Source organism: Verrucomicrobiia bacterium (assembly GCA_019634625.1).
Lineage (GTDB): Bacteria > Verrucomicrobiota > Verrucomicrobiia > Limisphaerales > CAIMTB01 > CAIMTB01.
Window position 1 is genome coordinate 57,672 of sequence record JAHCBA010000026.1, and the last position, 41,784, is coordinate 99,455.

Genomic DNA, 41,784 nt, shown 5'->3' on the forward strand with positions numbered 1-41,784 from the left:
CGTCGCTCGGTCCGTGCCTCCATGGGTGCCCTCTTTTCCCTGCCTGTCGTCGAACCCGTATCCCTGGTCGAAGCCCTCCGCGAGCTGTCCCGTCGCGGTGTCCGCTGCGTCGGCGCCCATCCGCATGCCACCGGCATCACCCTGCCCGAGGCGGATCTGCGGGGCGATTGCTGCATCGTCCTCGGCAGCGAAGGACACGGCCTCCGACCCGCCGTCCGTGACGTCTGCGATGTCTGCGTCGCCCTCCCCATGCACCACGGCGTGGATTCCCTCAACGTCGCCGCCGCCGGTGCCGTGTTCCTTTACGAGGTCTGGCGACAGCGCCAATCCCCTCCCGCCAGCGCATCCCAACGCCATTGACCGGTCCCGCAAGCCCGCCAACCCTCCCCCGACGCGACGTCACCCCCGTCATGCAGCTCTGCCATCTCTTCCTCTCGCCCGGTCACAACTACTTCGGGCACCACGAGCAACCCCCTGGCGATCACCCCATCGTCGAGGTCGGACAACTGGAGTGCGTTGCCGGGCAGGGCATCCGTGGCGACCGCTTCTGCGGGTTCCGCCCGGAATACAAGGGCCAGATCACCTTCTTCGAAATGGAGACCTACGACGACCTCTGCCGGGCCTTCGGCGTCTCGAACCGTCATCCGGGCGTGTTCCGCCGCAACGTCCTCTGCCGCGGCGTCGCCCTGAAGGACCTCATCGACACCGAATTCACGGTGCAAGGCGTGCGGTTCCTTGGCGTCGAGGAATGCCGGCCCTGCCACTGGATGAACCTCGCCTTCGGCCCCGGCGCCGAGAACGCCCTCCGTGGTCGCGGCGGCCTGCGCGCCCGCATCCTCTCCCACGGCATCCTTCACCGCGACCCATGCCCGTCCGCTTCAGCGCCGTGATCCTCGCCGGCGGCGCCTCGTCCCGCATGGGGCGCGACAAGGCCTGGATCGAACTCGACGGCCACCCCCTCCTCCGCCGTCAACTCGACCTCGCCCGGGCCGCCGGTGCCGACGACCTCTGGATCTCCGGACGCCCGGACACCGACTACTCCGGCCTCGACGCGCCGGTCCTGCTCGACCGCACCCCGGGGCTCGGCCCGCTGGCCGGACTTCACCGCGGCCTCGAAGCCGCCCGCCACGACCTCGTCCTCGCCCTCGCCGTGGATCTCGCCCGGCTCACCCCGGACTGGTTGCGCCTCGTCGCCGGCCATGGCGCCCCCGGCTGCGGCGCGGTTCCCGTCGCCGACGGTCGCCCCCAACCCCTTGCCGCCTTCTACCCCCGCGCCATCGCACCCCGCGTCGCCCGACACCTCGCCGGCCGGCGCCTCGCCCTCCAGGCCCTGGTTGCCGACGGCGTGGCGCAGGGCGAACTCGTCCTGGTTTCCCTAGGGCCCGAGGCCGCTCCCGCCTTCGCCAATTGGAACGTCCCCGCCGACCTTCCGAAGCCGCCGCCCTGATCCCGGGCCGCCCCCCCCCGGACTTCCGGTCCGGCGCCTTCTCCATCATTCTCCCCGCCATGCGCCACGCGCCGATCGATCCCCAGCTCTTCGTCGAGAACCGCCGTCGGTTGATGCGTCTCCTGCCCCCGGGCTCCCTCGCCGTCGTCAACGCCAACGACATCCTCCCCACCAATGCCGACGGCACCCTCCGCCCCGTCCCCAACGCGGACCTCTTCCACCTCACCGGCGTCGAACAGGAGGAAACCCTCCTCGTCCTCTTCCCCGACGCCGACGACGAGCGCCTGCGGGAAGTCCTCTTCCTCCGCGAAACCAGCGACCTCATCGCCACCTGGGAGGGACGCAAGCTCTCCCGCGAAGCGGCCCGCGAAGCCACCGGCATCCGCAATGTCCAGTGGCTCGCCGAGTTTCCCCGCCTCTTTCACCGCCTCATGTGCGAGGCCGATCACGTCTGGCTCAATTCCAACGAACACAAGCGCGCCGACATCGTGGTCGAAACCCGCGAGGCCCGCTTCGTCCGCTGGGTCCGCGAACGCTATCCCCTCCATCAGTACCACCGCCTCGCCCGCCTCATGCACCGGCTCCGCGCCGTCAAGCATCCCCACGAGGTGGACCTCGTCCGCCAGGCCTGCGCCATCACCCGCGCCGGGTTCGAACGCGTCGCCCGCTTCGTCCAGCCCGGCGTTTCCGAACATGAGGTCGAGGCCGAGTTCGCCCACGAGTTCCTCCGCCGTCGTGCCAGCTTCGCCTATTCGCCCATCATCGCCTCCGGCCCCAATGCCTGCATCCTCCACTACGGCGAAAACGACCAGACCTGCCGCGACGGCGACCTCCTCCTCCTCGATGTCGCCGCCGCGTACGCCAACTACGCCTCCGATCTCACCCGCACCCTCCCCGTCAACGGCCGCTTCACCGCCCGCCAACGCCGGGTGTACGAGGCCGTCCTGCGCGTCCTCCGCGGCGCCATCGCCCAGCTCCGGCCCGGCGTGAAATGGAAACACTGGCAGGAGGCCGCCGAGGAGGCCATGGCCCGCGAATGCGTGGACCTCGGCCTCCTCACACTCCGCGACCTCCGCGAAAACCCCGAGGACCCCATGCGTCGCCCGGTCAAACGCTTCTTCATGCACGGACTCGGCCACCCCATCGGCCTCGATGTCCACGACGTCGGCTTCACCACCGAACCCTTCGCCCCCGGCTGGATCATGACCGTCGAACCCGGCCTCTACCTCAAGGACGAGGGCATCGGCGTCCGCCTCGAAAACGTCGTCCTCATCACCGGGGACGGCCCGGTGGATCTCATGGCCGACATCCCCATCGATCCCGACGCCATCGAGGCGCTCATGAAGGGCTGAACCGCCCCGGGGTAGGGCTGAACCGCCCCGGGGTCAGATCTGTGAATTTGACATTTGCCCCCCTTCCGAGGTTCCGACGGCAGCCCGTCCAAGCCACCGATCCGACCCCGGCTCCCACCCCATCATTCCACTCCCCTGCGCCTCGTGGAACCCGGCCCTCCGGTTTCACGGCCCCATTTGCGCCACCCGGTCCCGCATCCCCGCGAACAGGCTCTTTCCCGTGTCCGACGCCACCGGCTTGCGCGCCGCGGCGTCCTCGTGCTCGACCAGTTCCGGCGGCAGCTCGCGCAGGAACGACGAGGGTTGCGCCGGCAACGCCTGCCCGTACCGCTTGCGCCCCTCGCAATGCGACAACGTCAGTGTCTGCATCGCCCGGGTCAGGGCCACATAAAACAGCCGGCGTTCCTCATCGAGCGTCCCCTCCTCCTTCGCCCGCGTGTGCGGCAGCAGCCCCTCTTCGAGCCCGACGATGTACACGTGCGGAAACTCAAGCCCCTTGCAACTGTGCATCGTGATCAGCGTGACCTCGTCGCCATGCTTCTCTGAACTCGATGACCGATCGGTGTCCAAAGCCATGTCCGCCAATCCCTCCGCCAACCGGTCCGGCCCGGTCCCGCCCGTCGCCGCTTCAGGACCGTCCAGCGCGGCAATGAGTTCCTTCAGATTGCGAATCCGGTTCTCCGCCGCCTCGAGGTTTCGTTCCGACTTCCGCAGGTGATCCCAGTACCCCACCTCCGTCAGGACCCCCTCGGCCCACGGACCCAGCGGCTGCCCCGCCTGGATCGATTCCAGACGTTGCCGGGTCTCCTCCACCCACAGGATGAACTTCTGCAGCGCCTCCCGCGTCCGCACCGCCAGCCCCTCCTGAACGTCCGTGTGCCGCATCGCTGCGAACACGGAACACTGCCGCTCCTGGCTCGCCCCCAGCAACCGCTCAAGCGTCACATCGCTCAAGCCCCGCGCCGGCACATTCGCAATCCGCAGCAGGCTCGCATCGTCGTCGGGCTGATGCAGCATCTTGAGGTAGGCCAGGAAATCCCGGATCTCGAGCCGGTCGAAGAACGATTGTCCCCCCACGATCCGGTACCGCACCCTGGCCCGCCGCAGCGCCGCCTCCATCGGGCGCGACTGCTGGTTGGTCCGGAACAGCACCGCCTGCTGCCCCCACGGGATCGCCCGCGACATCCGCCCCAGCTCGATCTCGTCCACCACCCACTGCGCCTCCGCCTCGTCGTGCGCGCAACTCACCAGCCGGATCTTCCGTCCCTCGCCGTGCCGCGACCACAGGTTCTTCCCGCGCCGCCTCGGGTTGTTCCGGATCACGTGGTTGGCGGCGGTCAGGATCGTGTTCGTGGACCGGTAGTTCTGCTCCAGCAGGACCACCTTCACCTCCGGGAAGTGCCGCTCGAAATCCAGGAGGTTCGCGATCTCCGCCCCGCGCCACCCGTAGATGCTCTGGTCGTCGTCCCCCACCACGCACAGATTCCGATGCTCCACCGCCAGCGCCCGCACCAGCTCGAACTGCGCCCCGTTGGTGTCCTGGTACTCGTCCACCATCACATACCGGTACCGCGCCCGGCATTCCTCAAGGGCGTCCGCATGCGCCCGGAACAACCGGATGGGCAGCAGGATGAGATCGTCGAAATCCACCGCGTTCGCCGCCCGCAAGGCGGTCTCGTACCGCCGCCGCAGATGCCGCGCCAGCGCCATCCCGTCCTGGGTCACCGGCAGTTCCGCGTCCGGCGGGGCGTTCCGCAGCCGGCTCAGCGCCGCCAGCACGTCCTGCGGCTTCGCCTTGATGTCCCTCTCGCTGAGCGTCGCCAGCAACCGCTTCACCACCCCCAGCTGCTCGGTGTCGTCGTAGATCGTGAAGTTCGCCTTGTACCCCAGCTTCTCGATGTGACGCCGCAGGATCCGCACCCCCAGCGAATGGAAGGTGCACATCGTCGGACGTTCCGTCTCCCGCCCCTCCCGCGACCGCCGCGCCGGCACCAACTGCCGCACCCGCCCCAGCATCTCCCGCGCCGCCTTGTTCGTGAACGTCACCGCCAGGATGTTCCCCGGCGCCACCCCCCGGTGCAGCATCCACGCAATCCGGTGCGTGATGACCCGCGTCTTCCCGGTGCCCGCCCCCGCCAGGATCAGCACCGGCCCGTCCACCGTGGTCACTGCCTCGCGCTGCTGCGGGTTGAGGTCCGAAAGGTCGAACATGGGGCGCGGAGTGTAAGTACCCGCCGCCCGAGGGCAATCGGCTTCCCACAGCGCCGCAAACACCCCGTGTTCCGCGAACGGGTGCCTCCGGGTGCATCCCGGAGTTGTGGGTGAGGAGGCGGCGAATCGGAGGGACGAACTCCGCGAGTCCTCGATCCAACGCTCCACACCGTTGCGGCCTCGTGGAACCCGGCCCTCCGGGATGACGCGTCGCGAAATTCGCACCTCTCCCCACAACTTCGGGATGCACGGCTGGCGATTTTATGCCGCGGACGCCGCATTGACATCCGCCCGAGGGTCTCTGCCACTCTCCCCGGACCATGAGTCTGCTGGCGGGCAAATCGGCGGTGGTCACCGGAGCGGGTCGCGGCATCGGCCGCGCCATCGCCCTGCGCTTCGCCGCGGAAGGCGCCAATGTGGCCTGCGTCTCCCGTACCCGGGAGAACGCCGAGCGGGTCGCGGAGGAGGTCCGAAGCGCCGGTCGCCAGGCCTGGGCCTTTGCCGTCGATGTCGCCGATGCAGAGGCCGTCCGCCAGGCCGGCGAAGCCATCCTCGCCGAAATCAAGGCCGTCGATGTCCTCGTCAACAATGCCGGGATCACCCGCGACGGCCTGGTCATGCGCCTGGCCGAATCGGACTGGGACGAGGTCCTCGACACCAACCTCAAGGGCGCCTTCCACGTCACCCGCGCCTTCTCCCGCGCCTTCCTCAAGCAACGCTCCGGGCGCATCATCAACGTGGCCTCCATCATCGGTCTCATCGGCAATGCCGGTCAGGCCAACTACGCCGCCAGCAAGGCCGGCCTCATCGGTTTCACCAAGTCGGTCGCCCGGGAATTCGCCTCCCGCGGCGTCACCTGCAACGCCATCGCTCCGGGCTTCATCACCACCGACATGACCGCCGCCCTGGGCGACGACCTGAGGGCCCAACTCCTCGCCCGCATCCCCATGAACTGCCTGGGTGAACCCGAGGACATCGCCCAGGCCGCCCTCTACCTCGCCGGCCCGGGAGGACGCTACGTCACCGGTCAGGTCCTTGTCGTGGACGGCGGCATGGTCATGTAACAACCCCTCTCGGCGGGCGGGCGGTCACGTTTCGGGACTTGACGCCCCTGCACCCGCCACCTAACAGACACGCGCAAACAACACATCGGCTCCCATGGCGGACCAAGAAACAACCATCGAACAGCGGGTCAGAAAGATCATCGTTGACCAGCTCGGCGTAAAAGAAGACCAGGTGACTCCAGAGGCCAAGTTCATCGAGGACCTCGGAGCAGACTCCCTCGACACCGTCGAGCTTGTCATGGCCCTCGAGGAGGAGTTCGGGCAGGAAATCCCGGACGAGGAGGCCGAAAAGCTCCAAAGCGTCGGCGACGTCATCAAGTACATCGAGGAGCGCCAGAAATAGGCGCTTCCCGGCTCGACGGATAACGGGGCGGCCGGGTCGGCACGATGCCGTCCCCGCCCCGTTTTCCATTCCCCATACCCCCCTTCATGGAACCCTCCCCGACCGAGCGTCGTGTGGTCGTCACCGGCCTCGGCGTCGTCTCCCCCATCGGCAACGACCTCGAGACCTTCTGGACCCGGCTCGTCAACGGCGACTGCGGCATCGACCTCATCACCCGCTTCGACACCGCCGCCTACGACTGCCGCATCGCCGGCGAAGTCCGCGATTTCGACCCCGCCCCGGCCTTCCCCTCCCCCAAGGAACTCCGGCGCACCGATCGCTTCGTCCATTACGCCGTGCATGCCGGCTGGCAGGCCCTTCGCGATTCCGGTCTCGACCTCGACCGCTGCGACCGGGACCGCATCGGCGTGTTCCTGGGCTCCGGCATCGGCGGCCTCGAAACCACCGGCGACCAGCATCAGGTCCTCCTCGCCCGGGGCCCCGGCCGCGTCTCCCCCTTCATGATCCCCATGCTCATCCTCAACATGGGCGCCGGGGCCTTCTCCATGTACCATCGCCTGCGCGGACCCTGCGTCGCCACCTGCTCCGCCTGCGCCACCTCCACCCACGCCATCGGTGAAGCCTGGCGCACCCTCAAGATGGGCGATGCCGACATCATGTTCGCCGGCGGCTCCGAAGCCACCATCGTCCCCCTCGGCATCTCCGGCTTCTGCGCCATGAAGGCCCTCAGCACCCGCAACGACGATCCCCGGCACGCCTCCCGCCCCTTCGATGCGGACCGCGACGGATTCGTCATGGGCGAAGGCGGGGGCGTCCTCGTCCTAGAGGAACTCGAACACGCCCGCCGCCGCGGCGCCCGCATCTACTGCGAACTGGTCGGTTACGGCAACACCGCCGACGCCTACCACCTCACCGCCCCGTCCCCGGCCGGTGAAGGCGCCGCCCGCTGCATGCGCCAGGCCCTCCGCTCCGCCCGCCTCAACCCCGGGGACATCACCTACGTCAACGCCCACGGCACCTCCACCCCCCAGGGCGACATCTGCGAATCCCAGGCCATCGCCGCCGTCTTCGGACCCCACGCCCAACACCTCGCCGTCAGCTCCACCAAGGGTGCCACCGGCCATATGCTCGGTGCCGCCGGCGCCGTCGAAATGGCCGCCTGCTGCAAGGCCCTCGAAACCGGCATCGTCCCCCCGACCATCAATTATCAGAAGCCGGACCCCGAATGCTCCCTCGACTACGTCCCCAACACCGCCCGCTCCCTCAAGGTCGAGGCCATCCTCAACAACTCCTTCGGATTCGGCGGCCATAACGCCACCCTCGCCGCCCGGCGGTTCACCGGCTGAAGTCCACCGCCGGATCCGCCACCGCCGCCACCGCCGCCACCGCCGCCACCGCCGCCACCGGCCATCCCGATCCGTTCCCCGATCCATTCCTGATCCCGGATCCGTCCGGCTCACGGCGCCATCCGCCAGCCAACCCATCCCCAAAAAGCGAAAGCGCCGCCTCCGTCAACCCGGAAGGCGGCGTTCTCCTGGGTGCCTGGCGCCGAAGCCCTACACCTCGGGATCGACGTCCGCCAGTTTCGTCGGCGTCTCCCGATCCGCCTGGATCAGCACGTCCAGCATGTTCCTCAGATCCTCCAGACCCGACGACGGGATGATCACATGATCCCGCCGCCCGCCCACATCCTCGGTGATCCTCAGGAACCGCCCGCGCGGATTCTCCTTCAGGCTGAGAATGAAGACCTTCCTCTCCACCTGAAACTTCTCGGATCGAATCGTCTCCTCCGGAGGCGGGGGATGAGGCACCCCGCTGTTTCGAAACCCGTTGGATGGATACCGTCGCTCGTGTGAGATCATAACCTGTCCCTGTCCAGTTGACGCCTCTTCGGTGACCCCGCCCCCTTGGCGGTGGCTCCCGCTAGAGTTCTACCTGCCTCGGCTTTGTCAAATCCTCAGCCGCGCCCTCGGAAACAATCGAGGCCCGCCATTGTTGGGCGACGACTGGTGCAGGAAATACAACACCACGCCAGCCAAGGAAATCACATTCGCCATCACCGACACCCCCTGCCAGATGCCCAGCGATCGCTCCGCCTGCCGCTGGTCGGGCGTCACCGCCTGCAACTGAATCCGCCGGTCCGGCCCCAGGTACGCCTGCATGTTGAAATCGCGGCACTTCGGCGCCACGTACACCCGCCCCACACTTCCCAACGCCAGCAGGCTCAGCAGCAGCACCATCAGCCTCCGATCCAGCGGCCTCCCCGAGTACAACCACTCCGCCAGGGCATGGATCAACGCCAGCGTCGCGCAGACCACCTGGAACAGGTGGAAGCGCTCCAAGGCCAGCACCCCCGTCTCCCCGGCGTGCAAGGGACCCAGCAGCCGAAGCACATCCGTCCGCCCCAGCAGCGGATCCATCGCCAGCACGAAAAACACGGTGCCGCCCAGCCAGACCGCCGCGGTCCCCAATCCGGCCAGGCGCAGGAACGTGATCACCGGCGGCACCCTAAAAAACCCCCTCAAACCAAGCCAAGTCCCGAATCCAGTCCCCGATCGGGATTGTCAGCCCCGTGGGAATGCACCGAAGATCCCCCGGGACCGGTCCATGAGCCCTCCCATCGCCCGCCAGCCATGAACGCCCCAGCCGGCTCCCACCTCGAACTCCACCTCCAACAGGCGGTGGACCGCCTGCGCGCCCACGTCTCCCTCATGGGCGCCATGGCCATCCGTGCCGTCGAACGCGCCGGCAATGCCCTCCTCAACCGCAACGTCACCGAGGCCAGTGCCGTCATCCTCCGCGACCGTCTCCTCGATCAACACGAGGCCGATGGCGAACGCCTCGGTCTCGAATTCCTCGTCCGCCACCAGCCCGCCGGCCGCACCCTCCGCTTCGTCCACGCCTCCCTCCGCATCGTCCGCGAACTCGAACGGATCGGCGATTGCGCCGAAAGCGTCGCCCGCCAGACCCTCCGCATCCATCGCCTCGATCCGCCCCCCGAACTCGCCCCCTTCGCCGAACAATCCGCCCTCGCCATCGACATGCTCCAGCGGGCCCTCCAGGCCTATCGCGACGAAGACGAATCCCTCGCCCGCCAAACCATCCCCGTCGAGGATGCCGCCGACCAGCTCCGCGACCAGATCCGTGACCGCCTCCTCGACCGGCAGCGCGCCGGACAACTCTCCGTCCCCGGCCTCACCACCCTCCTCACCATCGCCCGCCGCCTCGAACGCATCACCGACCAGGCCAAGAACATCTGCGAGGAGGTCGTCTTCCTCTGCACCGGCCAGCTCCTCCGCCACCCCCATGCCGACGCCTTCCGCATCCTCTTCGTGGACGATACCCACGCCTGCCTCGGCCACCTCGCCGAGGCCATCGCCCGCCGCGCCGCCGACGACCGCTTTGTCTTCCACAGCGCCGGCATGCGCCCCGGCCCACCCGACCCCCGCACCCGCGACTTCCTCCAGCGCCGCGGCGTGGACATCCGCACGCTGACCTCCCGTTCCCTGGGACAGGTCCCCTCCCCCGAGGAACATCACCTGGTCATCGCCCTCAGCGAAGTGGCGCGCAGCGTCTTTCCGCTCGCCCCCTCGAAAACCCTCTGCCTCGACTGGCCCACCCCCGATCCAACCACCCTTTCCGACTCCGGCGCCGGCGACGAGGGCTGGGACACCGCCTGGCGTTCCCTCGAACAACGCCTCCACCCGCTCCTCCAGGCCATCGGCCACGACTGACCCGATGCATCCCACCGCCCCGAACGGTCCATCCCCCCTCTGGACCCGGCGCTCCTGGCTCCTTGCCACAATGCCCGCCGCCGCCTGCTGGACCGCCGCATGCCGCCCTTTCGGCCGCGACACCGCCGGCCTCGCCCACACCCGCGACGTCATCCAGAACGCCGGCTCCGACACCATGGTCAACCTCGCCCTCGCCTGGGCCGAGGAATACGCCGAACTCGTCCCCGAAGTCTCCGTCGAGGTCTCCGGCGGCGGCTCCGGCACCGGCATCGCCGCCCTCATCAACGGCACCGTCGATCTCGCCAATTCCAGCCGCAAAATCGAGCCCCGCGAAATCGCCCGCGCCCTCGAGGAAACCGGCCGGGAACCCAGGCAGTTCATCGTCGGCTACGACGCCCTCGCCGTCTTCGTCCATCGCGACAATCCCCTCACCGAACTCACCCTCGACCAGATCGGCGACATCTACCGCGAACACGGCGCCATCCATCGCTGGTCCGACCTCGGCATCCAGCACCCCGCCTGCCGTCGCGACCGCATCATCCGTGTCAGCCGCCAGTCCAATTCCGGCACCTACCACTACTTCCGCGAGGCGGTCCTCGGCAAAGGCGCCGATTTCAAACTCGGCTCCCTCGACCTCCACGGCTCCAAGGACGTCGTCGAACTGATCGCCCGCACCCCTTGCGCCATCGGCTACAGCGGCATGGGCTACGCCAACAGCCACGTGAAGGCCCTCGGTGTCGCCCGCGCCCCCGGCGAACCCCCCGTCCTGCCCACCCTCGAAACCACCCAGGACGGTTCCTATCCCATCGCCCGTCCCCTCTACATGTACACCGCCGGAGAACCCGGACCCCGTGTCCGCGATTTCATGGACTGGGTCTTCACCGACGCCGGCCAGCGCCTCGTCCTCGAATCCGGCTACGTCCCCCTCCGCCCCCTCTCCCAGCCCTCCCCCTGACCCACCCATGCTGCTTCGTCGCGAACGGGACCTGCTCGTCGAGCGGCTGATGGAATGGACCATCCGCCTCTGCGGCCTCAGCGCCATCATCTTCGTCTTCGGCATCTTCTTCTTCGTCTTCCGCGAAGGCGCCGGTTTCCTCTTCGATGGCTTCAAGCCCCTCGAGTTCTTCACCAGCATCGAGTGGTATCCCTCCTCCCAGACCCGCGTCCGCTACGGCGCCCTTGCCCTCATCGCCGGCACCGCGAGCGTCACCCTCCTCGCCATGGTGATCGCCGTCCCCTTCGGCCTCGGCGCCGCGATCTTCATCTCCGAGTTCTGTCCGCCCCGCCTCCGCGAGACCCTCAAGATCGTCATCGAACTCCTCGCCGCCATCCCTTCCGTGGTCTGGGGCTTCATCGGCCTCACCCTCCTCAACGAACTCATCATCGTCGTCTTCCGCGCCCCCATCGGCCTCACCGTCCTCAACGGCGGCATCATCCTCGCCCTCATGAGCGTCCCCATCATCGTCTCCATCGGTGAGGACGCCCTCAAGGCCGTGCCCGATTCCTACCGCGAAGCCGCCCTCGCCCTCGGCGCCACCCGCTGGCAGATCGTCCGCCGCGTCCTCCTCCCCGCCGCCCGCAATGGCCTCCTCGCCGCCGTCCTCCTCGGCGTCGGCCGCGCCGTCGGCGAAACCATGGCCGTCCTCATGGCCACCGGCCACGCCGTCCAGATCCCCCTCTCCCCCCTCGACCCCGTCCGCACCCTCACCGCCACCATCGCCGCCGAACTCGGCGAAGCCCCGGTCCACTCCGAGCATTACCAGGTCCTCTTCATCATCGGCATCCTCCTCTTCATCATCACCTTCTCCGTCAACCTCGCCGCCGACTTCATCGTCCGCGGCATCCGTCGCCGCGCCTGATCCCATGCACGCCGAAGCCTACGGAGAACATCGCTTTCGCATCACCCCCGGCGTCCTGCGCCGGCAGCGCCGCGAAGCCGTCGCCCGCGCCGTCTTCGGCGCCATGACCGGCGTGATGATCGTCCCCCTCCTCCTCATTCTCGCCTACCTCTTCGTCCAGGCCGCCCCGCTGCTGTCCCTCGATTTCCTCCTCGAAAGCCCCCGGCGCGGCATGCGCGAAGGCGGCCTCTGGCCCGCCCTCCTCGGCACCGTTTATCTCGTCCTCCTCTCCCTCGCCGTCGCCACCCCCATCGGCGTCCTCGCCGCCGTCTATCTCAACGAATACGCCCGCGACAACTGGCTCACCCGCCTCATCAACCTCGCCGTCGTCAACCTCGCCGGCGTCCCCAGCATCGTTCACGCCCTCTTCGGCCTCGGCGCCTTCGTCCTCTTCGCCGGACTCGGCCGCTCGATCCTCGCCGCCTCCCTCACCCTCGCCATCATGACCCTCCCGGTCATCGTCGCCTCCACCAAGGAAGCCCTCGCCTCCGTCCCGCTCTCCTTCCGCGAAGCCTGCTGGAACGTCGGCGCCACCCGCTGGCAGACCATCCGCCACGTCGTCCTCCCCAACTCGTTCAGCGGCATCCTCACCGGCGTCATCCTCCAGGTCTCCCGCGCCGCCGGCGAAACCGCCCCCATCATGTTCACCGGCGCCGTGTTCTACAAAGCCGTCGCCTCGGGCGATCCCTTCGCCTACGGACTCCTCGACCAGTGCATGGCCCTCTCCATGCACCTGTTCACCGTCTCCACCCAGGTCCCCGACGTCCCCGACGCCCTCCCCTACGCCACCGCCGTCGTCCTCCTCGGCACCGTCCTCCTGGTCAACGCCCTCTCCATCGTCCTCCGCACCTGGCTCCGCTCCCGCAAGCGATGGTAACCCCAACCCCCTCCCCCCAACCCGCCCCGACCGCCGCCGACCCCATGATCCGGGTCCGCCGCCTCCGCGCCTCCTATGGCCACCACGAGGCCCTCCACGGCATTTCCTTCGATATCCATCGCCACGAGATCTTCGGCATCATCGGCCCCGCCCAGTCCGGCAAAACCACCCTCCTCAAAGTCCTCAACCGCACCCTCGACCTCATCCCCGGCGCCCGCGTCTCCGGCGACGTCGAGGTCGCCGGGGAAAACATCCGCCAGGTCCGCAATATCTTCGAACTCCGACGCCGCATCGGCATGGTCGCCCCGCTCCCCGTCGGACTCCCCATGTCCATCTACGACAACGTCGCCTTCGCCCCCCGCATGGCCGGTGTCCGCGCCCGCTCCGATCTCGATGCCCGCGTCGAACGCTGCCTCCGCCAGGCCGCCCTCTGGGACGAGGTCAAGGACCGCCTCGACATGCTCGGCACCAAGCTCTCCGGCGGCCAGCAGCAGCGCCTCACCATCGCCCGCGCCCTCTCCCACGACCCCGAAATCCTCTGCCTCGACGAGTTCTCCATCGCCATCGATCCCGTCACCACCATGCGCATCGAGGATGTCCTCCGCGAACTCAAGGCCTCCATGACCATCCTCCTTGTCACCAATCTCGTGCAGCAGGCCCGCCGCCTCGCCGACCGCACCCTCTTCCTCTGGAAGGGCGAAATCGTCGAACTCGACCGCAGCGACGTCATCTTCTCCGACCGCCCCGCCAATCCGAAAACCTACGAGTACGTCCACGGCATCTTCGGATGAACGCCCCCGAGTTCTGCATCGAAACCCAGGGGCTCAACCTCTGGTACGCCCGGTTCCAGGCCCTCCGCGAGGTCTCCACCCGCATCCGCCACGGCACCATCACCGCCCTCATCGGTCCCTCCGGCTGCGGCAAAACCACCCTCCTCCGCTGCTTCAACCGCATCAACGAACGCTACGGCTACGTCACCACCACCGGCCGCATCTCCATCCTCGGCAAAAACATCTACGACCCCGACGTCTCCCTCATCGAACTCCGCCGCTCCGTCGGCATGGTCTTCCAGCGCCCCAATCCCCTCCCCATCTCGGTGTACGAAAACATCGTCTTCGGCCTCCGCATCCATCAGCCCGACGGCCGGGGCATCCCCCGCTCCGACACCGATGCCGCCGTCGAATCCGCCCTCCGCGAAGTCGGCCTCTGGGACGATCTCAAGGACCGCCTCGACACCCGCGCCACCACCCTCCAGCTCGAACAGCAGCAGAAACTCTGCATCGCCCGGCTCCTCCCCCTGAAACCCGACCTCATCCTCCTCGACGAACCCTGCTCCGCCCTCGACGTGGACGGCACCCGCGCCATCGAGGAACTCATGCTCGCCCTCGCCGGCCGCTACACCTTCGTCATCGTCACCCACAACATGGCCCAGGCCAGCCGCGTCAGTCGCGAATGCATCTTCATGCTCCTCGGCGAACTCATCGAACATCGCCGCACCGAGGACCTCTTCCTCTCCCCCAGGGATCCCCGCACCGCCGACTACATCGAGGGCCGCTACGGCTGATCCGTCCACCGCCCGTCATGACCCACCTCGAAGCCGATCTCGCCGCCCTTCGCCAGCGGCTCCTCCTCATGGCCAGCCACGCGGCCAACCAGGTCCGCCAGGCCATGAAGGCCTTCACCGAACGCGACGACGACCTCGTCGCCCGCGTGGAGGAGGCCGACAACATCCTCGACGATTTCGAGGTCGAGATCGACGAACTGGCCCTCCAGCTTCTCCTCGGCGCCCCGCTTGCCCGCGATCTCCGCCTCATCCTCGTCGCCACCAAGATCGGACACGCCCTCGAACGCGTCGGTGACGAGGCCACCGCCATTGCCCGCCGCGCCCGCGCCCTCAATCGCGAACCCCAGCTCCAGTCCCCCGGCGACCTCGCCGCCATGGCCCATCTCGTCCTCGACCTCCTCGACGCCGCCCTGGCGGCCTTTGTTGCCGGCCATGCCGACCAGGCCCGCGCCGTCATCCCCCGCGACCGCGAGATCGACCAGGTCAACCGCCAGCTTCACCAGGAATTCACCGCGCTTCTCATCCAGACCCCGGCCAACGTCACCCGCTGCCTCGGCCTCATGGCCATCGCCAAACGCCTCGAACGCATCGGCGACCACGCCAAGAACATCGCCGAAGAGGTCGTGTACCTCAGCGAAGCCCGCGACATCCGCCACACCCGGAAACCTCCCAACACCCCCGGCGCCCCCGCTTCGCCCTGAACCCGCCTCCTCAGCCGTATTCCAGCAATCAAGGGCAACGAAGCTCACGACAGCGCGATCTTCGGGGATGCAGCTCCGTGGCCCGACTTCACCACCCTCGCTTCACCCCCCCCCCCGGAGGGACGAGCTCCGCGAGTCCTCCATCCCAACGCACCACACTCTTTCCCCCTCCCTCAGTCCTCGTACTCAGCCCGAAGGGCGGTACTCGTACTCGTTCTCGACCCGCAGGCACACCGTTTCAGCGTCGCCTCATGGCGGGTCTGATGGGTTCGATCCTGTTCGGACCTGCCATTTCGCATGCGCAATGGGCTGGGCGAGCACGAGCACGAGCACGAGCACGAGCACGAGCACGAGCACGAGCACAAGCACGAGCACGAGCACGAGCACGAGCACGAGTACGATTACGATTACGAGGACTGCTGCGAAGGACTGGGGTGTGCTGGCAGGGCGGGGACGTTGGGGGGCAGAGGCTGGGTCGAACTTTGTTGGGTGTGCACGCTTTAGCGTGTCGGGGCGGATTTGGGAGGCTCACGCTGAAGCGTGGACACCCAACGGTCCCTCCGACTTCACCACCCTCGCTTCACCCTCCGGAGGGACGAGCTCCGCGAGTCCGCCATCCCATCGCTCCACACCCTTTTCCCCTCCCCCGGGACTCGTACTCAGCCCGGAGGGCGGTACTCGTACTCGTCCTCGACTCGCAGGCACACCGCTTCAGCGTCGCGTCAAAGCGGGTCCGGCGGGTTCGATCCTGTTCGGACCTGCCATTTCGCCTGCGAACCGGGCAGGGCGGTTTCGAGTAAGATTAAGATTACGAGGACGAGGACGAGGACTGCTGCGAAGGACTGGGGTGCGTTGGCAGGGCGGGGACGTGGGGGGGGCCAAGGCTGGGTCGGACTTTGTTGGGTGTGCACGCTTTAGCGTGTCGGGGGCGGATTTGGGAGGCTCACGCTGAAGCGTGGACACCCAACGGTCCCTCCGATCTCACCACCCCGCTTCACTCTTCGACCCTCGACAATCCCGCCAGCGTTGCGCCGCCCGCGTGAAAGACGAAATCCTGATTCCCCGCGTGGATCGAATCGCCATGCACCAACCGCCGCGACGCGACCTGCCGTCCGTTGATCCACAGCCCGTTCGTCGATCCCAGATCCTCCGCGTAGCACACGCCGTTCGGACCCCGCAGCACCCGGAAATGCCGGTTGCTCATCGAGCGATCCTCCGAAAACGCCAGCGGCGGATCCCCGCGCCGCCCGACGGTCACCACCGGATGCTCCAAGGGCAGGGCCTGCACCGTCTCCTTCCCGGCGCCACCTCCCGAAGTCCAAAGCAGGCAGGGCACTTCCAAGCAGTCCTCGAACGCCCTCAGCACCCGCCCGCTCTCGATCAGGCGACGTTGCAGCGTCGTGACCTCACCCGGGGACCAGGGTCGTGTGGATTCACCGTGTTCATCTGGCATGAGTCCGCTCCTTCTCTTTCGGGCTGCTAATCCATGTCCCAACGCTTCTGCAGGTGGGCCTCCACCTTCTTACGGAGGTACTCCAACTGCGCGACGGTGATCCCGTGGCGGGCGGCGATCTCGGCGTTGCTGTCATGGGCGGGTTTGCTGGCCTGGCCGCCCGTCGGCTTCGATTGGGACTTCCGCCGCTGCACCGGCGGCGCCCCGTTCCAGAACCAGTCGAGGTACACCGCCACCTCATCCACCCCGCCCTTCCCCGAGTAATCCCTCAGCGCCGCCCGCAATGCGTCATCCACAGTCCGTTCGTTCGCCGCCCACCGCTCCGCATCCTGCGCAGCCAAAGTCTCCCAGCGACTCGGCCCCGTGGGATCGTCATCCGACAACGGGGCATCGTAGGAATCCGTCAACGCCCGGCCCCGCTTCTTCGCCTGCCCGCGCTTCAGGTGATCCCAACAGGAATGCCGCAACATCCCCACCAGCCAGGCACGGAACCTCCCCTGGTTGGAATCGTAGTGACCGAGCCGGCCCGTGAACCCCATGCAGACCTCCTGCCACACGTCCTCGGCATCGTGGCCATTCAAACCCAATCGATGCTGCAAGAACGCCATGGCCGGGCCCGTGTATCCCTCGACCAACTGTCTCCACGCGTCCTCCCGCGCCATCTCATCCCCACGCAACGCTCGGGAGATCAACGAAGGGCGGGTATCCGGAAAGTTCATGTCCGTGGCTTAAAGAGTATCCGCTCCCCTCGCCTCGCTATCGCGGGCGGAGGAGCCGCTTCGCCGGCGCCTGAACAGCACGGAGAGGATCATGGAATCGCCCTGGCGAGGCGGAAGCCCAAGAAGGGAGAGCGAACGCCGGGGGCAAGACGGCGGCGGGAGGCTGAGCGACTGCACGCCGCCGAGCCGATGGAGGACTCGCTGCTCCACGCCGCCGAGTCGAAGGAGGCGATGGAGGACTCGCTGCTCCACCAGAACCTGCCGATCCGGGAACCGCCGCGACTTACGCGCAGCCAACCGCCACCGGGGCCGCTGGGATCAATCTCCGCGCCGGTCAAATATGCGCCATGCCAGTCCGAGCACCATTCCCACACATTCCCCAACATGTCGTGCAGCCCAAAGGCGTTGGCCTGCTTGCCTCCCACTGGATGCGTCGTGCGGCCACTGTTCGCATCGTACCAAGCGATCTGGTCCAAGGGGCCGTAAGCCGGCCCGGTGGTTCCCGCCCGGCAGGCGTATTCCCACTCCGCCTCGGTCAACAGCCGATATGTCCCCCGCGGCACCCGCAGCCGGTTGCAGAGCTGGTTGATAAACTCCTGGGCGTCATTCCAACTCACCATCTCCACCGGGCCCGCGCCCCCCGTTGTCTTGAAATGGCTCGGGTTGCTTCCCTTCATCGCTTGCCAAATCGACTCGTCGTGATCCATGACTCGTGAAACTAGGGACGTTCTCGCGTTGCCCCACATCACCGCTTGCCAAACTGACTGCGTCACCGGGTACTTGCCCACATAAACGGCCCGAGAAAGCGTCACCTGTCGGGTGCTCTCGTCCAAGCCACGCCCCTCCTCATTGGCAGGACTTCCCATCTGAAACGTGCCGCCCGGCACGAAGCGCAACGCGATGTCGAACTGGGCCGTCCGAACTTCCAACGGAAGACTCGCCGCCTGCGCCGCCGCGATCTGCCGCTGCTGCGCCTCCCGGCTGCCGGCATACAGCCCTTCGAGGGGCGCCGGACGGGCGTCGGCCACTGCGACCAAGTCCGCGGGCAGCGTTTGTTTCTCGACCACCTCCGCCTCTGCCGTGAACTCCGGCGCCACCCGCGACACCGCTCGATTGGGCGGGATCTCCACCCGCAGCATCTCCGAACGGAACCCCGGCCGGCGCAATTGCAGATCGTGAACCCCGGCGGGCAGTTCCATCCATCCGTTGCTGGGTTGGAGCCGGTTCTCACCCATCCAGATCGCCATCGTCGGATGCCCGACCACCGAAAGCCTTCCGGGCAAGGGCGCCAGGGGACGGTCCAGCAAGTGCTGTCTGCCCTGGACCAATCTCGTGATTCGACCGGTGGCCGGGGCGTGATCCGCGAGGTCGATCCGGAAGACCCAGTCCCCTTCCTCGAGGGATCGCACCAGCAGTTCACCCCCCGACTCGACCGGTCCCACGGTCCGCGACGCCCCCGCCGCATCGGTCAGGGTCAGGCGGGCGCCCGGGTTGGACTTCAACAGCACCTCGCCCCGCAGACGATCCAGGTGCACCTGGACGTCGATCACCTCGGTGTCGCTGCCGGCCCGGATCCGCTGCTGGTTGACCTGGTAACCCGGCTTGAACACCACCAGCCCATACTGGGCCTCAGGATCCTCCGGCAGATCGAACTCCAGTTCCCCAGAAGCCGGCGCCTGTCGTTCGGCCAGCACGCCCCCGTTGGCCTGATGATCGACGACCCGGACGGTGGCGCCCTCGGGCCACACCCGGACCCGCAGCAACCGCTGGCTCAGGGAGGGATTAGGGATGATCAGCGGATGGAGCGCCGCCTCTTGCATCGGGGAGTCCTCCACGGCCGGCGATCCTCCGGTCCCGGCAACCCAGGCGGACGCCAGCCCGCGGATCCGATCGCCCCACTCGTGCCAGGCCTCCGGGAAGGCAACCGCCATGCCCAGCGCACCGATCCCCAACGCCATCGCCAACCCCACCCCGGCCCGCACCACCCACCGGGCGCCGGACCCGCGCCCGCGCAACCCCCGGCACGCCCGCAGGCGGTTATACAGGTCGTCCGCGTCACGGGGGCACTCCGGGTTCCTGGGGTCTGAAGCCAGGCATGCCGTGGCCAACGCATCGAAACGTCGATCCTTCGGAAGCTTGTCCTTCAGCAAGCCAGCGACGCCGTCGGCCGTGAAGCGCGGATCCCGGGGCCCCTTTGGTCGCTCGCCGGTCAGGGCTTCCACCAGGATCACCCCCAGGGAATGGACATCCCATTGGCGCTGATAGTCCTCAACCCACTCCGGGTGCTCGACCACCCAGGGAGGCATGTAACCCGGCGTGCCCCCGGCAGCGGCCCCCGTGGCAGTCAGATCCGTATCGTGATCGGCGCGGGCGAGGCCGAGGTCGAGCAGGACCACCTTCCTGCCGCCGTCCTCGAGCATGGCGTTCGAGGGTTTCAGGTCGCGGTGACGGACGCCCTTCTCGTGCAGGAGCCCGACGATGCGGCACAGTTCCTCGACGACCTCCAACCGGGCTTCGACAGGCACCCTGGGATCCGCCAACCGCTCCGCCAGGCTGGGCCCGTCGATCCAGCGGGTCGCATAGTAAGGGCAGCCGTCCTTGGCAACCCCCACGTCCTCGTCCTGAACCTTGATCACCCCGTGGCTCCGGATGCTCTGCGTGTGCTGAATCTCCCGTTGGAACCGCGGTCGATCCGCTCCCGGCAGGCAGATCTTTACCGCCACGGCCTCCTGCGTCCCGAGCCGGATACCCCGGCACAGCAGACTCATGTTCGAGCGGCGGACCAGGGATTGAAGCTCGTACGCGCCGAACACGATCGGCGGCTTGATCGGCCCGGACGCCACGACCAGCAGGCGTGTCGGGTACTCCGGATACGGATGCGTATGGCTCGATGACGTCTTCACAGGGACCGGTGGAAGGGAGTGGGTTCGGGGCGGATCACCGGTCGCGGTTGGACCGGACTGTGAGGCTTTTTCGGGAGGGCCGCCAAGACTGGATCGATAGGTGCGGTCGCGAACGGTGCAGCGTGTCATCGGAGGGGCGAGTTCCACGAGCCCGCAACGGTGTGGAGCGTTGGGTTGAGGACTCACGGAGTTCGTCCCTCCGAACGACTGCATCCTGACCGACAACCCGGAGATGCATGGCGTCGTGAAGGGCCGTTCGCCGCCCGGGAACCCCATTGCTCCATGGGGTCCCCGGGGGAGCACCGTCTCGACTCACCGGGCGTCGGCCGGAGCCGTCAGCATGCGGTCGATCTGGTCGAGGAGACCCGGTTGACCCGGCCCTTCGTTGTGGGCGATGACTCCGTTCACCGAGGAGGAGCGCGTCCCGCCCGCGGTGTGCGCCTGACGCTCCTCGCGCCTAACCCGCTCGCCAAAGGCCTTCATCGACTCCGCCAACTCGCCCTGGGACCGGGTCAGCGACACCGTATCCAGCGGGGCGGCCAGGGTTTGCAACTCGCGGCTCAGAGCCGCATTCGCAAACTGCGCCTCGAGAAGTTCCAACTCCCGCAATTTGGCATCCCGCGCCTCGCTGGCGCTTTGCAACCGGGCCCGCCCTTCCCGCACCGCCGACTCCAGACGTTCCACCGCCGCCTGCTTCGTCTCCAGGGTCGCCCGATCCCGTTCCATCCGCGCCAACCGGGCCTGGGCCGAGGCTTCCACCTGGGCCCGGCTGAACGCCTTGCCCCGGATCTCGAACGTCTGCCGGTCCTGGGCCAGCAGGTTGCGTTCGGTCACCAGGTCCGTCCGATCCTGCGCCACCTGGGACTCAAGCCCCTGGATGTCGCGCCGTTGGGCGGCAGCCGAGGACTCCACCTCGGCGATTTTGTCGGAGAACGCCAGGACCTCGTCGGTCATCGACGCGATCAGGGTCCGGATGCGCCGGGCCTCGTAGTCGGCCGGAGTGGCGCTGCGGACCGAGGCTTTGGCGTCGTCGCGGAGCGTGGTGACATGACTGCGCACCGCCTTGCCGCCGAAAAGGGCGACCGCAGCGGCGGCCGACAGGATGAGGGTAATGAGGGTCGTCTTCATGATTCTGGGAGGATTGGTTTTCGCTTCTGCGGCCCGGATTCGCCCGGGCTCCGCGTCTTCCTTCGCCAACGCCCTCCCGAATCCGGAAAAAAACGTTCCAAGAAGTTTTGGCCGACGACGTGAGGCGTTCCCCTTGCAGGCGCCGCGCCTCATCCGGAGACACCAAGGCACGGAGGAGAAGGACACGACGGTCATCTTGAATCCAAGCGGGAGCGCCATGGCGTACCTCCGTGTCTCCGTGCCTCTGTGTGAGGCAACGTCTGCTGCTCCAAAAGCGCACTACCCCCTTGCCCCGCAGGCGCTGACGCCAGGACGCGTGCTTTCGAATGTTCCACTCCCCGGCCCGCCTCCTCACATTGGCGCCCACAGCGAGATCTTCGGGATGCAGCTCCCTGGCCCGACTTCACCACCCTCCGCTTCACCTTTCGGAGGGACGAGCTCCGCGAGTCCTCCATCCCAACGCACCACACTCTTTCCCCCTCCCCCTGGACTCGTACTCAGCCCGAAGGGCGGTACACGTACTCGTTCTCGTCCTCGACTCGCAGGCACACCGCTTCAGCGTCGCGTCAAAGCGGGTCCGGCGGGTTCGATCCTGTTCGGACCTGCCATTTCGCCTGCGAACCGGGCAGGGCGAGCACGAGCACGAGCACGAGCACGAGCACGAGCACGAGCACGAGCACGAGCACGAGCACGAGCACGAGTACGAGTACGATTACGATTACGAGTACGATTACGATTACGAGTACGAGGACTGCTGCAAAAGTCTGAGAGGCGCTGGCAGGGCGGCGACGTTGGGGGGCCGAGGCTGGGTCGAACTTTGTTGGGTGTGCACGCTTTAGCGTGTCGGGGCGGATTTGGGAGGCTCACGCTGAAGCGTGGACACCCAACGGTCCCTCCGATTTCACCACCCCGCTTCACCCTCCGGAGGGACGAGCTCCGCAAGTCCTCCATCCATTGCACCACTCCCCTGCGGCCTCGTGGAACTCTGCCCTCCGATCCCAACCCTCCGCTTCACCTTTCGGAGGGACGAGCTCCGCGAGTCCTCCATCCCATCGCACCATACTCTTTCCCCCTCCCCCTGGACTCGTACTCAGCCCGAAGGGCGGTACTCGTACTCGTTCTCGTCCTCGACCCGCAGGCACACCGTTTCAGCGTCGCCTCATGGCGCGTCCGATGGGTTCGATCCTGTTCGGACCTCCCATTTCGCCTGCGAACCGGGCAGGGCGAGCACGATTACGATTACGATTACGATTACGATTACGATTACGATTACGAGGACTGCTGCGAAGGACTGGGGTGTGCTGGCAGGGCGGGGACGTTGGGGGGCAGAGGCTGGGTCGGACTTTGTTGGGTGTGCACGCTTTAGCGTGTCGGGGCGGATTTGGGAGGCTCACGCTGAAGCGTGGACACCCAACGGTCCCTCCGACTTCACCACCCTCGCTTCACCCTCCGGAGGGCCGAGCTCCGCGAGTCCTCAATCCATTGCACCACTCCCCTTGCGGCCTCGTGGAACTCGGCCCTCCGGACGCACCGCCCCGCTTCACCCTTGGGACACCGAAGCCCGGTTGCTGATCTTCGATTACCATGAGAATCTTCCGGCCAGACTCCGAACCGCTTCTCTGGATGAATCCATGATCCCGTTCCCCATGCACCCCTCCGTTCCCCACGCACCTCACCGGGCGGAAGCGTCCCCATCCAGTGCGGCCTGCCCGCCCTCAGGATCCTCGCGTCGGGGAATTCTTCATCGATGGGTCTTTTCCTTGCCCTGGTTGACCGTGCTGACGGCTTCTGGAATCGCCGCGGCGCAGGTGGATTCCTGCACCGAGGAGGCGCTGGCCACGGCCCTGCTGGGTGGCGGTACGGTGACGTTCGGCTGCAGCGGGACCATTCTCCTGGAACAACCCCTGAAGATCGAGGCGGACACCGTGATCGACGGGTCAGGCCAGCAGGTGGTCCTGGATGGAGGCGGGCGCGTTCGGATCTTCGAGGTGCAGGATGCGACGCGGCTCGAACTGAGGCAGTTGACCCTCGTGAATGGATTTCACGCCGGGGCCGATGCCAATCCGGAGACGGGCGAGGCGGCGTCCGACGGCATGGGCGGGGCCGTCTGGGTGGGCGATGGGGGCCATCTCCTCGTGTCGGAATGCGTCTTCGAGGGACATCAGGTCCGGGGAGGGGCCGGGGCCGGAGCTTCCGTGGCGCGCCTGAGCGCAGGCGGTGCCCGGGGAGGAGCGATCCATGTCGGCAACGGGACGTTGCACATCGAGGATTCGGTGTTTTCGGAGAATCAGGCGGACGGAGGCGATGGAGGCGGTCAGGGGTTGACGCCGCACGAGACGGCATCGGGTCGGGGAGGCGCGGTGTATCATGATCTGGGAGAATCGCGCATGGTCCGCACCCGGTTCGTGAACAATCGGGCGCAAGGGAGCCTGCTGACAGAAGCCTTGGTGAGTCCGAGAAACGGGAGCGCCTACGGTGGCGCGCTCTATGCGGGTGCCGCGGACCTGCTGCTCGATGGATGTCAGTTCCTCAGCAACCGGGTGAATGTCGGATCGGCGCCCCGCAACACCGGAGCGGGAGAGGCGGCCGGGGGAGCGGTCTATATCGGTGCCGGTCCATCGGAGGCCCTGATCCGCGAATCGACCTTTGAATCGAATGTGTGCCCGGGCGGCCGGGGTTGGGATCTGGCGACGGAAGGCCGCGGCGGGGCCATCGCCAGTCTCCGATCCTGGCAGTGCAGGTTGTCCATGTTCCTCTCCAACCGGGTCGAGGGGGGAATGTCCATCAGCGCCGGTGCGCCCGGAAAGGGAGGCGCCATCTGGAGCGCGGCACCCATGGCGATCGAGGACTGCACCTTCCTGGACAACTCGGCCGTCGGCGTCATGGGTCAGGGCAGCATGGCGGTGGGCGATGCACCGGACGGCTCGGAGGCGCTGGGCGGTGCGGTGTTCGTGGAGGGGGCGACGTGGATTCGAGGAAGCGCTTTTGCGAGGAACCAGGCGGTCGGAGGGCCCGGCAATTCCGTGCCGGGCTTTCCCAATTCTGGCGGCGGCGATGGCCTGGGAGGGGCGGTGTTCGGAGCCGCTCCGCTGGCGATGTGGAACTGCACCCTCATCGGGAATGAGGCCTTTGCCGGCCAACCGGATGCCTTCCTCGGACAGAATCCCGGCAACGCGCGGGGAGGAGCCATTCACCTGGCGGCCGGTCCGTTCGGGGGCACCAACCTGACCCTGGTGGGCAATCGTGTCGTCGCCACAGACGCGGGGGGAACCGTCGAGGGGGCGGGCTTCCACATGATGCCCGATGTCACCCAGGCGTCGCTGATCAACACGATCCTGTTCGGAAACGAGCCGGGCGGGGATTGGGTCGGAACGTTCGAGACGTTTCGGTCCAATCTCACCACGGCCGGTCTCGCGACCGACGGCGTGGAACCGCGACTGGGCACGTTTGGCGATTACGGCGGACCGACCTGGACGGTGTCCCTCCTGGAAGGAAGTCCGGCCATCGACGCCGGCGAAAGTCTGTCATGTCCGGAAACGGACCAGCGGGGCGTGATGCGTCCTGTCGGTGCGGGCTGCGACCTGGGAGCCTTCGAGTTCACGGCGCCTTACCTGGCGAACACGCTGGTGGCCGAACGGAAGGCGGACGGGCGGATGCAGGTGGTCTTTGCGGGCGAACCGGACCAGGACTTCGTGGTGGAGACATCGACCGATCTGGTGGAATGGCGCGCCGCTTCCACGAACCAGGTCAATGCGGTGGGACTCCTTGTCTTCGGGGAGGGGCGGGACTCGGGACAGCCGGGGCCAACCTTTCTGCGCGTGGCCCGACCGTAATCCGGCGCAGGCACGGAATCCTGAGGCTTGGAGCCTGTCTGAAAACTGGAAGGGGCCCCTTCCAGTTTGCAGACCGGCTCTTAGTCAGGGGACGTGCCAGGGTCGGTTTCGGGGATGGCGTTGATGCCGTCGCGCCACGGGCGCAGGAGGGGGGCGCGATGGTCGATGTCCTGGAGGAGGGCGCGGGCTTCCTCGGGGGTGCGGGTGATCTTCGGGCGAAGGAAGACCATGAGCTGCACGTCGCGGGCGAGTTTGTCCTTTTTTCGGAAGGCCAGGCCCAGGACGGGGATGTCGCCGAGAACGGGGACTTTGCGGCGGGTGTCGGAGATCTGCTTCTGGATGATGCCGCCAAGGACGAGGGTTTCGTTGTCCTTGACGGTGACGTCGGTGCGGAAGGTGCGGGTGTCGAGGATGGCGCCGCCGAAGAGGGTTTGTCCGGACTGGATGGAGGAGGATTCGGCGCGGATTTTGAGGGCGACGTCGCCGCCTATGTTGATGTGGGGGGTGACCTCCAGGATGATGCCGACGCGTTTGTACTGGAAGGACTGGGTGAGGCCGCCGACGTCGGTGGTCTGGCTGCGGTCGATGAAGGGGACCTGCTGGCCGACGAAGAGGCGGCCCATTTCGTTGTCGGCGATGTTGATCTGGGGTTCGGCGAGGACGGTCGCGTCGGTGTTGCGGCGGAGGAACTGGACGAGGACGTCGAGGTTGATGGAGGCGTCGAGGACGCCGGAGCGGAGGGTGCTGAGGGAGATGGGGAGGCCGCCGGAGCCGCCGGTGTTGACGCGGGTGTCTTCGCCGAAGCCGCGGATGTAGCGGGTGCTGGCGCCGCCGAGGATCGAGCCGTCGTAGTCGTCGGCGGTGAAGGTGCGGCTGCCGTCGGGCGACCAGCGGACGCCGAGTTTGTCCATGGCGTCGGTGGAGACCTCGACGATGCGGGCTTCGATGAGGACCTGGGCGGTGGGGGCGTCGAGATCCTCGATGAGCTTGGTGATCTGGGTGAGGAGATGGACGTTGGCGGAGACGAGGAGGGCATTGCTGCGATGGTCGGGGACGACGCGGACGCGTCCGACGAGGTCGCTGACCTGGCGGGCGGTGGCGCGTCCGTCGGAGGAGCGGGGGGTGTCGGGCTGGCCGCCGAGCCAGGGGAAGTAGCCGTCTTCACGGGATTCCTGGCCGAGTTCGAAGCTGGCGTCGGCGGGGACGGAGGACTGCTGCTGCTGGCCGCCCTGGGGTTGGGGCTGGTTCTGGGGGGCGGTGGGGCGGAGGGGTGGGGAGCCGTTCTTGGCGAAGAGGACGTTGAGGTTGTTGGCGACGGTGGCGGCCTTGGCGAAGCGGAGGGGGACCCGGAGGGTGGTTTCCCCGGCCTGGGAGGGGACGTCGAGCTGTTCGAGGATTTCCTCGACGACGGCGAGGTTCTCGCGGGAGTTGGAGGTGATGATGATGGTGTTGGAGTAGGGCTCGCTGGTGATGCGGACCTTGCCGTAGAGGCGGCCGACATCGCGGTCGGCGGTGGTGGATTGGGAGTCGCCCCAGAAATCCCAGTAGGAACGCTGCTGCTGGCGGCGGAGGAAGAGTTCGTTGAGGACATCCTCGATGTCCACGGCGCTGACGTATTTGAGCTGGTAGATGCGGGGGGCGAGGCTGTCGTCGGTGACCGGTTCATCGAGCTCGCGGATCATGCGGGCGAAGCCGTCCATCTGGGCGGGGGGCGCCTGGACGACGACGGCGTTGCGGCGGCGGTCGGCGACGAAGCTGGGTTTTTTGGAGGCGCCGCGGGGCTGGGAGGAATAGATGAAGTAGTAGGGGGAACGGGAGGCGGAACTCTGGGCTTCGCCGAGTTCCTGGAGTTGCTTGGCGACGTCCTGGGCGTCGGCGTTCTTGAGGCTGAACGTCTGGATGACCATTTCCTGGGCCTCGTCGGTGTCGAGGGTGACGAGGAGCTGTTGAAGGGCTTCGAAGTTGGCGAGGCTTGAGAGGATGATGAGGGAGTTGGACCGTTCGTTGGCCGTGATCTCGATGACGTCCTTCATGGAACGTCCGCTCAGGCGTTGATAGAGGGGTCCGATCTCGCGGACGAAATCGGCGGCCTGGACATGGCGGAGGGGCAGGACACGGACGGAGACATCGTCGGGCTTGTCCTTGTCGAGGATCTCGACGAGCTGGCGGACCTCCTGGAGGCGGGCGCGTGGGGTGGAGACGATGAGGCGGTTGGCGGTTTTGTCTGGCCAGATGCGGACCTGCTGCGCGGAGCCGGAACCCGCCGGACCGCCCGGAGAGGGGGAGGGCGACGGTGAAGGCATGCTGATGGACATGCCGGGGGGCATGCCCGGGGGACGGGAGGAACCGGAGCCGCCGGAGGGAGAGGGTGGGGGGGCGGGCTGGGCATTGACGATGAGGCTGACGAGGTTGCCGATTTCCTCGGCCTGGGCATGGCGGAGGGGGATCACCTCGACGACGGCGTCGCCGACGGAGACGACATCGAGGTCCTTCATCAGCTCGACGAGGAGCCGGAGGTTGTTGTTGAAGTCGGTGACGAGGAGCTGGTTGGAGCGTTCGTCGATCTCGACGGTGGCGCGGTCGGAGAGGACGGGACGGATCTTGTCGCGCACCTCGGCAGCCTGGACGTGGTCGAGGCTGAAGATCTTGAGGAGGCGCTGATGTCCGTCGGGGATGACGGAATCGGAGGCGCTGACCACGCCGGGGCTGAGTCTTACGTCCTGACCTTCGGGGACGATCAGGATGGAGTGGTCGGTTTCGATGGCATTGAAACCCTCGATGGCGAGGGCGCGATAGACGAGGTCAATGGCCTGGCGCGGAGAGACTTTGCGGGAACTGACGAGGGTGAGCTGGCACTGGACGCGGGGATGTTTGATGACGGTCTTGCCGGTGGTCTCGGCGAGCCACTGGACGATCATGTCCACATTGGCACCCTGGAAGGAGACCTGGACTTCCGCGGGGACAGCCGGGGCCTCGGCTGGCGGAGTGGCACCGGGGGGGGTGGGAGGAGCGCCGGGCGCGGGTGTGGCGGGGGTGGGGACGGCAGGAGCGCCGGGCGCAGGGGGTGCGTCGGGGGTGGGAGGCGTGGCGGGTGCGGGTGCGTTGGTGTCGGGGGCGGAGGGCTGGCCGGGCGGGGTTTCGGGAGCGGAGGCAGGGGGCGTCCCGGATTTCGGCCCACAGGCGCTGAGGACGAGGGTGAGGGCGAGGCCGAGCGCCATCGCCATCGCAGGCACGGGGGCCATGCGGGGAGCGCGGGCAGGTGGGGGCGGGACGGATGGATTCACGCGATTCAAGGGGTGGCTGGGTTGGCCGGGGGCAGGAGGGTTTCGCCTCCGAGGCCTCCGAAGATGGAGAGTTCTTTGGGTTGATCGTTTTCGAGGACCAGGACGCGGTTGGTGCCGATGCGGAGGATTTTGACCCCGCCGAGTTCATCGCCTTCCCGGACCAGGCCGGTCTGGCCGGTGGGGGCGCGGAGGAGGACCTGGGAACCGATGATGCCGAGGAGGGCCATGGGAGGCGGACGGATGACGGGTCCGAGAAGTCCGCTCTGAACGATGCGATCGAGCCGGGCCTGGGCTTCGGGAGAGAGAGGGGCGGCCGGGGCACCGCCCGGGGAACGGCCGGGCGGGAACGGCCTGGGCATCCCTGGGGGCATTCCGGGAGGCATGCCTCCAGGCATCCCGGCGATCATGACCCCCGGCGGCATTCCTGGCGGCATTCCTGGCGGCATTCCCTGGGTCGGAGCTGACGGCCTGGCGGGGTTGCCGGGGATGGCCGGGTTGTTGGCCGGGTTATTGGTCGGGGGGGACCAGGTGGGGAGATCGGGGAGGGAGGTGCGACCGAGGGCGTCGGAGGGGAGGACAAGCCGGGCGGCCTGCCGGGCGACCAGCAGGGCGAGGAGGGCGCAAATGACCTTGAGGGTGAGCGGGCCGTAGTCAGGCATCGGGGCGGGTCTCCGCGGGGGTCCACCGGTCGAAATCGAGGAGGACGAGGGTGAGGTTGATCTTGAGCTGGCCCGGTCCGCCGGGCTGGGGGGTGATCTGGAGGCTTTCGGCGACGAGGGGATAGCCGAGGGAGCCGAGGGATTGGAGGAATCGGAGGACGGCGGGGACGGGGCCCATGCCTTCGAGCTGGACGGAGGTGAGTTCGCGGGCGGCGGAGCGGGAGGGGGATTCGCGGATGGGGCCGAGCTGGAGTCCGCCTCCGACGGCGGCCTGGTGGATGGCGGCGGTGGCCTGGGCGACGAGGGTGGTGCGGGAAAGCTGGGCCGGGTCGAACTGGAACCGCTCCATGAGGTCACGGGCGACGATGGCCTTGTCGTGGTACACCGACAGGCGTTCGCGGAGGGTGACGGCCTCCTGGCGGAGGCGGGCGTACTCGGCGTAACGCTGGTGACCGGCTTTGCGGGCCTGGAGGCCGAGGAAGAGGGTGAGATAGACGGCCACGGCGATGGCGCCGAAGCGGACGGTGCGTTTCTCGGAGGGTGTGAGCGGGCGCATGGGTGGGGGGCGTGGATCAGCCGGGACGAGGCGTGGGAGGCCGGGCGACGGGGGTTGGGCCGGTTGAACCCGCGGCACCGGGAACGGGGGCGGGTGTGGCCGGATCTTCCTTGAGGATGGGGAGGCCGGCACGGGCGCTGGCCGGTTTCCATTGGGCGCTGATGCGGAAATTGAGGTTCTGGCGGTTGGGGGCGGGGGATTGTTCCTCGATGACCACAGAGGAGAAGAACCCCGAGTCCACGAGTTTGGTGCGGAAATCGACTACTTCCTGTGAATTGCGAAGGACACCGCGGAGCACGAGTTCCCCGCGGAGATTCATGGCGATGGATTCGACGCGGGTGCCGGGCGGGGCGGTCTTGCCGAGGACAAGAAGGGCGTCGAGGTAGGGGGCCTGGTTCTGCTGGAGATGGCGAAGGAAATCGTACTGGCGGTCGATGACGGCGAGGCGCTGGCGTTCGGATTTGAGGGTGTCGAGGCGGGCGGCGAGGCCGGGAGCGCGAAGGGAGGCTTCGAGGTACGGGAGGGTGAGCCAGGCGAGGAGCAGGACGGCGGCGGCGGCGAGCCAGGGACGGGGGAGCCTTTGCCACCAGGGCTGGGAGGAGGCCGGGGCCGATTCCGTGGCGAGCTGGGGGACCGTGCTGGAACGCCCCTGGGCGACGAGTTGCTGAAGTCCGCGCAGGGCGGAGGAAGGCGCGCCAGGCCCTTCGTCGAGGGGGGTGGCGAGTCCGGGGAGACCCAGGGCGTGGGGAAGACGGGCCACCAGCGCTGGATGACGCGAGGCGGTTCCGGACAGGAAAAGGCGGGGCTGGCCGGGAGTGTCGGGCAGGGCCCGGATCAGGGTTTCGAGGGGATCGGGAATGGGAGCGGGAGCGGGGGACGAGGGAGCATTGGGGGTCGCGGGTTCGAGGGCGTGAACGAGGGCGTCGGCATGGAGGGAGAGGACGCGGAGCGATTCGGGGCCGGCGGCGTCGCCGAGGAGAAGTTCGGTGGGGTGTTCGCCGACGTGGAGGAGGAGGGCCGGTGCGGGGGCGTCGGGGAGAAGTTGTGCGCGGGCCAGGGCGGCAGGGACAAAGGCGGGCGCGAGTCCGGCTTCATGGAGGAGGGCGGCGTAGTGATCGATGAGGTCGCGTCGGGCGGCGGCGACCAGGGCGGGCTGGGACGGGGCGGCATCGGGGGTGGCGCCGGGCTGGGGCGGGAGCGGGGCATGGCCCCAGGCGAGGGCCTCGGGGGCGAGCGGGAATTCGCTCTCGACCTGGAGCGCGACGAGGCGATGGCGTTCAGGAGCGGGGACTTGCGGGAGGGTGAGGCGGCGGAGGGCCACGCCCTGGGCAGGGAGGGCGCACCAGGCGCGGGGCCGGGGTTGCCATGGGGCGGCACGAACCAGTGCGGCGAGCTGGGCGATCACCCGGGCGCGACAGGCGTCCGTGAGGCGTCCATCGGCGGTCCGTTCGAGGGGCCAGTGGTGGAGGGCATCCCGATGAAGGGCGCGGAGTTCGGTCCGCTCGAATTCGAGGAAGAGGGGAGGACTGTCGAGAAAGGCGGGTCGCTTCATAGGTCGTCCTCCCGGTAGGAGAGGGTCTGGATGTCGTTGAGGCCGACGCGGACGATGGTCTGGAGGCGGCGGCGGACGCCGGTGGCATCGACGCGGCCTTCGGCGAGGATGCGGAAGGTTTCGGAGCGGACGGTGACGCGCGGGGCGATCTGCCGGAACGTTTCGCGGGTCATGCCGGGAACACGGAGGAGCCAGGCGACATTGGCGAGGTAGCCGTTGGAGGCGCGGAAGGAGACGATGGCCTGGGCCAGTTCACGGGTCATGCCGGGGAGGCAGGCGAGGACTTCGATTGGGGCGGTGTTGACGTTGACCACGCCGGCGAGGTGGGACTGGTCGGACAGGGTGAGCCGGTCGGCGATGTCGAGGAGGAGGGATTCATCGATGAGCGTGGGGCCGGTGGGGCCGGTGGAACCGCGGGGCTGAGGGGTGGCGGTCTGGGCTTGGGCGCCGGGAAAGGCACCGGGCGGGAGATTGGCAGGGTCGAACGAAGCGGACGGTGCCGCAGGCGATCCCGACGGGGGGGCGGCGGTGACATCGAGAAGCTGGTCGAGGCTGGAGAAGCGGTTCTGGTTGCGGTAGGCGACGATGGCGCGGGCGATGTCGGCGGTGATGCCGGGGAGGTCGGTGAGTTGGGATTCCTCCGCCGACTGGAGGGAGATGCGTTCCTGGCCGGTGGCGTCGCGGTCGGTGACGCCGGAATCGACGGTCAGCCACCCGGCCCAGCCGAGGTCGGCGAGGCCCGGGTAGGTGCGGGAATCAAGCGGTTCGTCGGAGGCGGCCCCGAGGGGTTCGAGAAGGCCGTTGAACTGGCGGTCGTCGCCGAGGAGCGCCTGGGCCGTGACGCCGCGGACCATGAGGAGTTCGCGGACGGTGAGGAACGGGCCGTTGCGGGGCAGGCGCGGCGGACGGAGGGAGGCGTAGTGTTCGACCTCGGCGCCGCCGGGGGTGACGGTGTCGTCGGGGTCCCGCCAGTCGAGGATGGCGGCGACGATGTCGGGGGGCATGTCCGGGAGGCGGGACCATTCCTCGGCGGAGGCGGTGTTGGCGTTGAGGTGGCGTTCCTCGTCGGCGATGCCGAAGACGGTGCCGCCGCCCTCTTCGGGGAAGGCCGCCCGGAGGATGCGAAAGCGACCGCGTCCGAGCGGGACATCGCGGAACTGGGCGGAGTCGTCGTAGAGGCGGCCGGTATGATTCTGGGCGGAGCGGGTGCGTTCGCGGGTGTCGTGGTAGAGGAGGGCCTTGGCCTTTTCGAGGCCGGCGAGGGCGAGGTAGTGGGCCTGGATGCGGTCGGCGTGGTGACGGCTGACGGTGAGGTCGAGGCGGGAGGTATGGAGGATGGAGATGACGACAAGGGAGAGGAGGGCGAGGCACCAGAGGAGGCCGACCAGGACGGAGGCGCGGTTGGATGGGGTGCGGGGTGGGCGCATGGGCTCAGGGGAGGGGCCTTAGAACATTGGCGTGGATGGCGTCGGGGAACCTTCCGGAGCGGCCGTGGCGCTCGAACCGGAGGCGGTGGACGACGGACGCCGGGCGAGGTTCAGCCGGACGACGGTCTGGAAGACCATCGGGGGTTCGGCCGAGGACGATTCGTTGGAGGCCGCCTGGCGGGGGGCTTCGATGGGCCCGGCGCTGGACCGGGCGGTGCGGGCACGCCGGGCGGGGGCGGCATCGAAGGCGAGGGTGATGCGGACGGCATCGGGGAGGCCGGAGAGGTTGGTGGGGGCGAGGGCGGATGTTTCGCGTTTGCCGGAGCCTTCGGGATCGCCCCAGGTGTCGAACCATTCCCAGCCATCGTAGTACTCGAACTTGAGCTGGCGGAGTCCGTCGGCGATGACTTCGCGCTGGCCGCCGGCGAGGGGATCGAGGCCGATGGCGGGATGGCGCCGGCGCCAGAGGGTGAACGCGCTGGATTCGGGGTCGGGCTGGAGGAAGTAGCTGACCTGGCAGTAGTCCCCTTCGCCGGGGCGGGCGGGGGTGTGGTGATGGGTGGCGAAGTCGAGGTTGTCGGCTTCGATGTCGCCAAGGCGCCGGTCCATGCCGAGGAAGTGGGCTTCTTTGGAAAGGATGCAGGCGGCGCGGAGATCGGCGGCGATGCGGTCCATGGCGACGCGGGCGTTCTGGGCGGCATCGATGCGGGGTTCGATGAGGCGCTGGGCGGACAGGCCGGCGGAGAGGCAGGCGTAGGCGGCGGCGAGGATCAGGCTCATGAGGCCGGCGCCGATCACCAGTTCGACGAGGGTGAACCCGGCGGAGGGATGGGAGGCCGGGGATTTCATGGGCGCTGGGAACGGCGGTCGCGGTCGCGCCGGCGGTCGCGCGAGTCGGATTCGGTGTTGGCGGTGGCGAAGGGGGGATCGAAGAGGAGCGTTTCCAGTTCGAACAAGGTCCGGCCGGTTTCCTCATGCCGGATGGCGACCTGGACGCGATAGAGGCCGTCGAGGTCCCCGGCGGCAAGGGTCTGGTACCAGCGCGCCGCCGGGAGGGCGTCGCCGCAGGGACCTTCGGTCGAACCGGCGATCAGGTAGCCTTCGGCGCGGAGGGTCTCGATCACGCCGGCGGCCACGAGGGCGGCGGCGGTGCGGAGTTCGGATTCGCGGGCGGAACGGAGGGCGGTGGCGATGCCGGTGGTGAGGCCGGTGAGGGCGACGCCGAGGATCAGGATCGAGATCATCACCTCGACGAGCGAGAAGCCGGCCTGGGCGGATCGGGGGCTCATGGGCGTTCGAGGGGGATGATCCGGATCCGGGCGGTCACCGGATTGACGCGCAGGGCGAGACCGAAGCCGTCGGGATCCCGCAACCGGATCTCGACGCGATCGGCGGTGCCGTCGGCATGGAACAGCACCCCCATGGCCGGTCCGGAAGGCCCGTCGGCCATCGAATCCGATTCCGGGCCGGCCTCGGCGAAGGGATCGGGATCGGCGGGCCTCGTGAAAGAACCGGCGGGATCGCCGACGCTCCAATCCGGGAGGAACGGGTCGGCCTCCGGGCGATCGACGGGATCGAGATCCGGCTGGCGGAGGCGGACGGCGATGCGGGGATCGAGACGGCCGGCGGCGTGGGGGATGTCGCGGATGGGGACGTAGGCGGGTTCGGTTCTGGCGCTTCTGGAACCCGGCGCCTGGCGTTCGAGCTGGAAACGGCCGGTGGCGGGGTCGAGCCGGACGCGATGGGACTGGCCGAGACTGACGGCGCGGCTGGAGGCGAGGGCGCAGGCGTTGACGAGCTGGCGGCTGGAGGAGCGGAGGAGGGCGTCCCGGTGCGACCCGCGCATTTCCGGGACGATCATGGCGGTCAGGATGGCGAGGAGACCGAGGACGACCATGAGTTCGATCAGGGTGAACCCGGCGACAGGCCGCGGCGCCGGGCCAATGGAGGCGCGGCGCGGGGGACGGCGGTGTCGGGTTGCCGGCATGGGGTTTACTGCCAGTTGCCGATGTCGGCGTTCTGGCCCTCGCCGCCGTCGGCCTTGTCGGCACCCTGGGACCAGAGGTCGAAGCTGTGGGGATGGCGGATGCCCGGGAAGCGGTACTGGTAGGGACTGCCCCAGGGATCGTTGCGCAACTGGTTCACGTACGGGCCGCGCCAGCGATCCCCGGCGCCGGCGGGCGCCTGGACCAGGGCGGCGAGGCCTTCGTCCGCGGTGGGGTACCGGTCCATGTGGACGGAGAACCGTTCGAGGGCGGATTCGATCTGGGCGATGTGGGATTTGGCGGCACTGACCTTGGCGTCGTGGGTGGTGCCGATGAACTGGGGGATGATGGTGGCGGCGAGGATGCCGAGGATGACGACGACCACCATGATCTCGATCATGGTGAAGCCGGCGTTGCGTCGGGTTGGGAAGCGGTGTGTTGCCGGTAGGGTCAGGTGCATGGGGATGGATGAAACGAGGAGGGATGACGGTGCCAGGCGGCGGAGAGCGGGAGGGGACGGCTTCATTGGATGGCGCGGCTCATGCGGAAGATGGGAAGGAGGAGGGCGATGACCATGAAGCCGACGAGGACGCCGACCACCAGGATGAGGGCAGGGGCGAGGAGGGAGATGAGGGTCTTGATGCGGGCGCGCATGTGCCGTTCCTCGATCTCGGCGACCTTGAGCAGCATTTCGTCGAGGCGGCCGGTTTCCTCGCCGACCTCGATCATCTGGACGATGCCGCGGGGGAACACGCCCAGTTTGCGGAGGGGCGCGGCGAGGGAATCGCCGCCGCGGGTTTCCTCGGCGACGCGGGCGATCTGGGCGGCAAGGACACGGTTGCCGATGGTGTCCTCGACGATGCGGAGGGCGGGCAGGAGGGAGACGCCGCTGCGGGCCAGGGTGCCGAGGGTGCGGGCGAAGCGGCCGAGGGCGGCCGACCGGAACACGGCACCGACCACGGGGAGCCGGAGCTTGGCGCGGTCGAGGAGCAGGAGGCCGCGGTCGGTGGAAAAATACCGCCGGGCACCGAAGGCGGCACCGCCGAGGGCGATGAGGAGCCAGGGCCAGTGATGATGGAGCACTTCGCTGATGCGAAGGAGGACCAGGGTCGGGAGCGGCAGCACCGGCAGCATCTCCTGGAGCATCGAGAACAGGCGGGGCAGAACGACGGTCATCAGGAGGACCACCGTGAAGACGCCGAACCCGAGGACGAAGGCGGGATAGGCGACGGCGGTGACGACTTCGCTCCGCACCTCGTCCTCGTGTTCGAGGAGGGAGGCGAGGTCGGCCATGACCTTGGGGAGCTGGCCGGCTTCCTCGCCGACACGGACCATGCTGATGTAGAGGCGCCCGAAATGGCGGGGATGTTCGTCGAGGGCGGCGGACAGGGAGGTGCCCTTGCGGACGGCCTCGGCCAGGCTGAGGACAATGCCGCGGAGGAGAGGGTTGGCCTCCTCCTCGCCCAGGCTGTCGAGGGCCTGGGGAATGGGAATGGCAGCCCCGAGCAGCGCGCTCATCTCGCGGGTGAACTCGGTGATGTCCTTGCGGCGGATGCGGGAACCGAAGGTCGCGGGCGGGCTGGCCGGGGCCGGGCCGGGTGAGACCGGTGCGGCGCGGGCCGTGGGGGCGCTCTGAGCGGTATGGCGCGGGGCAGGCGGCGTGGCCGGGAGGGTTGCGGGGTTCGGGGCGGGGCCGCCGACGGATTCGAGCCGGGACGGAAAGACACCGCGCTGGCTGAGGAGCTGGAGGGCGGCTTTGCGGTCGGGGGCCTCGATGACCCCCTGGACGGGGGCGCCATCGAGCTGGACCGCCTGGTAACGGAAGGACGTCATTCGAGGAGATCGCCCGAGGACACGCGCAGGATCTCCTCGACGGAGGTCATGCCGGCGGCGGCCTTGTTGAGGGCGTCCTGGTGCATGGTGATCATGGAGCGCTGGGCCACCGTTTTGAGTTCGGCATTGGAACGGCGGTGGAGGATCAGCTCGCGGAGTTCGGTGCCGATGGGGAGGAGTTCGAAGATGCCGATGCGGCCGCGGTAGCCGGTGTGGCGGCAATCCTCGCAGCCCTGGCCCCGAAAGAAGGTGCCGTGAACGGCCCGGCCGCCGAGGGCTTCGAGGCGTTCGCGGACGGCGGGGGCGATGGCATCCTCGATGCGGCACCGCGGGCACAGGCGACGGACGAGGCGCTGGGCGATGACCCCTTCGAGGGACGACGAGATGAGGAAGGCCTCGACGCCCATGTCGAGAAGGCGGGTGACGGCGCCGGTGGAGTCGTTGGTGTGCAGGGTGCTGAAGACCTGGTGGCCGGTGAGGGCGGCGCGAATGGCGATTTCGGCGGTCTCGGAATCGCGGATTTCGCCGACCATGACGACGTCGGGATCCTGTCGGAGGATGGCGCGGAGGCCGTTGGCGAAGGTGAAATTGCGGCTGGGGCGGACGGGAATCTGGGCGACGCCGGGGAGTTCGTACTCGATGGGGTCCTCGATGGTGATGATCTTCTTCTCCGGGGTGTAGATGCCCTGGAGGATGGAATAGAGGGTGGTGGTCTTGCCGCTGCCGGTGGGGCCGGTGGAAAGGAAAAGGCCGTGGGGTTTCTGGGCGAGGCGCTGCATCAGGGCGGCGCGTTCGGGGTCGAGGCCGAGTTCGACGGGGGTGAGGACCTTGTTGTCCTTTTCGAGGAGACGCATCACCACGCTCTCCCCGTTCTTGGTGGGCATGGTGCCGACGCGGATATCGACCCGGGCCCCGCGATGATGGATCTGGATATGGCCGTCCTGGGGCAGGAACCGCTCGGCGATGTTCATGTCCGCCATGATCTTGATGCGGGAGACCAGGGCGGCGTGGAGATGGCGCGGGGGCGGAGGCTTGACCTGGAGGAGACCGTCGATGCGGAAACGGAGTTCGAGGGAGTCTTCGAACGGGACCAGGTGGATGTCGCTGGCCCGTTCGCGGACGGCGGTGGCGAGGACGAGGTTGACGAGGTTGATGACGGTGGGCTCGTTGGCCATCACCTCGATGTCGTGGAGGGTGCTGGCTTCCGAGGTGGAGCGGGCCTCCGGGTGGAGACCCTCGATCATGCGCTCGACCGTCACCTGGTACGACTCGGCGATGCGCTCGGCCAGGGTGTCGGCCGGGGCCTCCCGGACGTCCACTTCGAGGCCGGTGAGCAATCGGATATCGTCGAAGGCGCGATGATTGGCGGCGTCCGGTGTGGCGATTCGCAGGGTGCCCTGATGGACGGCGAGGGGGAGGATGCAATGGCGCTGAACGAAATCGGCGGGGAGCAGGCGCAGGGCTTCGGGGGCCGGATGCCAGGGGTCTTCAGGAGCCGATTCGGGGAGGATCCCAGGAGCGTGGAAGGAAGCGGGATCCGCAGGATCGGGACGGAGGGGGTGGCCGTCCGAGGGGGGGTGCATGGAGTGAAGATGGGGAAGGAGGGGACTGGCGCGAGGACAGGCGAAGAGGCTAGGGGGCTCCGCGAATACGCCGCGGGCAGGCTGGTACCCCATCATCCCCGGGCGGGGATCCGACGGACGAAGGAACCGAAGGACCCGGGGACGAGACGGTCCCCCCTGCCCCACCGCCAGCGTCTGCGTGCATGACCCATGGACCCATAAACCCTCGATTCGTTCGATGCAGTGGCTTCCCGGCGAGGAACCGGGCACGGCGAGCGCCTGGGCCACAAGGTCCTGAGGGAAACGACTACGGTTGGAATACGGTTTTCGCCGTCGGGAGGCAACGGGATTTTTGTGGGATGGGGAGGGCCTGGTGCATCCCGGGGGTTGTGGGTGAGGAGGCAGCGAATCGGAGGGACGAGCTCCGCGAGTCCTCAATCCAAGGCTCCACACCGTTGCGGCCTCGTGGAACTCGGCCCTCCGAAGCAATGCTTCGCGAAGTTCGCAACTCCCCCCACAACTCCGGGATGCACTGGGGAGGGAGATTAAGATTAAGATTAAGATTACGAGGACGAGGACGAGGACGAGGACGAGGGGAATCCGGGCGGTTCTCCGAGTTGTCGGGAGGTGCGAACGGTCGAGGGATACGACGAGGGGACCGTCGGGGTCGGGGTCGGTATCGGAATCGAACCGGAACGAACTCCGGGGATGCACGAGGTGTCGTTGCTCCTGTCGATACCGATACCGATTCCGACCCCGATTCGGTTGCACCTTCCAAGAACCCGCCCCCCCCCCTCGCACGACTCGTACTCAGCCCGGAGGGCGGTACTCGTCCTCGTACTCGTCCTCGACTCGCAGGCACACCGTTTCAGCGTCGCCTCATGGCAGGTCCGATGGGTTCGATCCTGTTCGGACCTCCCATTTCGCATGCGAACCGGGCAGGGCGAGCACGAGCACGAGCACGAGCACGAGCACGAGCACGAGCACGAGCACGAGGTCTGCTGCAAAAGTCTGAGGTGCGCTGGCAGGGCGGGGACGTTGGGGGGCCGAGGCTGGGTGGGACTTTGTTGGGTGTGCACGCTTTAGCGTGTCGGGGGCGGACTTGGGAGGCTCACGCTGAAGCGTGGACACCCAACCGTCCCTCCGATCCCACCCCTCCGCTTCACCCTTCGGAGGGACGAGCTCCGCGAGTCCTCAATCCATTGCACCATACTCTTTCGTCCTCCCCAGGGACTCGTACTCAGCCCGGAGGGCGGTACTCGTACTCGTCCTCGACTCGCAGGCACACCGTTTCAGCGTCGCCTCATGGCAGGTCCGATGGGTTCGATCCTGTTCGGACCTCCCATTTCGCATGCGAACCGGGCAGGGCGATTACGATTACGATTACGATTACGAGTACGAGGTTTGGGGCGGGGAGGAGGGAGGTGTGCACCGCATGGCAGGGAGGGAGCCCCCTCCCCTGCTGCATGGATACGGCTCAGGAGGGGGCGGAAGATGGCCCGGATTCAGCCGCGGAGGTCGCGATCGAGTTGTCCCACGGTCTTGCGGACGTTGGGATCGGTTTCCATGCGATCGGCGACGGCGCGGCAGGCATGGAGGACGGTGCCATGGTCGCGACCGCCGAAGGCCCCGCCGATGGTGCTGAGGGAGGACTCGGTGAGGGTGCGGGCGAGGAACATGGCGACCTGCCTGGGGAAGGCGATGTGATCGGGGCGGCGACGACCCAGGATATCAGAGACGCGGAGATCGTAGTGGTCGGCGACGCGCTTGATGATGACGTCGATGGTGAGGGAGGCACGGCCCTCCTCGCCGAGGACATCGCGGAGCAGATCGCGGAGCCGGTCAACGGTCAGGATCTGACCGGTGAGCTTGGCGTAGCTGGCGACGCGGGTGAGGGCGCCTTCGAGGCGCCGGACGTTGGTGCGGATGCGTTCGGCGAGGAACTGGGCGATGTCCGCGGGCAGGACGTAATGCATCTGGTCAGCCTTCTTGCGAAGGATGGCCATGCGGGTTTCGACATCGGGGGGATGGATATCGGCGACGAGGCCCCATTCGAAACGGGAGACGAGGCGTTGTTCGAGTCCCTGGATTTCGCTGGCGGGACGGTCGCAGGTGAGAACGATCTGCTTCCGGCATTCGTGGAGGGCGTTGAAGGTATGGAAGAACTCCTCCTGGATGCGTTCCTTGCCGGAGAGGAACTGGATGTCGTCGATGAGGAGGACATCGGATTCGCGGAACTTCTTTCGGAACCTGGCCAGCCGGTTGTTCTGGAGGGCGTCGATGAACTCGTTGGTGAAGCGTTCGGTGGAGAGGAAAACGACGCGGGCGGTCCGGCGCTGGCTGCTGACGTGCTGGCCGATGGCGTGCAGCAGGTGGGTTTTTCCGAGGCCGACGCCCCCGATGAGAAAGAGGGGGTTGTAGGCGCGACCGGGGGTTTCGGCCACGGCCACGGCGGCGGCATGGGCGTGGATGTTGTTGCCGATGACGAAGGACTCGAAGGTGTTCTTGGGATCGAACGTGGAGACGGTGGAGGCGGACTCGCGGGTCTCGGCGGCGGCCGGTGCGGGCTCGGCCGGTTGGGCGGCGGGTGCGGATGCGTCCGGGGCGGCGGATCCGTTGACGGGACCGGGGGCGGATTGGGGAACGAAGGTGAAGGCGATGGTCCGTCCGGCGGCGGCGCGAAGGGCGTTGTGGATCAGGTCACGATAGTTTTCCCCGAGCCAGACGCCCGAGAAGTCGTTGGCGACGACGAGCGTCAGTTTATCGGCCTCGAGGCTGGCGGGTTGCACGGGGGCGAACCAGAGACGGAAGATTTCCGGATTCAGGACATCGCGGAGGGAGGAGAGGGCGGAGTTCCAGAGCGTTTGGGCGGCGGGTTCCATGGGGCGGGCCGAGGGGAGTTGAGCGGCGGAGGGTTGCGGAAGGGCTTCCGGGGGAGCGTCGGAGGGCGACGGAATGGCCGAGTTATTCACGCCACCGGAATCATCGGACCGTAACGCGATCGCGGAAGGTCCGATGGGCCCTGTCCTCGCTTCTCGTGGTGGGCCAGCGTGGACCCGTATCGCGTGGGACAACAGCTCCATCGGCTCTCCTAACACTAACGAGGCTATGAACTTGCAGAAACGGAATCCGGGCTGTACGGCGGCCGGCATCGAAAGTCGTGGCGTTGAAAGAGGGCATTCGAAGCGATGGCTTTTTAGGACGCCGCCTCAGGGCGAGCGAGGCAAATGTATTAACTGTTATCCACGGGTTGTTCACCGCCTGAATTCTCCTCGGAACAGCCTTTTCCTGAACGGTTTCGGGGACAAAAAAGGCGCCCCGGTCCAGGGGCGCCCAAGTACGACCGGCGCCTTTCAGCAGTCGTAGTAGAGGAAAAACTCGTACGGGTGGGGGCGGAGCCGGATGGCGTCCTGTTCCCGGCGCTTGTGTTCGATCCACATGGCGAGGAAGTCCCTGGTGAACACATCGCCCTTGAGGAGGAAGTCGTGGTCGGCTTCCAGCGCGTCGAGGGCTTCGCCGAGGCTGCCGGGGACCTTGGGCACGCGGGCCAGTTCCTCGGGGGGCAGTTCGTAGAGGTTCTTGTCCATCGGTTCGCCCGGATCGATCTTGTTGAGGACGCCATCCAGGCCGGCCATCAACAGGGCGCTGTAGCAGAGGTAGGGATTGGCGGCCGGATCGGGCGGGCGGTACTCGACCCGC

Annotated in this window: 37 protein-coding genes (1 of these 37 cut by a window edge); 16 read left to right on the forward strand and 21 right to left on the reverse strand. The window is 67.7% G+C overall.

Annotated elements, in window-relative coordinates; translation table 11 throughout:
- The 4 genes in view from KF833_15445 to KF833_15460 are tightly spaced (at most 59 nt apart) and all read left to right on the forward strand, a layout consistent with a single transcriptional unit that may run on beyond the window.
- Positions 1-360: the 3' portion of an RNA methyltransferase gene (locus tag KF833_15445; protein ID MBX3746702.1), read on the forward strand. 480 nt of this gene lie to the left of the window's left edge; the window shows 360 of its 840 coding nt (coding positions 481-840); its start codon lies beyond the left edge, outside the window; it ends in the stop codon at positions 358-360.
- Positions 361-410: 50 nt separating this feature from the next.
- A complete protein-coding gene (locus tag KF833_15450; protein MBX3746703.1) occupies positions 411-890 on the forward strand; it encodes a molybdenum cofactor biosysynthesis protein in 480 nt (159 codons plus the stop codon).
- A complete protein-coding gene (locus tag KF833_15455) occupies positions 866-1,447 on the forward strand; it encodes a molybdenum cofactor guanylyltransferase (GenBank protein MBX3746704.1) in 582 nt (193 codons plus the stop codon). The genes KF833_15450 and KF833_15455 overlap by 25 nt, the downstream gene beginning before the upstream one ends.
- A gap of 59 nt (positions 1,448-1,506) precedes the next feature.
- Complete coding sequence (locus tag KF833_15460; protein ID MBX3746705.1) at positions 1,507-2,799, forward strand: aminopeptidase P N-terminal domain-containing protein; 1,293 nt, start codon at positions 1,507-1,509, stop codon at positions 2,797-2,799.
- 165 nt (positions 2,800-2,964) lie between these two features.
- Here the strand turns inward: KF833_15460 and KF833_15465 are convergent, their stop codons facing one another.
- Positions 2,965-5,010, reverse strand: coding sequence for a UvrD-helicase domain-containing protein (locus KF833_15465; protein MBX3746706.1), 2,046 nt, complete (start codon positions 5,008-5,010; stop codon positions 2,965-2,967).
- Positions 5,011-5,330: 320 nt separating this feature from the next.
- Here KF833_15465 and fabG point away from each other — a divergent pair, with 320 nt between their 5' ends.
- From fabG to fabF, 3 genes are all read left to right on the forward strand, one after another.
- Positions 5,331-6,074 (forward strand): 3-oxoacyl-[acyl-carrier-protein] reductase, encoded by a 744-nt coding sequence (fabG, locus tag KF833_15470; protein ID MBX3746707.1) that lies wholly within the window; start codon positions 5,331-5,333, stop codon positions 6,072-6,074.
- A 94-nt stretch (positions 6,075-6,168) separates the two neighbouring features.
- Positions 6,169-6,417 carry an acyl carrier protein gene (gene acpP / locus KF833_15475; protein MBX3746708.1) on the forward strand — a complete coding sequence of 83 codons (249 nt, stop codon included), beginning with the start codon at positions 6,169-6,171 and terminating at the stop codon, positions 6,415-6,417.
- Positions 6,418-6,503: 86 nt separating this feature from the next.
- The gene (fabF, locus tag KF833_15480) at positions 6,504-7,763 is read left to right on the forward strand and encodes a beta-ketoacyl-ACP synthase II (protein ID MBX3746709.1); all 1,260 of its coding nucleotides are present in this window, start codon (positions 6,504-6,506) and stop codon (positions 7,761-7,763) included.
- Here fabF and KF833_15485 read toward each other — a convergent pair.
- The 3 genes from KF833_15485 to KF833_15495 form a co-directional block, all read right to left on the reverse strand.
- Positions 7,753-7,932 (reverse strand): hypothetical protein, encoded by a 180-nt coding sequence (locus tag KF833_15485; protein ID MBX3746710.1) that lies wholly within the window; start codon positions 7,930-7,932, stop codon positions 7,753-7,755. The genes fabF and KF833_15485 overlap by 11 nt on opposite strands.
- Before the next feature lie 41 nt (positions 7,933-7,973).
- Complete coding sequence (locus tag KF833_15490) at positions 7,974-8,279, reverse strand: RNA-binding protein (GenBank protein ID MBX3746711.1); 306 nt, start codon at positions 8,277-8,279, stop codon at positions 7,974-7,976.
- Between the two features lie 87 nt (positions 8,280-8,366).
- Complete coding sequence (locus KF833_15495; GenBank protein ID MBX3746712.1) at positions 8,367-8,915, reverse strand: DUF4149 domain-containing protein; 549 nt, start codon at positions 8,913-8,915, stop codon at positions 8,367-8,369.
- Between the two features lie 135 nt (positions 8,916-9,050).
- Here KF833_15495 and phoU (KF833_15500) point away from each other — a divergent pair, with 135 nt between their 5' ends.
- From phoU (KF833_15500) to KF833_15535, 8 genes are all read left to right on the forward strand, one after another.
- Positions 9,051-10,151 (forward strand): phosphate signaling complex protein PhoU, encoded by a 1,101-nt coding sequence (gene phoU / locus KF833_15500; GenBank protein ID MBX3746713.1) that lies wholly within the window; start codon positions 9,051-9,053, stop codon positions 10,149-10,151.
- Positions 10,152-10,221: 70 nt separating this feature from the next.
- Positions 10,222-11,106: a phosphate ABC transporter substrate-binding protein gene (locus KF833_15505; protein MBX3746714.1), complete on the forward strand. Its 885-nt coding sequence runs from the start codon at positions 10,222-10,224 to the stop codon at positions 11,104-11,106.
- 7 nt (positions 11,107-11,113) lie between these two features.
- Entirely contained in the window at positions 11,114-12,010 is an 897-nt protein-coding gene (gene pstC / locus KF833_15510) for a phosphate ABC transporter permease subunit PstC (protein ID MBX3746715.1), read from the forward strand.
- A gap of 4 nt (positions 12,011-12,014) precedes the next feature.
- The gene (gene pstA / locus KF833_15515; GenBank protein MBX3746716.1) at positions 12,015-12,926 is read left to right on the forward strand and encodes a phosphate ABC transporter permease PstA; all 912 of its coding nucleotides are present in this window, start codon (positions 12,015-12,017) and stop codon (positions 12,924-12,926) included.
- Positions 12,927-12,970: 44 nt separating this feature from the next.
- Positions 12,971-13,717 carry a phosphate ABC transporter ATP-binding protein gene (locus KF833_15520; protein MBX3746717.1) on the forward strand — a complete coding sequence of 249 codons (747 nt, stop codon included), beginning with the start codon at positions 12,971-12,973 and terminating at the stop codon, positions 13,715-13,717.
- Entirely contained in the window at positions 13,714-14,490 is a 777-nt protein-coding gene (locus KF833_15525) for a phosphate ABC transporter ATP-binding protein (protein MBX3746718.1), read from the forward strand. Before KF833_15520 ends, KF833_15525 begins: the two co-directional genes overlap by 4 nt.
- 17 nt (positions 14,491-14,507) lie before the next feature.
- Positions 14,508-15,191, forward strand: coding sequence for a phosphate signaling complex protein PhoU (gene phoU, locus KF833_15530; GenBank protein ID MBX3746719.1), 684 nt, complete (start codon positions 14,508-14,510; stop codon positions 15,189-15,191).
- A 297-nt stretch (positions 15,192-15,488) separates the two neighbouring features.
- The gene (locus KF833_15535; protein MBX3746720.1) at positions 15,489-15,695 is read left to right on the forward strand and encodes a hypothetical protein; all 207 of its coding nucleotides are present in this window, start codon (positions 15,489-15,491) and stop codon (positions 15,693-15,695) included.
- A 490-nt stretch (positions 15,696-16,185) separates the two neighbouring features.
- Here KF833_15535 and KF833_15540 read toward each other — a convergent pair whose 3' ends face one another.
- The 4 genes from KF833_15540 to KF833_15555 all read right to left on the reverse strand — a co-directional run bounded on the left by KF833_15540 (position 16,186) and on the right by KF833_15555 (position 21,394).
- Complete coding sequence (locus KF833_15540) at positions 16,186-16,644, reverse strand: FHA domain-containing protein (GenBank protein MBX3746721.1); 459 nt, start codon at positions 16,642-16,644, stop codon at positions 16,186-16,188.
- Positions 16,645-16,670: 26 nt separating this feature from the next.
- Positions 16,671-17,363, reverse strand: a complete 693-nt coding sequence (locus tag KF833_15545; protein ID MBX3746722.1) for a sigma-70 family RNA polymerase sigma factor — start codon at positions 17,361-17,363, stop codon at positions 16,671-16,673.
- Positions 17,364-17,452: 89 nt separating this feature from the next.
- Entirely contained in the window at positions 17,453-20,266 is a 2,814-nt protein-coding gene (locus tag KF833_15550; protein ID MBX3746723.1) for an SUMF1/EgtB/PvdO family nonheme iron enzyme, read from the reverse strand.
- A 312-nt stretch (positions 20,267-20,578) separates the two neighbouring features.
- The gene (locus KF833_15555; GenBank protein ID MBX3746724.1) at positions 20,579-21,394 is read right to left on the reverse strand and encodes a hypothetical protein; all 816 of its coding nucleotides are present in this window, start codon (positions 21,392-21,394) and stop codon (positions 20,579-20,581) included.
- 1,760 nt (positions 21,395-23,154) lie between these two features.
- On the opposite strand from KF833_15555, the gene KF833_15560 reads away from it, so the two are divergent.
- Positions 23,155-25,227, forward strand: coding sequence for a hypothetical protein (locus KF833_15560; GenBank protein ID MBX3746725.1), 2,073 nt, complete (start codon positions 23,155-23,157; stop codon positions 25,225-25,227).
- Between the two features lie 80 nt (positions 25,228-25,307).
- Here KF833_15560 and KF833_15565 read toward each other — a convergent pair whose 3' ends face one another.
- The 13 genes from KF833_15565 to glnA all read right to left on the reverse strand — a co-directional run.
- A complete protein-coding gene (locus tag KF833_15565; GenBank protein ID MBX3746726.1) occupies positions 25,308-28,469 on the reverse strand; it encodes a hypothetical protein in 3,162 nt (1,053 codons plus the stop codon).
- A 47-nt stretch (positions 28,470-28,516) separates the two neighbouring features.
- The gene (locus KF833_15570; protein ID MBX3746727.1) at positions 28,517-29,170 is read right to left on the reverse strand and encodes a hypothetical protein; all 654 of its coding nucleotides are present in this window, start codon (positions 29,168-29,170) and stop codon (positions 28,517-28,519) included.
- Positions 29,163-29,726, reverse strand: a complete 564-nt coding sequence (locus KF833_15575; protein MBX3746728.1) for a hypothetical protein — start codon at positions 29,724-29,726, stop codon at positions 29,163-29,165. The genes KF833_15570 and KF833_15575 overlap by 8 nt, the downstream gene beginning before the upstream one ends.
- A gap of 16 nt (positions 29,727-29,742) precedes the next feature.
- Positions 29,743-31,278 (reverse strand): hypothetical protein, encoded by a 1,536-nt coding sequence (locus KF833_15580; protein MBX3746729.1) that lies wholly within the window; start codon positions 31,276-31,278, stop codon positions 29,743-29,745.
- A complete protein-coding gene (locus tag KF833_15585) occupies positions 31,275-32,705 on the reverse strand; it encodes a helix-hairpin-helix domain-containing protein (GenBank protein ID MBX3746730.1) in 1,431 nt (476 codons plus the stop codon). Before KF833_15585 ends, KF833_15580 begins: the two co-directional genes overlap by 4 nt.
- An 18-nt stretch (positions 32,706-32,723) precedes the next feature.
- A complete protein-coding gene (locus tag KF833_15590) occupies positions 32,724-33,554 on the reverse strand; it encodes a prepilin-type N-terminal cleavage/methylation domain-containing protein (protein MBX3746731.1) in 831 nt (276 codons plus the stop codon).
- On the reverse strand, positions 33,551-33,994 hold the full coding sequence (locus tag KF833_15595; GenBank protein ID MBX3746732.1) for a prepilin-type N-terminal cleavage/methylation domain-containing protein: 444 nt from the start codon (positions 33,992-33,994) through the stop codon (positions 33,551-33,553). Before KF833_15595 ends, KF833_15590 begins: the two co-directional genes overlap by 4 nt.
- Positions 33,991-34,692, reverse strand: a complete 702-nt coding sequence (locus tag KF833_15600) for a prepilin-type N-terminal cleavage/methylation domain-containing protein (protein MBX3746733.1) — start codon at positions 34,690-34,692, stop codon at positions 33,991-33,993. The genes KF833_15595 and KF833_15600 overlap by 4 nt, the downstream gene beginning before the upstream one ends.
- A gap of 5 nt (positions 34,693-34,697) precedes the next feature.
- A complete protein-coding gene (gene gspG / locus KF833_15605) occupies positions 34,698-35,150 on the reverse strand; it encodes a type II secretion system major pseudopilin GspG (protein ID MBX3746734.1) in 453 nt (150 codons plus the stop codon).
- Between the two features lie 62 nt (positions 35,151-35,212).
- The gene (locus KF833_15610) at positions 35,213-36,523 is read right to left on the reverse strand and encodes a type II secretion system F family protein (GenBank protein MBX3746735.1); all 1,311 of its coding nucleotides are present in this window, start codon (positions 36,521-36,523) and stop codon (positions 35,213-35,215) included.
- Positions 36,520-38,106 (reverse strand): type II/IV secretion system protein, encoded by a 1,587-nt coding sequence (locus KF833_15615; GenBank protein MBX3746736.1) that lies wholly within the window; start codon positions 38,104-38,106, stop codon positions 36,520-36,522. The genes KF833_15610 and KF833_15615 overlap by 4 nt, the downstream gene beginning before the upstream one ends.
- A gap of 1,484 nt (positions 38,107-39,590) precedes the next feature.
- On the reverse strand, positions 39,591-40,967 hold the full coding sequence (gene dnaA, locus KF833_15620; protein MBX3746737.1) for a chromosomal replication initiator protein DnaA: 1,377 nt from the start codon (positions 40,965-40,967) through the stop codon (positions 39,591-39,593).
- A 471-nt stretch (positions 40,968-41,438) separates the two neighbouring features.
- A partial coding sequence (gene glnA / locus KF833_15625; GenBank protein ID MBX3746738.1) for a glutamine synthetase occupies positions 41,439-41,784 on the reverse strand: 346 nt, incomplete at its 5' end.

What these genes read in the sequence shown, in the direction of transcription:
- KF833_15615 (MBX3746736.1), bottom strand. Translation starts at nt 38,106, where the DNA reads ATGCACCCCCCCTCGGACGGCCACCCCCTCCGTCCCGATCCTGCGGAT.
- KF833_15535 (MBX3746720.1), top strand. Translation starts at nt 15,489, where the DNA reads ATGCGCAATGGGCTGGGCGAGCACGAGCACGAGCACGAGCACGAGCAC.
- pstC (MBX3746715.1), top strand. Translation starts at nt 11,114, where the DNA reads ATGCTGCTTCGTCGCGAACGGGACCTGCTCGTCGAGCGGCTGATGGAA.
- KF833_15595 (MBX3746732.1), bottom strand. Translation starts at nt 33,994, where the DNA reads ATGAGCCCCCGATCCGCCCAGGCCGGCTTCTCGCTCGTCGAGGTGATG.
- KF833_15575 (MBX3746728.1), bottom strand. Translation starts at nt 29,726, where the DNA reads ATGCGCCCGCTCACACCCTCCGAGAAACGCACCGTCCGCTTCGGCGCC.
- KF833_15525 (MBX3746718.1), top strand. Translation starts at nt 13,714, where the DNA reads ATGAACGCCCCCGAGTTCTGCATCGAAACCCAGGGGCTCAACCTCTGG.
- fabG (MBX3746707.1), top strand. Translation starts at nt 5,331, where the DNA reads ATGAGTCTGCTGGCGGGCAAATCGGCGGTGGTCACCGGAGCGGGTCGC.
- KF833_15565 (MBX3746726.1), bottom strand. Translation starts at nt 28,469, where the DNA reads ATGGCCCCCGTGCCTGCGATGGCGATGGCGCTCGGCCTCGCCCTCACC.
- KF833_15555 (MBX3746724.1), bottom strand. Translation starts at nt 21,394, where the DNA reads ATGAAGACGACCCTCATTACCCTCATCCTGTCGGCCGCCGCTGCGGTC.
- phoU (MBX3746719.1), top strand. Translation starts at nt 14,508, where the DNA reads ATGACCCACCTCGAAGCCGATCTCGCCGCCCTTCGCCAGCGGCTCCTC.
- KF833_15600 (MBX3746733.1), bottom strand. Translation starts at nt 34,692, where the DNA reads ATGCCGGCAACCCGACACCGCCGTCCCCCGCGCCGCGCCTCCATTGGC.
- fabF (MBX3746709.1), top strand. Translation starts at nt 6,504, where the DNA reads ATGGAACCCTCCCCGACCGAGCGTCGTGTGGTCGTCACCGGCCTCGGC.
- KF833_15455 (MBX3746704.1), top strand. Translation starts at nt 866, where the DNA reads ATGCCCGTCCGCTTCAGCGCCGTGATCCTCGCCGGCGGCGCCTCGTCC.
- phoU (MBX3746713.1), top strand. Translation starts at nt 9,051, where the DNA reads ATGAACGCCCCAGCCGGCTCCCACCTCGAACTCCACCTCCAACAGGCG.
- KF833_15490 (MBX3746711.1), bottom strand. Translation starts at nt 8,279, where the DNA reads ATGATCTCACACGAGCGACGGTATCCATCCAACGGGTTTCGAAACAGC.
- KF833_15610 (MBX3746735.1), bottom strand. Translation starts at nt 36,523, where the DNA reads ATGACGTCCTTCCGTTACCAGGCGGTCCAGCTCGATGGCGCCCCCGTC.
- KF833_15590 (MBX3746731.1), bottom strand. Translation starts at nt 33,554, where the DNA reads ATGAAATCCCCGGCCTCCCATCCCTCCGCCGGGTTCACCCTCGTCGAA.
- acpP (MBX3746708.1), top strand. Translation starts at nt 6,169, where the DNA reads ATGGCGGACCAAGAAACAACCATCGAACAGCGGGTCAGAAAGATCATC.
- KF833_15545 (MBX3746722.1), bottom strand. Translation starts at nt 17,363, where the DNA reads ATGAACTTTCCGGATACCCGCCCTTCGTTGATCTCCCGAGCGTTGCGT.
- KF833_15520 (MBX3746717.1), top strand. Translation starts at nt 12,971, where the DNA reads ATGATCCGGGTCCGCCGCCTCCGCGCCTCCTATGGCCACCACGAGGCC.
- KF833_15450 (MBX3746703.1), top strand. Translation starts at nt 411, where the DNA reads ATGCAGCTCTGCCATCTCTTCCTCTCGCCCGGTCACAACTACTTCGGG.
- KF833_15585 (MBX3746730.1), bottom strand. Translation starts at nt 32,705, where the DNA reads ATGCGCCCACCCCGCACCCCATCCAACCGCGCCTCCGTCCTGGTCGGC.
- KF833_15505 (MBX3746714.1), top strand. Translation starts at nt 10,222, where the DNA reads ATGCCCGCCGCCGCCTGCTGGACCGCCGCATGCCGCCCTTTCGGCCGC.
- gspG (MBX3746734.1), bottom strand. Translation starts at nt 35,150, where the DNA reads ATGCACCTGACCCTACCGGCAACACACCGCTTCCCAACCCGACGCAAC.
- KF833_15460 (MBX3746705.1), top strand. Translation starts at nt 1,507, where the DNA reads ATGCGCCACGCGCCGATCGATCCCCAGCTCTTCGTCGAGAACCGCCGT.
- pstA (MBX3746716.1), top strand. Translation starts at nt 12,015, where the DNA reads ATGCACGCCGAAGCCTACGGAGAACATCGCTTTCGCATCACCCCCGGC.
- KF833_15465 (MBX3746706.1), bottom strand. Translation starts at nt 5,010, where the DNA reads ATGTTCGACCTTTCGGACCTCAACCCGCAGCAGCGCGAGGCAGTGACC.
- KF833_15570 (MBX3746727.1), bottom strand. Translation starts at nt 29,170, where the DNA reads ATGCCTGACTACGGCCCGCTCACCCTCAAGGTCATTTGCGCCCTCCTC.
- KF833_15580 (MBX3746729.1), bottom strand. Translation starts at nt 31,278, where the DNA reads ATGAAGCGACCCGCCTTTCTCGACAGTCCTCCCCTCTTCCTCGAATTC.
- dnaA (MBX3746737.1), bottom strand. Translation starts at nt 40,967, where the DNA reads ATGGAACCCGCCGCCCAAACGCTCTGGAACTCCGCCCTCTCCTCCCTC.
- KF833_15540 (MBX3746721.1), bottom strand. Translation starts at nt 16,644, where the DNA reads ATGCCAGATGAACACGGTGAATCCACACGACCCTGGTCCCCGGGTGAG.